Below are 56939 nucleotides of genomic sequence, written 5' to 3'. Positions count from 1 at the left end.
TCTTGTAGTTCTTCTAAGCCACCTGCATTGTGCAGATTCGTAAAGCCTTGCGTTTGTAAGTATTGATACGCTTTGCCAGAGCGGTTACCACTGCGACAGTACAACACGATAGCTTGATCTTTATCGACGTCTTGAAAATGTTTATCAAGTTCAGATAAAGGGAAGTTGACGGCATTATCCAAATGCCCTTCAGAAAACTCTTGCGGCGTACGCACATCGACAATCATCGCGCCCTTGTCAATCAATTGCCACCCTTGTTCAGCGCGTTCAGAAGCCGACACGTTGGGGGAGAGGAAGCCAACGCACAACGTTGCAAGAAATAGAGATACGGCCTTTTTCATTGTTTGATTATCCTTTTTAAGAGTACGTAACCACTCTAGATTTGATTGAGCATATTTTCCATCATAAAGAGATGCTAAGTAGTTGTGAATGCGATAATTCGATAGAAAATTTTATTTAATTTAATAAAAAATTTTTATCAAATTCACCTCTTGAACTCTCATTTTTCGACCTTATTATTTTCATCGAAAGCGAGCTGTCGACTCGCAAATCCATCTTGATGTTTATTTTGTCTTTTATTTTTGGTTCCAAGTAGGAGGCACTTAAAAATGAAAATTCGTCCTTTAAATGACAAGCTAATTGTTGAAAGACAAGAGGTGGAAAATAAATCTGAAGGGGGAATCGTTTTAACTTCTCAGTCGGTGAAAAAATCAAACCGCGGGAAAGTCATTGCTGTTGGTTTAGGTAAACGTCTTGAAAATGGCGAACGCGCTGCGATGGAAGTCAAAGTGGGCGACCAAATCATTTTCAATGACGGTTACGGCGTGAAAACCGAGAAAATTGACGGCGCAGAATACTTAATTCTGTCCGAATCTGATGTGTTAGCAATCGTTGAGTAATTATTTTTGTAGTAGTTTTTGAGGAGATAACCATGGCTGCAAAAGACGTATTATTTGCTAATGACGCACGTCAAAAAATGCTGAAAGGTGTGAACTTACTGGCGGACGCAGTAAAAGTGACACTAGGCCCGAAAGGCCGCAACGTTGTGCTTGATAAATCTTACGGCGCGCCAACCATCACCAAAGATGGCGTGTCTGTAGCGAAAGAAATCGAACTGAAAGATAAGTTCGAAAACATGGGCGCACAAATGGTGAAACAAGTGGCGTCCAAAGCGAATGATGAAGCGGGGGACGGTACAACGACCGCTACCGCACTGGCGCAATCTTTCATCAATGAAGGTCTTAAAGCGGTAGCCTCTGGCATGAACCCAATGGACCTAAAACGTGGTATCGACAAAGCCACTGAAGCGGCGGTTGAGAAACTACGTGAAATGTCTAAGCCATGCAGCGACAAAGAATCTATCACCCAAGTGGGTAGCATTTCTGCAAACAGCGATCGCGCGATCGGTGAAATCATTGCAGAAGCGATGGAGAAAGTGGGTCGCAATGGCGTGATTACGGTTGAAGAAGGCCAAGGTCTAAACAACGAATTGTCTGTGGTTGAAGGTATGCAATTTGACCGCGGTTACTTGTCGCCATACTTCATCACTAACCAAGAAAATGGCAGCGTCGAGCTAGACAACCCTTACATCCTATTGGTGGACAAAAAAGTCAGCAGCATCCGCGAGCTATTGCCTGTACTAGAAGAAGTGGCGAAATCTTCTCGCTCGCTATTGATCATTGCTGAAGACATCGAAGGTGAAGCGCTAGCGACATTGGTTGTGAACAACATGCGCGGCATCGTGCGTGCGACCGCGGTGAAAGCGCCTGGCTTTGGTGACAACCGTAAAGCGATGATGGAAGACATTGCGGTACTAACTGCTGGTACGGTCATCTCTGAAGAAATCGGCCTAGAGCTCGAAAAAGCAACGTTAGAGCAACTAGGTAGTGCGAAGAAAGTGACCATCACCAAAGACACAACAACCATTGTGGGTGGCGCAGCAGAAGCAAGCGCGATTGCTGATCGTGTGGCTTCGATTGAAAAACAAATCGAAACAACCACCTCTCAATACGATAAAGACAAGCTTCAACAACGTGTTGCGAAGCTTTCTGGCGGCGTAGCGGTGATCAAGATCGGCGCTGCAACCGAAGTTGAGATGAAAGAGAAGAAAGATCGCGTGGACGATGCACTACACGCTACTCGCGCAGCGGTTGAAGAAGGTATTGTTGCTGGTGGTGGTGTTGCCCTAACTAAGATCGCGAAAGAATTGGCGGATCTAAAAGGCGACAATGATGACCAAAACGTGGGTATCCGAGTTGCGTTACGTGCAATGGAAGAGCCTCTTCGTCAAATCGCAACTAACGCAGGTGACGAAGCTTCTGTTGTGGCGAACGCTGTCAAAGCTGGTGATTCCGATTACGGTTACAACGCTGCAACAGGTGAATACGGCAACATGATCGAAATGGGCATCTTGGACCCTGCGAAAGTAACACGTTCAGCGCTTCAATTCGCAGCGTCTGTTGCTGGCTTGATGATCACCACTGAAGCGATGATCACCAACCACGTTGAAGACAAAGAACTTGATATCTAACGTCATCAACCGTTAGTGATTAAGTAAGCGTTAAAATAACAATAACATTGCAAAACCTAAGCGGGCTCGCTTGAGCCCGCTAATCAGTCATTTGAGGTAAGTGTTATGACCCGTTTACCTGAGTTTTCTTTCTCAATATCTGAGCCGGGCGGTAATGAAGCTTCGTCAACGTGGCCGACTGCTATTCACTTCCCCCTCGTTCCAGCTGGGCCAGAGTTTTCGATCGAAAATGCTCTGCCTAAACGTCCGACGGTGACGATATTCACTATCGATCTGTCTCAGTTATTTAAAGGGGACGCTCGGGTCATCCATTAACTGTATCGAAACAGCCAGCGCACGTTGGCTGTTTTTTTCTAATTTAAAGTATTGATAATGTAGTTTTTTATTTGATTACTGCCACTTGTTCAATGATCAATTTGAACTTGGGTAATCGGACCGCAAGCGCACTACACCTTTAAGCCCAGCATTGCGCCGAAAATGATTAATCCCGCCCCACATGCTTGATTGAGTCGATGCTTAATCTTCAACAAGAAAGCTTGTAGCTGGGATGACGTGAATAAAACAGCAACGATAGAAAACTAAATACCATGCAGCGCAATCATATAAATCCCGTAAAACAAGGCGATGTGTTGCTGACTAGAGTCGGGAGAAATCACTTGGCTAAAAATACTCAGAAAAAACAGCATCGTCTTGGGATTGAGTAAATTACACAGAAAGCCCTGCATGAAAAATCGCCACATTGAATACTCGCTCTGTTGAATGGTTTCTGAGTTTGACGCAAGCTGCGAGGAGAATATTCCTTTAATCCCAAGGTAGACAAGATAAGCGGCCCCAAGATAGCGCACGAGATTAAACAACCATTCATTTTGTGAAATTAAGTAACTGATCCCTAGCATGGAGTAAGCGATGTGGATGCTGATCGCCATGCTGATACCAATCGCACTGTATACGCCTGCTTTTCGTCCTTGATTTAAGCTATTTCTTAATACCAAAACAAAGTCTGCGCCAGGGCTAATGACAATAATCACACCTAATAACGCAAGAGTTACAAATTCCATATCGATTTCCTGTTTGAATGATGAAGTCTGGGATGTAGCGGAATTGTAGGCGTCTTTATTACTGACTATAATCGAAAAACATTCCCATATTGGTGAGAAAAACTCACAGATGCGTCACCTGAAATCTTTTTATGTCTTCCACGTTGCGGCGAGTTCTTCAAGCTACACTGAAGCGGCTGACAAACTGAACATTACCCACGGAGCCGTGAGTAAGCAGATCAAGCAACTTGAGCAATATCTGTCTCAACCTTTGTTCTTCAAAGAGGGCAGGAAAGTCGTGTTGACGGCGGAAGGCGAATTACTCAAGACATACACAGAAACGGCATTCCAAACGCTAGAAACAGGCGTGAATACGCTTATTCAAGAGAAGCATCAGCATCTTGAAGTGTCTTGTGAACCGACATTAACCATGCGCTGGTTGATGCCAAGGTTGGCCGCGTTTAATGATGAACACCGTGCTGATGTTCGTTTGTCGACGGCTGGTGGCCCGGTAACATTAGGATCAACTGGGCTTTCGATGGCGATTCGTCGAGACGATTTTGCGCAGCATCACGATTACGACAAAACCATTCTTGTGGAAGAGTGGGTGGGGCCGGTATTTTCTCCTGAGTATTGGCAATCCATTAAAGACAATTTGAAAGCAGCTCGATTGTTGAATAGCCAAACCAGACCGAATGCTTGGGCGGATTGGCAGCAATCAACACGTTGTGAAACTTTCAACGGCAACACTCAGCAATCATTCGCGCATTTTTATTTTTGCATACAAGCAGCGGTGGATGGCTTAGGCGTCGCAATGGGATCGTATCCTTTTGTCATGGACGATATTAAGCGTGGTAATTTGGTCGCACCATTTGGGTTTTCTCCATCAAGTTGCAATTACGTTTTATTGAGTCAAGATAAAAAGCGTACAGAACTCGAACATAAATTTATCACGTGGTTACAAACGCAAATGGCAGAGTGTGTGCCACTGTCATCACAGCAGATTACGCAAGGCGAATAGAAGGCATAGAGCGAGATTACGTCAGTCAGTTTTATGGAAAAAGGCTTAGGAAATTGGAAATGGAAAACCTCAATATTGTTGAAATCAAATCATTTGTTCCGGCGAAAGATTACGCGCTATCAAAACGTTTTTATGAGGCGATTGGCTTTGAAATGGCATCGGACTTCGGTGATGTAGCATACTTCTCTCAAGGTAGCTGCGCGTTTCTTTTACAGAATTTTTATGAGCCAGAACACGGCAATAACTTCATGATGCACTTGCTCGTAGAAGACGCAGAAAGCTGGCATCAGCACTTATCCAAAGTGGGTCATGAAGAATTTGGTTCGCGTTTGACAGAGCTAGTCGAGCAACCTTGGGGCATGCGCGAATGTTGTTTGTTTGACCCTAGTGGCGTTTTATGGCGAATTGGCCAGAACATGAATACTGATTAACGCCAGTCTTATTTTCACCACATCTACGCGCAGATATTGAGATCTCGATATCTGCGCGTTTTCTTTTTTTACTTAGCCTTGCCAACGTTTGTAGCGCACTCACGCCTTTTTCGAGGTGGTGTGCGATGGGCTAACGCCAAAAAACTCCTCAAGCAGCATGGCTTTGAGTTCCGCTCTGACTTCTGCGCCACCGATTAACGCCAAAAATGCGAGTCCTCCTGGAATAAGGATGACCATTAATATCGGTCTTAAAATATACGAAAAGCAGAAGATGGTCGGGAAGAAAATCAATCCTTGGCCTAGTTTGTTTAATACGTACATGAGCGATTCCTTTTGTTTTTATATAAAATGAGCGTGCTCAATTTTATAAATGAGCGCGCTCAATTTGTCAATCTCAACCACGCAAGGTATGATCCTTTCAGGCTCATTAAGCAGACACATCAATGACGAAGCGACAACAAACCAGAGATAAAATTCTAAAAGCCGCATGGGCATCTTTTGCTCAAAATGGCTATGACATGACGACCACAAGGCAGATAGCGAGAGAAGCAGGAGTAGCCGATGGTACAGTGTTTAGCCATTTCCCGACTAAACTGTCGATTTTGCGCGAAGGGATGCTGGCGCAACTGCAACAGATCAGCCAAGAAACGCTAGTCAGTGTGGAAGGTAAAACCGATATCGACATTGGTTTGGCGCTGACGGAGAAATACTATCGCTACTATTTTGCGAACGTTGAGCTGAGCCGAGCTTTGTTGAAAGAAGTGATTTGGGATTTGGATTATTATCAGTCGTTTAACCAAGCTTTGTTTCAATCTGTAAACGGAAGCTCCGTCCTTGAGGGAAAAATACCGCTGATTTTTGACTGCTATTTTATGACGTTAATCTCGCACTTGAGCCGTGCAGAACCGGATGTTGAAGCGGCACTTGAAGAGCTTCATGCTAAGTTTCAGCAAATCATTGCGACTGCATAACATGGCCCCAACGCAGGATCTGAAAGAATATACTGCCTGTCATCTTATTTGCTGGGCTCCCATTTTCTCGTTTCAGTTGGCGTCTCACCAAATAGCCGCTTGTAGCTTTGACTGAACTGCCCGAGATGGAAAAAACCAAAGTCAAAAGCGATTTCTGCAATTGTTCGATTATCTTCAGGGCTTTGTAGCACTCTACGTACTTGATTCAGGCGCATTCGATGTATGAACTGCTTTGGGGAAGTATTACAGCAATGTTCAAAGGTGTACTGTAGTGTGCGACGACTGACGTGTACTGCGTCACACAGTTCACTGACGGTTATCGGTGTACGGTAGTCTAGATCCTGTAGCTGTTGTTTTATACGGTGCATCACGTGTTGACGATGAGAGATTGATATCGGATGGCTCGTGTGCAGTGAACTGAGTGAGAACAACTCCAGCACAATATCTTTTAAGATTGCTTGATGTGTGGTTTCAGACCATCTTGGCTCGGCGGAACCAAGTAACGTGCCTAAGTAGTATTTAAGTTGTTGAATGTGTTTTTCCATCAAACCCGTTAAGTGTAATGTGTTGTTTTGGATACTCCCAAGCTCAAGTTGATTTTCTATGATGTGAACGAAGTTTTTGTCGAGCACTATTCCATAGATAGAAAACTGCTCCGGTGTCATTAACTCAAAATCAGCGCCACCTTGCCTAAGCAAAAGTTGGCTTGAATTAAACTGACTGTGATTTAGGTGTAGCGGCTTATTTTCCGCACTCAAACCCAACCAAATACCTCCCTCTTCAACCCTGCATTGCTGTCTTAGCGAGCGGTTACTGTCTTCACGAAACACATGGAAATTGGGAAATCGTCGTTCTCGAATTTGACCTAAAAATCGACCATCGCTGAGTTGGTCATATTCCTGTTGCCAGTTTATCAGACTCGCAGCTTGTTGGTTTGCATCCTTAGTGTGATGGATGCACAGCATTGGTGCAGTTTGGGGCATTTGGTTACTCATCCTTGTGATGCTCATTCCTTTTTTGTGAGTCATGTTGGAGCAGTATTTACATAACTCATTGTTTATTATTGGTTTATAAATGTTGCCAGTTTTTGATAACGCTACGGAACACGTTTGGCAATACTTTCTTAAAGCTTATTGATAGTTCAGCAAAAAGCGAACCAAATAGTGAAGAGGAAGAGCAATGACGGCAACTTATCGTCGGCAACAAGGCAGTAAAGTCTATACCTTTAAGTCATTAGCTGACTTGATGGCGAAAGCGACACCGGAGCGCTCAGGCGATGCGTTAGCCGGGGTTTGTGCTCAGTCAGCGGCAGAACGTGTAGTCGCACAAATGGCGCTGTCTGAGTTACCACTTAAAACGTTTCTTAACGAGGCGGTTATTCCATACGAAAGCGACGATATCACTCGCCTAATTATCGATACGCATGACCTTGAAGCCTTTAAGCCGATTGAGCACTTGACGGTCGGAGATTTTCGAAATTGGCTGCTGAGTGAAGAAGCCGATGGTGAAACGTTGGCTAAAATTCGTCAAGGTTTAACACCAGAAATGGTGGCCGCAGTCAGTAAGATTATGCGCAACCAGGATTTGATTCTCGTTGCTAAAAAATGCCAAGTTGTCACGGCTTTTCGGAATACGATTGGTTTGCCGAGTCGCCTGTCTACTCGCTTACAGCCGAATCATCCCACTGATTCTCTCAACGGTATCGCAGCGACCATTTTTGATGGTCTGATGTACGGAAATGGCGATGCGGTTATCGGTATCAATCCGGCAACAGATAATGTACCTCAAGCTATTAAGTTAATGAACTTAATGGATGAGGTGATTCAACACTATCAAATACCGACTCAGTCTTGTGTGTTAACTCATGTCACGAACACGATCGAAGCCATTGAAATGGGTGCACCAGTCGATCTCGTTTTTCAGTCGATAGGCGGCACGCAAGGGACGAATGATACCTTCGGAATCGACTTGTCGATTTTGAAAGAGGCCCATGAAGCCGCGCTGTCTTTGAATCGAGGTAGCGTAGGAAACAATGTGATGTATTTTGAAACCGGACAAGGTACAGCGCTGTCTGCGAATGCATTTCATGGGGTCGATCAACAGACTTGTGAAGCCCGTGCTTATGCTGTCGCGAAACAGTTTGATCCTTTGTTGGTTAATACTGTCGTTGGGTTTATTGGCCCTGAGTATCTGTTTGATGGTAAACAGATCATTCGTGCTGGGCTTGAAGATCATTTCTGTGGGAAGCTGCTTGGTTTACCTATGGGTTGCGACATCTGTTACACCAATCATGCCTATGCCGATCAGAATGACATGGATAACTTGCTGACACTATTAGGTGTGGCCGAGTGCTCGTTCATCATGGGTATTCCTGGGTCTGATGACATCATGCTCAACTATCAAACTACCTCATTTCACGATGCCCTTTATGCAAGAAAAGTACTCGGTTTGAAGCCAGCACCAGAGTTTGAACAATGGTTAATGGAGATGCAGATTTTCGAGAGCGTGCAAGACGTTCGATTAAGTGAGCAAATCTCTCGCTCGTTTTCGGGAGCAATTAACCAACTGAATAAGGGGTATTCTCATGGGTAAAGTAATCACCATTGCTCAGTCCCCACAAGATGAGTCTGAAGTTGTCACACATAACCCTTGGGGCAAGTTACGCGACTTCACCTCTGCTCGGATCGCTCTGGGTCGCAGCGGGAACAGTGTACCAACCAACGAGTTACTCTCATTTCAGCTGGATCACGCCCAAGCTATGGATGCAGTGCATTGCAGTTTGAATACTGAGTCTCTCGTTGCTGGTTTGTCGGACTCTTACTCGATTCTTGAAAATACCTTAGAGCCTCCAGTGGTAGTGAGCAGTCAAGTGAGTGACCGACTTATGTACCTGCAAAGGCCCGATTTAGGACGGCTGCTTGATGAATCTTCTTGGCAAACGCTCAACTTGATAGCAAATGAGCATAACACTGACATTGATCTTGCGATTGTTATTGCTGATGGACTTTCTTCCGTCGCAATTCAAAACCATGCCGTGCCTGTTGTTACTCGATTGATTTCTCTTTTAAGCGCTGATGATGAACATCAATGGAAATTCGCACCTATCACAATCGTAAAGCAAGGAAGAGTAGCGGTAGGGGATGATGTTGGTGAATGTTTTAACGCCAAGGCCGTGCTGGTTTTAATTGGAGAGAGGCCCGGTCTAACTTCTCCGGATAGCATGGGTATGTATCTCACTTGGGGGGCTAAACGAGGCTCTAAAGATTCCCAAAGAAACTGCATTTCCAATGTGCGTCCCCAGGGGCTCAACTATGACGATGCCTGTGAACGCGCATTTTACTTGCTCAAGGAGGCTCGAAAATTACAACTGTCAGGAGTGAACCTGAAAGATCGCTCCGATATCAATGAGCCAAGTGGCGCAAGCGTTGAAGATAAACACAGCGACAACTTTTTAATTTCATCAAAGTAGAAGGATTTACTATGTCTAAACATCAGGAGTACTTGGCCAAAAGGCAGCTAAAAAGAGGCACCGCAGGTTGGATTTTACTTGCTGGCTTAGGTGTCTCGTATGTTATATCTGGTGACTTCGCCGGTTGGAACTTTGGCATCGCTCAAGCAGGATGGGGAGGCTTTCTTATTGCTGCTATCGCGATGGCAGTAATGTATTTCACGCTAGTATTGTCTTTAGCTGAAATGTCTGCGGCTATTCCTGCTGCGGGTGGTGGTTACAGCTTCGCAAGACAGGCGATGGGGCCGACAGGTGGCTTTTTCACTGGCTTATCAGTTTTGATTGAATATGCGCTCGCGCCTGCTGCGATAGTGATTTTTATTGGCTCAGCAGTGAATGAATTGGTTGGTATCGATGGCCCTGTTGTTTACGCACTTTTCTACGCCGTCTTTATCGCTATTCATATGGCAGGGGTTGGCGAAGCTCTCAAAGTAATGATGGTCATCAGCGGTTTGGCTGTGCTAGCTATTCTCATTACTGCTGCTGTGCTTATTGGTCACTTTGACGTTAATAACTTATTCGATATTGCTCCGGCGACGGCTCAGGCAACAGAAATCTTGCCGTTTGGGTGGTATGGCGTATGGGCTGCGTTGCCATTTGCAATGTGGTTGTTTCTTGCGGTTGAAGGTGTGCCTTTAGCGGCAGAGGAGGCAAAAAATCCGGCAAAAGATGTTCCCAAAGGCATCATTGGTGCGATGCTGTTTTTATTGCTAACCGCAACTCTCGTAGTCGTCCTTTTGGCTGGTGCGGTTGGCTCAAAGGTCATAGGCGATAGCGCGGTGCCATTAGTTGACGCCCTAAAGCTTACGGGCAATTCAACGGTAGCAATGGCCGTGAACTTACTTGGATTGGCTGGCCTTATCGCTTCTTTCTTTTCAATCATTTATGGTTACAGTCGCTTGGTGTTTGCGCTTTCCCGCGCGGGTTATTTACCGCAAACTTTGTCATTAACCAGTGACAAAAAAGTGCCTTCTCGTGCGCTTTTGGTTCCGGGCGTTTTTGGGTTCTTGGTTTCACTTACGGGTGAGGGGGACTTAATCTTGGCGATGGCTGTTGTCGGTGCGACTGTATCGTACGCATTAATGTCCTTGAGCCATATTTTATTGCGAATTAAACAGCCGGAATTAACTCGTCCATATAAAACGCCTGGTGGGATAATTACTTCGAGTATTTCTCTGGTGCTTTCTTTGATCGCAATGACAGGTGTTTATGCTTTTGATCCCTCAGCCTTTTTCATGACAATGGGATTGTTTCTTATCGGTGGTGTTTATTATGGGTTATACAGCCGCAACAAACTGGTGGCAGCAACCGCCGAGGAAGAGTTTGCCATGCTGTCTGTAGCAGAGCTAGAGCTTGAATCAGATGTCGTACGATAGTCACTTTGATTCTTGTTATTCAGCATATTAAGGGAGCCATAGGCTCCCTTTGTCATTTCTATCAAAAGTGCATAGCGCACAAATGCATCACTTTAACTTTATAAGCGGTTAATCATGTGAAAGTCTAGTCTGGATAACGATGGCGCAGATCCATCACAGGTAAAGGTTAAGTTTTCAAGGAAAGAGCATGATAAACAAGGTATTTAATACACTTTTGGGAACAGAGTTACCGATTATTCAAGCGCCAATGGCCGGTGTGCAAGACAGCCAAATGACCATAGCCGTCAGTAATGTTGGCGGGCTTGGCTCGTTACCTTGTGGAATGCTGAACAAAGACGCCATCGTAAAAGAACTTCAACTTATCAAGCAGGCAACTAACCGACCGTTTAACCTCAATTTCTTTTGCTATGAAATGCCGGAGTATGACGCCAACAAGCACGAAAAGTGGCAAAAAACGCTGCAACCGTATTTTTCCGAGGTTGATGCAACCGTTCAGGCTCAGCCAAACGCTCCGACAAGGATGCCTTTCAATCATGATATTGCTGACGCGATTGAACCATTTGCACCGCCAGTGATCAGTTTCCACTTTGGTTTGCCAGACGATGATCTGTTAGCTCGAATTAGAGGGTGGGGAGGGAAGATCCTTTCGTCAGCGACTACGGTGGACGAAGCACTTTGGCTAGAAGCAAAAGGCGTTGACGGTATCATCGCCCAAGGCTTGGAGGCTGGTGGACACCGAGGTATGTTTTTATCGGATGATTTAACTACTCAATTAAGTTTGATGGCGTTATTACCACAAATCGCCAAACGGGTGAATTTGCCTGTTATTGCTGCAGGCGGAATCGCTGATAGAAGTGGGGTGGAAGCCGCGTTGAGATTAGGAGCGAGTGCCGTTCAAGTTGGCAGCGCCTATTTGTTGTGTGATGAGGCGAAAACATCGTCTTTACATCGATATGCCATTGCCAGTGAACGCGCGCAACATACCGCTGTGACCAATGTTTTCTCGGGCCGACCAGCGAGAGGCATTGTGAATCGCGCGATGTCGGAGCTAGGCTACATCAGTGAGTTTGCGCCGAAATTCCCATACGCCTCCATTGAAATGGCTCAACTAAGAGCGCTTATGGAAAAGCAAAACCGAGATGAATTCACACCGTTGTGGTGCGGACAAAACTCGTCGGGTTGTAAGGAAATATCGGCGGCAGAAATGACATTGTCATTAGTGGAAGGCATCGATTTAAACTGATATGCATCTTGCCTTTTAAAGCGATGCTGACTGAATGGTTACGAGTTATCCCTGTATTTATGTAGTAAATCTAATGGGATGTGGCAGTAATCATTCGGAAAGTTTGTGAGTCTGTCTTGGTGCTCATCATCACTTGGCACATAATTTGTGAGTGGCAGTACTTCTACGGCGATCTTGTCGGCGTCCGGTCGTGCTGCGATAAACGCTTTCGCGATGGTGAGATGCTGTTCGTTTTGGCTATAAACACCAGTACGGTACTTCTCACCTACGTCTTCACCTTGCTTGTTAACGCTGTAAGGGTCGATTATCTCAAACAAATACCCCATTAAAGTTTCAACCGAAACTTGCTCAGGGTCGAACTGGGTTTTCACGCACTCTGCGTAGCCATCGTATTCGGATTGAGTGTTATCCGTTGTGCCATTTGCTCGCCCGGCTTCTGTGTTGATTACGCCCGGAAGGTGGCGCATAAATTCTTGCACGCCCCAAAGGCAACCGCCTGCGAAGTAAATTTCTTCCATTACTTTGATCCTAGTCTTTACCGTTGTTGGGATGTAGGGAGTTAACCCCTCTTCTTCCATCCCATTTTCGTTGCCCTATTATCTGTTGATAGGAGCAATATTCGCAAGGTACAGCTTGGCTAATCAGACCACGCGTTTTTTCCTTTTTACTTTCAATTTCTTTTCATATGAAACATCAGGTGAGTATACTGTAAGCCCATCAATAAGGAGCGAACCTGTGAACCCAAGACAAAATGAAATCCTGCAATTAGTGAACGACCGTAAACGCGTTCAAGTCACGGAGCTTTCTGACATCATTGGCGTGTCGGGCGTGACCATCAGACAGGATTTGAACTTTCTGGAGCAACAGGGCTACCTAAAGCGCGTTCACGGCGCAGCTACCGCGTTGCAAAGTGATGACATTGATGCCCGCCTGGAAGTACGTTTCGATATTAAACAATCGCTCGCAAACCAAGCTGCGGATTTGGTCGCACCGAATGAGACAGTGCTGATTGAAGGAGGCAGTGCCAATGCGTTGTTGGCTCGGACATTGGCTGAGCGCGGCGATGTGACCATCATTACGCCATCGGCGTATATCGCCCATCTCATCCGTAACACTTCTGCCAACATTATCTTGCTTGGTGGCGTGTATCAGCACCAAGGCGAGAGCTTGGTCGGACCGCTGACTAAGTTGTGTATTGAGAACATTCATTTCAGCACGGCCTTCTTGGGTATTGACGGCTTCCATCAAGACACTGGCTTTACTAGCCGCGACATGATGCGTGCTGAGATCGCAGAAACCATCATTGCGAAAAAAAGGCGCAATATTGTTCTAACGGATTCTAGTAAATTTGGGCAAATTTATCCCTCATCAATTGGTAAGACTGACGAAATATCAGTGCTGCTGACTGACAAAGCCGCTCCGAAAAGTGACCTTGAACAAATCAAAAAGCGAGGTGTGGAAGTCATATTAGGCTGATTAAGCCACGTTTCGTTTTCGCTTCGCGAGCATTGCTGTTGGGGAGAAACCGGTGACTAGCATAGTGCCGCTAAGCACTAGAATTGTTCCAATGATGGTGTTAGAGCCGACGGGCTCATCTAGCACCAAGTAGCCCCATAAGATACCAAAAACAGGAACAAGAAAAGTGACAGTCAGTGCTGACGCTGGGCCGATATCAGAAACTAAGCGGAAATAGAGCAAATAAGCGAACCCTGTGCATACAACGCCGAGCGTGACAACAGAGCTCCATTCGAAATGACTTGGTTCTGCACGCATTGGTAAGAATGGTAGCAGCGGCAGTACCCAAATAACCGCCGCCCACATGCTGCCGTGAGCATTGTCAAAAGCAGGTACTTGTGGCGCATTTTTAGTGTAGTTGGTAGCAATGCCATAGCTGAAAGAAGCCATCAAACTGGCGGCAATAGGGAGCATGGCTTCTTCACCTATGGTTGAAGTATCTAAGCCGACCAAGACTGCAACGCCTCCAATGCCTATTAGCATACCGAGAACAGATTTTGCTGTGAGTGGGCTGCGGTACCAAGCAAAGCCAACTAGTGCTCCCCATATTGGGGCGGTTGAGTTCAATATTGCTAAAGTTGATGCATTCAGTGTCTGGGCTGCGTACGCAAAGAGTAAAAATGGAACTGCGCTATTGAATAAGCCAATAATAAAGAAGTGTTTAGTATGCGCAGTTAACGTGAGTTTCTTCTTCAAATATACGGCGATCAATAACAAAGCGACGGCGGCAAATGTAACTCGAAATTCGATTAAGTAAGCCGGCCCGAATGTGTTGGCGGCGACTCGCATAAACAGAAACGAGCCACCCCAAATAGCAGCGAGGCAGAGTAAGCGAAAAAAACTGACGGCAGTCATTTGACATCCTTGGTCGAGGTCTAGCGCCTCATCGATTAATTGTTGCGCTAACAGTGAATTAAACCAAGGATGAGGTCAACCAGAAATGTAATGCCAGTTCCGGATCTGGCTAGCTTGGGATCACGTTGATAGTGTGTTGTTGATTTGTGATCACTTAATGGCTCTCTGACCATACTGCGAATTCATTTCCACTCGGTTCAGTGAAGTGGAATCGACAGCCGCCGGGGAATTCGAAAATAGGGCGGATAATTTTTCCACCATGCTGCTCTACTTTTGTCTGAGTGGCCTGAATGTCTGAGCTATAAAATACTAAAAGTGCGCCACCATTTGCGGTTTGGTTTATAAACTCAGATTTGAAGAATCCGCCATCCAATCCTTGTCCTGAAAATGCAGAATATTCTGGACCATAATCGGTAAAGATCCAGTCAAAAGCACGCTCAAAAAATTGTTTGGTCGCACTGACATTAGTGGAACCAAATTCAACGTAATTCAATTTTTCATGTTGATGCATGGTGAAATCCTTCTCGGTTACTATCGTTTCTAGGCGAACTTTTCTACGATGATGTCGTCCGCTTTTTCGACAAATAATGCGCCATTATCTCTGAGTTCTGTCAGCACATTCTCTACATTATCAGGCAGCACCGCACGAGTTGAAGCAAGATTAACTACCACATTGTAGCCAAGTTCCAGCGCTTGCATGACGGATTTTTTCACACAAAAGTCTAAGGCAAGGCCACCGATAACTAAGGTATCAATCCCGTTGAACTTTAGAAATTCATGCGCGCCTGTCGTTTTGGTGTCGGCAATATCATGGAAAAAAATACCGTAAGGGTGCGCGTCAGGATCCATACCTTTATTAACTTGAAAATCATAGTCCAACACGGGTGGTAAGCCATCTAGCAGCTCAGAACCTGTTGTGCCAAGCACACAGTGACGGTTCCACTTTATATCCACATTCGGTAAACCAACGGGCTCAAGCATATTGGCTGGCGATTCTGCATCCCATTTTGCTTTCGGTGGGTGCAAGTCACGACTGACCAGTTTTAATCGGCCTTTGGCATGATTGTTCAAAAGCTCCGGTACGATTTCCAACGCACCTGCAACGGGCAGTTCATCTGGACATAACTCACTAAAGCCTTTCTCTGGATCAACGTCGATCACTGCTGTAGTTTGATAGTTTACTCGAACAGTCATGGCAGACTCCTTGTCTGTCTGATTGTCTGCATTTTATCCACGCAAACAGTTTTGAAAAAAGGTTACTTCGTCGCTAGTCAGCGTATATACCATTGCGGGTTTTCCACCTTTGCCTTTGTTGGTTGAAGCGACTTTATTAGTGGGTTTTAGTACGCCTGAATCTATCAAGCGGCGCTTAATCGTCATTCGGCTGATATCAATACCAAACTCTTGATAAGCAGAAATGATGTCCGCAACCAAAAACTCTTTGTCTAATGCAAACAAAAGAACCGATGTGTATTCAATGGATGCACGAAGCTTTTGCCACGCTTTTTCAATGGTTTTTTGATGATCAAATGCGAGGGTTTCTTCTCCATTGAGAATAGCCTGTAGCGAAAACCATTTAAGTTGGCATTCCGGTACACCTGCATTATTTATTTGCTCTACATTGTTACGATCAACTAAGGCGTAGTGCGTAATGTTTAAGCTCCAGTCTTCTGGATCGCGCTTTGGATCACCGTCGATAAATGCTTCGCTAAAATGGCGAGGGTAGGTATGGATTTTCTCACGGCAAATTCGGCGACGCGCCGCTTCAAAGTTTTCATCGGCCGGGCGTCCGCCTTCACTGGTTAAGTCTTTATCAAAGACAAATCCGCCCGGTAGTGCCCAGACTCCATGGTATGGCCGATTTGGATTTGAACGTTTAATCAACAACACTTCCAATCCCTTATCGGCACAGCCAGATAGCCTGAATGGAATAATGTCGACAGATACGATCATGGTTGGGTCCTAATATTGATTTGTAAGTAATCTAGCGCATAACAAGTGGTCAATCAATGGGTAAGTAACGAGTTGTTAGAAACGTTTTCGGTAGTGTTCTTAATACGGTTTGAGCATAAATTTACGGATGACTCTGACTTATTCACAATGCTTGCTCGAATTCTAGACAAAAAAACCTTATAAAAATGAGTGGTTAGTAACAAAAGTTGACAAACTATAGATGGGTGTTTATTGTTTACGCAAATTAGTTAGTAACAAAAAGTTATATACCCAGGAAGGGCATGTAGAAGGGCACCTAATGACCACCAAACTATTTTCTTCCCGCATCATTCAAAGCGCTTTGGATTTCGATGTCTACAAAGTCAATATGATGAGCGCTGTAACAGCGCTTTACCCTGATGCGATGGTGTCATATAAGTTTATCGTGCGCAGTGAGGAAGACCTCTCTGAGCTTTTGCCCGAGGTAAAAGCCGAAGTCCTTAAACTGCAAGATATTCAATTTACGCAAGAAGAAATTGAATATATTAAGCGTGTCGCGCCTTACCTGACTCCTGACTTTGTTGATGCACTGCGCCATTTCCGTTTCAACCCACAAAGTGATGTCTCTTTCCATAATAAAGCAATGGCTGATGGCTCAAGCCAGTTAAGAATTACCATTAACGGTTTGTGGCGAGATACCATCTTGTACGAAACGATCATCATGAGCATCGTGTCTGAAGTTCGTAGCCGTCAGCGTTGGTCAGATATCCCTGTTGCGCAATTTACCACTGTTTTAGAAGAGAAAGTTCGGCACCTAAAGTCGGAACTAAAACGTCGTAACATCACTAACTTTAAATTTTCTGACATGTCGACGCGTCGACGTTTTTCCTTCCAAGCTCAGCGCACTATGCTGGAATATTTGTGCCAGGAAGTGCCGGAATGTTTGACAGGAACAAGCAACTATCACTTAGCAAAAGAGCTGAATTTGACGCCTATCGGCACCGTTGCTCATGAATGGTTTATGGGACACCAAGCTCTGGTGAATGTGCGAGATTCGCAAAAAGTGGCGTTGCAACGTTGGCAAAAAATGTTTAATGGTGCACTAGGTATTGCGTTAACCGATACGATTGGTATCGATGCTTTCCTTAAAGACTTTGATGAAGAACTAAGTAATGCGTACTTCGGTGTACGTCACGATAGTGGTTGCCCTTATAGCTGGGGTGAAAAAATGATTGCACACTACCAGTCGCTGAATATAGACCCATTAACAAAAACACTGGTGTTTACCGACGGACTTAACTTCGAACAAGCGTTAGATATTTGCGAGTATTTCCAAGGACGTATTCAGGTGAGTTTTGGTATCGGTACTTTTCTTGCCAATGATATGGGTGATTATGTCAATAAAGATGGTGAAGCCTACCAGCCACTTTCTATCGTGATAAAAATGGTCACGTGCAATGGTTCACCGGTCGCCAAAATCAGTGACGAACCTGAGAAAGCCATGTGTGAAGATATCTTCTTTTTGATGAATCTCAAGCGCCGCTTTGAACAACCTCTTGATTTAAATGAGTGTCGTAAAATGATCGATCGTTTAGAAACTGAAGGTCAAAATTATCTCATCGACGCGTAGGCGTTATCCTCTCTCCATGATAAGCACCCTCTATCGTTACGACAAATTTATATAGGTAAACGTGGAGGGTGATTTCGTTATAGTAATATACAGAAGTAACCAGATACAGCGCAGGAAAGCACTCAAAAGTTGATGTGTTATCTGCCTTTGATTGGTGTAAATCGATACGTTACAGCATCGTGGACGGTGTATCTCATCCGACACTAAACTCAGTCTAATCACGTAGTTTATTCCCACGTACCATGAGCTCACTCGGGTATAGACGTCTATCTGCTTTTATGACTTTAGGCTTCACGTAGTTGCTTGAATCAGGAGTCAAAATGAACCTAGTAGTACATTTGCAAAAGAAAGCGATCCGAAAATATGGCTATGAGATGGCCACTCGCCAAGCATGGAAGTGTGGTATCAAGGCAAATCTTGTAAAGCGCGTGATTGGCCTTTTTAAAGGACAAATTGTTTGTGTGGTTGAAGGTTGCCGAGCAGAGTTTTCTTCTCCTCTTAATAACCCTCTTCACGAAGATGACAAGCAGGGGCGATATGTGTTTGTTGGCGGTGTATGCTGGGAACCAAATAACATTATAGCGCCTGGTTTCCCTGATTTTATGTTTATGCACGTGCGTAATCTAAGCCACCGTCATAAGTATTTAACGGATGACGAACTATTTTTGAGCTTGGCTTAAAAATAAATCTCATAGACTAGTCCAGCCCAATCATAATCAGTAGTGATACAGTTTTAGCTCTGTTGACATTCTGCTGAGTGTTTCTTGACGTACCTCTTATAAAACAGTGTTTCTTTACTTGTTAATAACAGAGGGTTTGTTTTCGTCTGATGTGATTTCCCTTTTGCGATTTACCATAACGCTCATCAAAGCAAACCATACTGGGATGTAAATCATGAATATGAAATCTATCGCAATTGCAACGGCAGTTGTTGCTGTACTAGCAGGCTGTAAAGACAAAACGCCACCAGCTCCAACTCAAGCAAACATTACTTTGGTTGAAGCGGTGACTGAAACGGTGAAAAAGCCGCACCAAGTATGTAAAGACGTGGTAGTAACCGAGCAAGTTGCCCCTGCGGATGACAATAAAATTATTGGTACGGTTGGTGGCGCAGCAGCTGGAGCAGCGCTGGGCAACCAAATCGGTGGTGGCTCAGGTAAAGTGATTGCAACTGCAGCTGGTACGATTGCTGGTGCACTGACAGGTCGTAAGATCCAAGAGAATGTGCAAAAAGGTGATGTAGTAACAACGACGAAAAAACAGTGTCATACAGAATATACGACATCTGATAAAGTAGTGGGTTACGACGTCACTTACGAAGTTTCAGGTGCACCAACGACGGTTCGTTTGGCGAGCAAGCCAGCGACAAAAACGTTCCCAATTCAAGATGGTAACGTTGTTCTACCACAATAGTTAGCGACTTAACCGAAGCGATTAACAAGCCCTTTTATCTTTGAGATGAAAGGGTTTTTTCACATAAGCGGCGTTTTCATCTGTTTTCCCATTGGAATGTGCGGCCAGAAATACCCGTTAATTTCCGCGTTCGATACAATCACTTTTCTTAAAGTACGAACGGAAAAAACATGGAAGATTTTTACCTGACCGAGCACGGTCTGGCTGGTTATTTCGAAGCGCAATGGTTCGACAAGTTCATTGAGGATCAACAGATTGAGATGATAACCAGTCGCTCAAAACAAGTCCCACTTTCTTTTTTGTCATCACCTCACTGCTCCCAAGTTGCTGATTTTATTGCGCAGGCGGTAATCGAAAGCAGCGTTCAGCCGTATTCCCTACTTGAGGTTGGGGCGGCGCTGGGAAGAAATTATTATGAGTTAGTGCAACGCTTACCTAACCTTAAAGAAGCGACGCTTGTGGAGCCTTCAAATAGGTTAATGGATGGCTTGAAGCAACTATTAATAGAAGAACAACGCGTCGAGCTTACTTACCTTCACGATGTGAACACCTTAAACACTTTAGAGGTAGAGAATAGAGATATCGTACAGAAATGTGCTCATGTTGATTTGACGCTAATTAACCAGCCTTTTGAGCTCGATACTCTCCAATCTCGCTTTGATTTAGTCGTATGTTTAAATGTGATTGATCAATGTGAGTCGCCACTTAGCGTGATCAATGCTCTAAAAAAAACCACCAAGGTGGGTGGGCTGATCGTTGTCTCTTGCACTTATCAGTGGAACGCGAAACACATCAAAAATAAAGAAGAGGCGGTTGATGATATCAAAGAATACTTTGCTGAAGGCTGGCGTCTAGTGTCGGAAGCCGATCATGAATATCGCATCCGGTTTAATGATCGCTTTGCAAGGCAGTTTTTATCTCACGTAGTCGCTTACGTAAAAACCGATTAGAGCCACATAAAAAAACCGAGCACTTACGGCTCGGTTTTTTTAGTCTTTGGGTTAGAGCACAACTTTAAGTAACGTGCGCTTCTTGTTGCTCTTGCAACTTTTTCTTGCGACGCTCTCGTTTAGAAAGCCAAACCAGAGGCACAATAATCATAATGGTTCCTATTGCCATAAATATGTCTGGCACTTCTCCAAACCAAATCAATCCCACAAACACGGCACCAATTAAGCCACTGTATTCAGCGCTGGCAATTTTGTTGCTATCGATCGAGCGGTAAGCGATGACACATGTTGCTGCATAAATCATGATGAACAAACTTGAGCCAGCAGCAACAGGGAAAGCACTCCAGTCCCAAGGTTCTGCTTCGATCAGAACAAGCAAGAAGGCTACTGGAATACCTGCCAAGTTTGTCATCAATAACGTTTGCATCACAGACTGATTTTTTGGCAGTTTTCGAATGAGCAAGTTATTGATTGCTAGAGTAATTGCAACAACTAAAGCTGAAATCGCTGCCCAATCGATTTGGTCTGGACGAATGATGACCAATACACCGGCAAAGCCCATTATCGCTGCGGCGACCGATTGCTTAGACAACTGTTCTCCAAAAAAGATTGCTGCAAGTGGCAACATGATCAATGGCGCGGCGTAAAAGATCGCGTTCGCAGTTGCGAGCGGTAAAGATGAGATCGCCAAAACCATGAATATTGCACCAAGTAACCATACGTGAGCGCGAACAGCATGCCACTTAAACCCTTCAAGAAAAGGCGCATTTTTTGTTAGCAAGTAGACTGGCAGCAGAAAAAGCACCGCTGAAATTTGTCGGAAAAAGACAAATTGAAAAATAGGCACTTCATTTCCGACACTTTTAATTAAAGAGTCCGAAAGCACCGCAATGAGATTTCCAACAATTAATAGCAGCATCGCTGCTCCGACCGATGTAACTTTCACTTTTTCCTCTCCTCTTTCTTTGCCAAAGAGTAGGTGATGTCATAGGATGAAGTGAAGTGATATTTATTAGTTTAAGTATGAGATTTTTAGATAATGAAATTGCCACCACTCAGAGCGGTTCACTGTTTTGAATCTGTTGCCAGAAACTCTAGCTTTTCGCTTGCTGCTGAAGAACTCAATGTGACGCAAAGTGCCGTTAGCCACCAGATACGATTATTAGAAGATTATTTGGGTGAATCATTATTTATCCGTCAAGGCAGAAAGCTCTCTTTGTCCGATACGGGCACCCGATATTTAGAGGATATTAGCCCAGCAATTAGCTCAATTGCGATGGCCAGCCAAAAGGTGCGAGAAGGGGACAAAGGCAGCATACGGTTGGCGATTTATAGCTCGCTTGCCGTAAAGTGGCTTATTCCGCGTTTGTCTGATTTTAAGCGCTTACATCCAGAAATCGATCTGACACTCAATATGGTCGTTGGTGATCCTGAACAGACAGACAGCGTTGGCGATTGTTTTATCACGGTAGAAAAGCCAAAGCGAAACTACATGTCGGTAAAGTTATACGCGGAGACGCTGTATCCGGTCTGCAGCCATAAAATTTGGAAAGAGTTGCAAGATCAACCTATTCCAGAAGCGCTTTGGCGATACCCTATTTTGTCGACAGACTCAATTTATCGAGAGAGAGGAAAAGATTGGGCAGAGTGGTGCAGAGCGGGCGGTTACACCTTGCCGAAAGATGTCGATGTTCAACATTTTAGTCATATGTTGTTGGCAATAGAGGCGGCGCGTTATGACCAAGGCATCGCATTTGCGAATGATTTTATGCTCAATGAAAGAGATAAAGCGCATGATTTGGTGTACATCCCTTCTCATGGATTGGAAACCGGCGACAGCTTTTATTTTATTCATAAAAAGAGTCGAGCCAAGCAAGCGGAAATCATCAAACTCACTAACTGGTTGAAGCAGCAATGCTTGTGAAATGACTAAATTGTCAAAATTAAGAAAGAAAGTGGCAAAGTTGTGTCTAAATATTTCATGTTTTATTGAGTTTTTATTCATTAACATCCACTTGGTTTTGAAACCAAGTGAAATGGATAGCATGGCATGCTTAAGGATGGGCAAAACACAACCTCAATAATTAACAGGCAGTGAAATACAATGTTTAAAAAAACATGGCTAATGACAGCCCTTCTAGCAACATGTTCTGTTGCAAACGCAGCTCCTTACGTTGGTGCATCTGTAGGTCAAGCATCGTTTGGTGATGTTAATGGCTCTATCAATGGTGGTGGTACTAACGCTAGCACTAAACTTAAACTTGAAGATGACTCAAGCCTTTCAGGCAAAGTATTCGGTGGTTACAAATTCAACGAATACATTTCTCTAGAAGCAGCCATTGGTGGTTACGATGCTTTAGACGGCAAAGTTGTTACTGTTGGTGATATGAAGTATCTATCGATTCAGCCAAAAGCGACTCTACCGATTGGCGATCGTTTCAACCTTTTTGCTAAAGCTGGTCTTTCTTACTTCAATGCTGAATTCAAAATTAGCAACTCTGTGATTGACGGTAGCGCAGGCCATACCACCATTTCTGACAGCACTGTAACAGGCATGTACGGTTTAGGCGCAGAGTTCGCTATTACTGAAAACTTTGCTCTACAAGTTGAATGGGAATACATGATGCCTGAGCTAGACATTGCGAAATTTGGCAATGAAAAAGTAACGGTTGATGCAGACATCAATGTATTCTCTGTAGGTATGAGCTACCGTTTCTAAGAATACTTATTCAAGTTACCTCTTGGCTTAGTAAACGTTTTTGACTTCTGTTGGTCGAGCTGAGTCCAAGCTTTGAATTTGTTTAGATATAGCACAGGAAGTTTAGTTGCTAAGCGTCCTGTGCTATTTTTTTGCTTTGGAATAACTCTTAGGAATCTTTGTGAACGATGTCAATCTTAGGTATCTGGATCTACTGTTAAAGCACTTTGAACCTCACCAGTATCACCTTGTTACGCTTTCTGAGCTAGAAGCGGTGATTTGCACGTCGAGGCGCAATGTTTCTATTGTGATGAAAAAGCTTGCCACTTACGATTGGGTCGATTGGCAACCTGCGATTGGCCGAAGTAACGCTAGCCGTCTCAGTATTAATATTTCCCTCCAACAAGCGATGACCGAGTTTTTGGTTGAGGAGCTTGGCAGAGGAAGAATGAACTCAATAACGAAACTTATTGATTGGTTCGGTCAAACCGCGGTTAGAGCACTGACTATCGCTTCTGAAAAAGTGAATCGATTGAACGAATCAAATAACGCTATTTTGATTTCTTCTTACCCTTGGGTATCCAAAATCGACCCTGCGAATACTTACCGTCACACTGAATTACACGTCGCGAAAAGCGTTTATGACGTATTGCTGACCCAAAATTCCAATGGTGGTATCGAGCCATCGTTAGCACACGAATGGAAAATGGAAGGCAAGGTAATGACGTTATGGTTGCGGCCGGGCATATATCGCCATGATGGTGAACCCCTTAACATACAGGATGTGGTTTGGAGTATAGAAAGACTCAGGGAGATAAAAGGACCAGTTCACGAGCTCTGGCAATGCATTGATAGCGTGGTTGCAGAAACATCTAACTGCTTAAAAATCATATTGAAGCATCCGAACAAGTTGTTTCCATACATGCTAGCAACTCCTCATGCGTCTATTCTGTGTCGAGATGTCGTCTCTTTCGGTTCTAGTTATTCCTACCACATAGGGACTGGACCATTTAAAATCAGCGGCTGGAACCAGGAGAGTATGACTCTTGAAGCGCACAAAGAGTATTTTTCAGCACGCGCATTGTTAGATCAAATAACGCTGTCTCATGGTGATGTTAAAACCTTAAATATGTTGAGCTTTAACCAAAGCTCCGATCACGTTGAAGTGGAAAAAATTAGCGCATTTTCATATGTGACCTACCGCGAACGCGTGGAATCCCAACTCACAAAAGAGACTTGGTATCAACTCGCTGATTACATCCATGTGCAAAAGCGAATTTATGATGCGCCAAGTGCCGTTGACAACATTCAGTTAGAGACTCATGAGCAAGATTTATCAATAACAGATGGTGGTGTGATACCTAAACTGAAAGGTAAAGTGGTATTAGCTGAACCTGTCTGGACGATACCGAGTCTAATTCGCCATTCCGAATGGTTGCACAGTGTGATTCGTGCAACGGGATTAGAGTTAGAGATCATTGTTATTGATGACATTAGTTTTCCTGAGGTAGTGTCTCACCAAGCAGACTTGCTCTTCATTGAGGAAGTCATGGAAGCACCATTTGAATATGGCATCTTCGAATGGCTGTCGATAGCAACTGGACTGCGTTTTAGTTTTGATCAAAGCCAGATGTTAAGCCATAGAGAAAAGGTTCGCAGGGCGATGGCAGATGATCACTCGCTACAGTCTTTATTAAACCTAGAGAAAGCGCTGCGCGATCAGTACCTATATTTGCCTTTGTTTGTTGGCTACGAAGAAGTGACAAAAACGCAGCAAGTGCGAGGTGTGCAGGTGAAGAATACAGGCTATAGCGATTTACATAGGTTATGGATTGCTCATTCACACTAGAGTCGGTGTTCAAGATTATGCAAATGTCCAACGCATAAAGCCATCGAAATGATGGCTTTATAAGGGCGTATCGGATTAGAAGTTGTACGACACACTTGCGCCAACAACCCATTGGTTTGCGCTATCAACGATAGAAGAGTCGCTGATACCGCTGCCTAGGCGCGTGTATTGTGTCATTTGGCTTACTTGCCAGTTGTCGTTGATTGGCATAACAAGTTTGTAGCCCACACCATAGCTTACCGTTGAATCACCTTTGTATGCTTTGCGGTTTGCGTTTGCTTCGCGTTGTTTTACACCAAAGTAGTAATCTACGTAGTCTTCACTTTGATAAGTTAGGTTAGCAAAAGGAACAAAATCAACACTACCGAATTTCATTATGTGGAAGTAAGTCGCGCCCGCTAAGTAACCTTTGTAAGCACCGCTGATATCGTGCTGAAGGTATGTAGAAATGACGTTGTTTTGATCCAGTGTAAAGTCTGCGTTTAAACCTAGATCGACGGCGAAACGGCGTTTATCTGTGCCTTTCAGGCTTTTCGCTGTATCACCGTCGCGCATTACACCGCTACCTACAAGGTAGGCACTCATGTTGATTAACTCATTGGTGTTACCGAAGAAGCGGTAGTTAATGCCACTTAGGTCGGCATTAAAGTCGTCACCATGGTAACCACCGTTGAGAATTGGTGCTGTATTATGCTTTTGATCTTTGAAAAGATCGCTGCCTTGAGCCACACCAGCTTCTACGTTCCAACCGCCTTCGTTGTTGTAGATGTTACCGTTACGAATGTAAGTATCGCCAGCGAAAGCTGAGCCAGCAGCTGTCAGAGTAAGTAGTGCAATTAATGTTTTTTTCATCATTTTTCCGAGTTGTTCTGTTTTGTTTTGAACACTGTACAAAATGACGTTGTAAGCATCTATCGGCAAAGCGTATGGAAATGTAATGAACAATCAGGGTAAGAAGCAGAATGTTGCTTCAGAATAGAAAGGTTGCTGGAATAGCTTTCGTTAAAACAGCGAAAAAATCCGAGCTGGGGTGGCTCGGATTTGGGGTATTTATCAGGTATTGATACTAACTTCTTACTGTTTCGTTAAGTTGTATAGTGGTGCTAGGTCACCCGTTACTTTTTCGCCATTCATGTCTAGCTTCATAAGTACGTTTTCACCAACAAAGTATTGGTTTGGTGCATCTTCATTTGTCAACGTTACGATGCTGCCATTTGCGTCCCAAGTGAATTGACCTTCAGATTTTGATTGACCGTCTTCTTTGTCTTGGTAGCTTTCTTCAAGTACGTAAGTGCCATCTTGATTTAGTGTGATTGTCATATCGATACCAGCACAATCCGCGCAAGGTAGTGTTCCTTTGTAGGTGCCGTTCCAGTCCAGAGCACTTTGTGCGTTGTGTTCAGAGTCTACAAATGTCTCTTCAGTAATTACCTGTTCTTCTTCTACTGGTAACGTGTCAATTGTCTCAGTCGTAACGTCTGCACTGGTGGTGACTTCAGTTTCCGTTGCCTGAGGTACTTCAACTGCGCTTGTTTCGGCAGGTTTCTCATCTTGACAGCCTGCAAGAATGATTACCGCGCCTGTTAGTGCCAACATTGTCTTTTTCATTTTATCCCTCTTTAAATCAAGATTTTGTATGAGAGTAATAGTAGACATTTATCGAGGATTTGCGTCATCAAAAAGCAATAGAATGATCTAACTATGTCAATAAAACCGGATATGAGCATGAAATTGTCAGGAAAATCAGAACAATGTAAATGTTGCTTTGGGTATCAAGCTTGAGCCCACAGACAAATATCTAAAAGGGGAGTGGGAGCGAGTTAATTGATAACAGCCCACATTATTGTGAGTTGTATTATCAACATCATCTAAGAAACGTTATTGAAGCTTGAGCGTGAAGTGCCTCGTTTTGTGCTTCGTTGATCAGAAAACAGCTCCGCAATAACCTGACGATTTAATTCGCCTTTCAAATTGCCGTGCTTATCGATGACGGGCAGTGAATATTCACACGACATGACTTCAGTCAGCACTTGCTCAATGGCTAAATGTGGAGAGATGATAGGCACCTCTTCATAGATATCATCACGCCAATCTGATATATGAGTTAACTTCGCTGCGTTTAGCAATCCTTGCTGTGTTATCACGCCTTGATAGCCTGCATTGGTCTCATGGTAGGCATAATCACGTTTAACACGTTTCATTTCACTTAGTGCATCTTCAATGGTTTCAGCGCGAACACAGTACGAAGGTGGCTGCATCAGCGTTTCGACTGTCAGTGCTCGCGCTCTATTGACGTCTTTTACAAAGGCTTCAACGTACTCATCGGCAGGATGCAGTAAAATTTCGTCTGGTGAACCTTGTTGGACAAGTTCACCGTCTTTAAGAATCGCGATGCGATCGCCAAGTCGAAGCGCTTCATCTAAATCATGAGTAATGAAAATAATGGTTTTGTGCAGCTTCTGTTGCAGCTCTACCAACTGATCTTGCATTTCGCTCCGAATCAGAGGGTCCAATGCTGAGAAAGCCTCGTCCATCAACAGTATTTCGGCGTCGGTAGCCAGTGCCCGTGCAAGGCCCACTCGCTGTTGCTGTCCACCCGATAGTTGAGCAGGATACCGGTGCTCATAACCCGTCAGTCCAACGGTTTCTAACCATTCATTTGCTTTTTCTAAGCGCGCCTCTTTATTCATTCCCTGAACTTCCAAACCATATGCGATGTTGTCGATAACAGTCCGATGAGGCAGCAAGCCAAAGCGTTGGAACACCATAGACATCTTGTGACGGCGAAACTGTTCAAGTTCTTTGTTAGAAAGTTGCATGACATCCACCCCTTCTACCAAGATCTGTCCCATGGTTGGATCGATTAATCGGTTGAAGTGGCGAATCATGGTGGATTTTCCAGAACCGGATAACCCCATAATGACAAAAATTTCACCCTTTTGAATTTGCAGGTTGATGTCTTTTAGTCCGACCGTGTGGCCTGTTTCCGCTAAAACCTGCTCTTTACTATGTCCCAACTTAACGCGCTCAATCACGCTATTGGGCTTGGGGCCGAAGATTTTATACAGACCGCTGATTTCGATAAGTGGACTAGTCATGTTTTGAGTCTCCTAAATGAGCTTGAGTGCGTTTCGCATACGCTTGTGAAGCACGATCAAAAAGGATTGCTAGGGCGACAATTGCTAAACCATTGAGAAGACCAAGAGTGAAATATTGATTGGTAATAGACTTTAGAACAGGCTGACCTAAACCTTTTACCCCAATCATTGATGCGATGACCACCATTGACAGTGCCATCATGATCGTTTGGTTAATTCCCGCCATGATGGTTGGCATTGCAAGCGGAAGCTGAACCCCAAAAAGCCGTTGCCGAGTGCTGGCACCAAATGCGGTTGCGGCTTCCAATACTTCTTTATCAACTAGACGAATGCCCAAATTGGTTAAACGAATAACCGGTGGAATCGCGTAGATCACTACTGCGATAAGGCCAGGAATTTTCCCGATGCCCAATAACATCACAACTGGAATGAGATACACAAATGCCGGCATGGTTTGCATGACGTCGAGTAATGGTGTTACCACCGACTGAATGCGATTAGAGCGCGCCATAGCGATGCCTATAGGGATACCAAGTGCGATGGCAAGCATAGTACATACAGTGATGATACTGAGCGTACGCATAGTGTCTTCCCACATTCCAAAATAGCCAATCAGAATCAGCGAACCAAAACATGCAGCGGCCAGTTTCCAAGAGCGGCTGGCGGCATAAACGAGAGTGGTGCAGACACCTAAAATAATGAACCAAGGTGTAGAAATCAGAAGTTTTTCAAACCAGACAAGAAACGCAAGGAGTGGATCAAACAGAGACTCAATGAGTTCACCATACTCGCGAGAGAAATCTCTGTAGGCGCCGTCGAGTGTTTTGCGAATCGCCCTGAGATCAGAGGCATCCATTTCCGGGAATTCGCTGAGCCAATTTGAGTCAGACATATGTACTTCCTTTTTCTGATATACCTAAGCGCTCTCAAGAAACTTAATTTGGCAAGAAGAGTAGGGCACCTAGGCCAAGTAATGTTCGTTCGACAGGTTCTGTATCGAAAGTATTACCCTTTAAGCTCAGGCCAATGTCGTCAAACTTCTCTTTTTCGTTTCTTAGGTATACATCCTTTTAAATAAAACAATCATTAGTGTTCAAACTAATGATTTGCTTGGATTATAGTTTTTCTTCTTCAATAAAATGAACACATTAGCGTGTATTTGTATGAAAAATCTGCGCAAACTAACGTTTTTATTATCCGGTTAATTAGAATTGATCTTTTTGTTCGTTTGTCATCAAAATCCCTAAATTATTAGATGTCTAATTAATGCTGATGTATTACGTATTTGTCGTGTTGATTTTTGCAAACTTAGTTTATTGGCATATGCTAAAAATGTTATTGGCATATGCCAGTTTAAGGCGTAATTTGACTCTGTGTTTTTGAGGGACAATGATGGCAAGACCAAAGATAGAAAGACGAATATGCGGACGTGCGGCTCACCATTGCTTTAAGCCCAATGGCATTCCATTTAATCAGTTGGAGCAAGTCGCCATATTACCAGAAGAGTTAGAAGCGCTACGTTTAGCCGACTTAGAGGGGCTTAGCCAGCAGCAAGCTGCGGAGCAGATGGGCGTTTCTAGACAAACTTTTGGTAACACAGTAAAAAGTGCAAGATTGAAAGTCGCAAAAAGTTTAGTTGAAGGTCATGCATTAGTTTTTCCGAATGAGGAGTCAAACTTATGATTTATGCTATTCCTAATGATGGTGAGCGGGTGGCAAACCACTTTGTAAAAGCACCATACATTGCTATTTATTCTGATACTGACGGTATGCTAAAAAACTTAGCGAACATAGCTTCTATGCCACAAGCGGGTTGTAATGCGAAGTCTCAGTTGATTCAGTCTCTACAAGGGTACAATGTGGATGCAGTTCTTGTGCGAAATATCGGTGAACGTGTATTGGCAAAGCTACTTAGCAGTGGCACGCCAGTATTTAGGCTGTCTACTCGTAGTTCCTTGGAAGATGTGCTTGCGGTTCCAAGAGAGCCTTTGATTGAGCCCTCTCAAGGACGCCCATCAAACAATCATAAGAAAAGTGTTCACAAACAAAAAGGCGGCTGCGGCTCCTGTGGTTGTGGTGGCCAAAAATCAAAACCCTCCTTGTTGGCAAGACCTAAGGCGCTACTCAAAGCAACATCTAGCCCTGCTATACTTAAGCTAGAGTCGATGGCTAATAAGGCAGGTTAATATGGTTTGGTTATTTACCTTTCTTGGTTTTCTCGCAATCATTTTGTTGATGTCACTTGGCGTCATTTTTCACAACAAGCGCATTCAAGGAAGTTGCGGCGGTTTAAACAACGTCGGTGTTGATAAAGTATGCAACTGCGAAACCTCATGCGCAGAACCTGAAAGGCGTTTATATCAAATCTCAGAGCCTAACTCATCACCTGAGCGCTAAGGCTTTTGGCCCATTGCGGCAAGGTTTGCCGAAACCAGTCCAAATACTTGCTGGTCTGCGGATTCTCTCTGGAGACCAGTATGTTGACTACCTCGACAACGATCCACGCTTTTGCTAGTCCGATATCGCGCGCCAATTCTGTTGTTTCACCTTTCTCTGCGCACTTTATATATTTGTCTGCTACGTTCAAGTAATTATCAAATGTGCCCATGCCCTCGATGAGCGGCGCTAAATCTATCGCGACATGCCCTGTAGAAAAGCGCTCCCAGTCGAACAGCACCAGCTCGCCATTTTGGCGCTGTCCCCAGTTTCCTGCATTGGTGTCTCCGGAGATCAAGTTCTGCCCATCGAAAAGGTGCGCCGATCGTTGTTGTAGCTGGTGGAAGAACTGTTCTGTCTCTGAGCCCAGTTTAAGTGTTGCGAGTGCTTGTTGAGTCGCTTGTGGTGTCCACTGGTGGCGGTGATAAACACCATCTGATGTTGGTGGAAGTCGGTGCAGTTTGACGAGTTGTTCAATGACTCGATCATCTTCAAGTAAGAATGCTTGCTCGACTGCGTGGGGAACGTATTCAACGTACAGAACGTTTTTCTGGTCGTCGAGTTGAATCAAGCGCGGTACGTGTATTCCAAGCGCGTTAAACTGCTCGGCATAGCGTTGATAAAACGCCACTTCTATTTGAGTAGGGTTACGTTTTTCTATTACTTGGACGCCATCTTTTTCGATGAGAAAAACTTTGGCACTGCCCATTTGGTTGAGTTCTTGTTGCGACACCGGACTTCCTGTCTTCATGTAGAGAGAGCTCACCTTAATCGCTGCACTCACGTTTGCCAATAGCCACGACAAAGTGCCTCAAAAATATTAAATGCAACTGTTTAAATATGATTTTGCTGTGAGTGTCTAAATTTTACACAGTCTCGCCTGTACTCCGTTAAATTCGTTCTACGCTTACTATTCGTCTTAATAAAGGAGAACCAAAATGGCTGTAATGAAGCAGGATATTCCAAATCGTGTAACGGTTTACCATGACAATATCGACCAAGAACAAGAGCTGAAAAATGCGATGCTGCCAGAGAAACCGCGCTACTTTAACGGTGCTCCGACTTACAAAGCGAACAGCATCGAAGAGTTTGAAAGCAAAATCAGTCAGATAGGTTTGTCTCTCGATAAATAATTTTTCTTTTACCTAAAAGCGCCCTCAAAATGAGGGCGCTTTTTTGTTTATGTGATTGATTTGAATCGTAGGGAATTAACCTTGTTGTGCACTGCCTTGGCAGACTTGTTTCTGCACTGCTGGTGGCGCGGGCTCGTAATGGCTTAAGGTCATACTAAAGCTGCCTTCACCACCCGTGATGGAGCGCAATCGACGAGCGTAATCTTGCAGCTCGTTTACTGGTGACTTGGCTCTGAGTAAGGTGAAGCTGCTGTCGATTGGCTCGGAGCCTTCGATTAAGCCTCGGTTGCCAGATAAATCACCAGAAACATCGCCAACATTCGCGGTTGGGATGTGCAGTTCCATCTGGACAATGGGTTCTAGCACAATAGGATCGGCGTTGTTAATCGCATTTAAAAACGCTTTCTTACCTGCGATGACAAACGCAATTTCTTTCGAATCGACGGAGTGATATTTACCGTCATAAACGGTGACTTCCACATCCTTAATTGGGTTGCCAGAAATCGCGCCTTCCTCTAACGCTTGCAAAATACCTTTTTCTACAGCAGGAATGAGCGCGGTTGGAATTGCGCCACCCACCACTTTGTTGATGAACTTAAATCCGGCGCCACGTTCGAGTGGACGAACCTTCAATTGCACTTCACCAAACTGACCTGCACCGCCACTTTGTTTTTTGTGTCGATAATGCCCTTCGGCAGGTTTGGTGATGGTTTCAAAGTATTCGACGCTTGGTTGGCAGGTTTCGACGTCCAGTTTGTACACGTTCGCCATCTTTTCTAATGCGACTTTGAGGTGAAACTCCCCTTGGCCGCTGATGATGGTTTCGTTGGTGCGAGCGCGATGTTCGATGCGCAGAGAAGGGTCTTCACTGGCAATTTTATTCAGCACATCTCCTAATTTTTGCTCATCTCCACGCTTAAGAGGCTTCAAGCACAAAGAATACATGGAGTCAGGAAGATCCAACGTTTTGAGTTGAACTCCATCTTCTTCGTGAGAGTCATGAACGATTGAATCGAATTCGAGATCATCCACTTTGGCTAAAACGCAGAAGTCGCCCGCAAGCGCGCGAGGGATCTCGGTTCTATCTTTGCCCTGCAGTTGATATAAGTGCCCAACTTTAAATGCCTTGTTGCTTTCGCCAATATAAAGCTGGCTGCCCGCATTGATTTCCCCCTGATACACACGTAAGTAGGCAAGTTTTCCCATATATGGGTCGACGCTGACTTTGTACACGTGTGCGACGGTGTGCTCTAAGGTTTCGCAATTTACTTTGATTTTTTTGCCGTTCTTTTCCAGTTGAGGAGGGTTACCCTCGTTTGGCATGGGCATGATCTCCGCCAAGGTGCGCAGCAGCAACTCGACGCCCGTGCCGGTTTGTGCTGAGACAAAACAGACCGGAATCACATGTCCAGTTCTCAGTGCTTCTTCAAACGGATCATGCAGTTGCTCTGCGGTGAGTTCGGAGCCTTGTTCCAGATACAGTTCCATCAGTTCTTCATCGACTTCGATGACTTGGTCAATTAAGGTCTCATGAGCTTCATCTACCGTTGCAAGTAAGGTTTCTCGTCCCAATTCTGGTTCGAAATAGCAGTCAACTACAGATTCCCCGTCAGCCGAAGGTAAGTTGATCGGCAAGCAGTGGTCACCAAAATGCTCAACGATGTTCTCCATCAATCTTTCTAACTGACTACCGTGGTTATCGAGCTTATTGATGATGATCATCTGACATTTTTGCTGCTCTTTTGCAAAGGTGAATAAGCGATCGGAAGTTTGGTTAAGTGGTGTTTGAGGGTCGATGACAAGGGCGGATGTTTCAACGGCAGGAAAAACGCTGATAGTACGGCCAAGTAACTCGTTTTGTCCCGGAGTGTCGATGATATTGAGCCGGTGTTTATTCCAGCGCAGTGCGACTGGCGTTGCTTCAATACTGTGTTGATATTGGATGGATTGAGGGTCGAAGTCGGTAACAGTATCGCCTTTTTCTACGCTGCCTAAATGGTGGGTGGCATCGCAGGTGAAGAGCAGTTTTTCTATCAGTGTGGTTTTACCGGTCCCGGTTTGACCGACAAAAGCGATATTGCGTATTTTATTGATAGGCATAAAGCCTCCTTGCAAGATGGCGTGAAAAACCTACGAATTGCTAGGAAGTGGGTTGTTATAGAAACCCACGCACTGCATTGGAGTAGGGCGGGATTACCGCCTATTCGTCTTCCATGTCATTTTCCGGATGACTCGATGCATAAGACCACCTTCTTGGACTACTGGAATCTTAGCATGCCTCAATAACCATATAATTTATGTGATTTATTTCATGATGGGGCTGATTGTTTTTTAATCGAGATCATAAACTCAGAGGTTCTGACTTTTGGAGCAAAACCTCTGGATTGTTTAGGCTATTTGGAAAGAACGATTTCGCCGTCGCGATAAACCAAGCTTGGCGTTACATCTTGTCCGAGCAACACCGGGCCATCAAGATCGACAACGCTTGCCTGAGCAGCAATGGGTAAGGCAGCACGCATCGCAAGCGACGTCCCCAACATACAACCGGACATGAGGCTAAAACCGAGTTTTTGGGCGTCGTCGGCTAATAATAGTGCTTCAGTGAGCCCGCCAGTTTTATCTAGCTTAATATTCACCATTTCATATTTTCCAACCAGCTGATGTAATTGCTCTCTGGTGTGACAACTTTCATCGGCGCAAAGTGGAATGGGGTGCGGAATGCTGGCGAGTACGTCATCGCAGTCTTGTGGCAACGGTTGTTCGATCATGGTGATGTCTAGCGGTTCGAGTTGAGCAAATACCGTCGCGAGGTCGAGGTTTTGCCACGCTTCATTCGCATCTAAGACAATTTGTGCGTGCGGCGCGGCATCGCGTACTGCTGCAACGCGCTCAATCACGTTTTCACCATCCAGTTTTACCTTAAGCAGTTTTGCGCCTTGGCTAAGGTAAGCTTGTGCCTGTTTTGCCATCGCTTGCGGCTTGTCGATAGAAACCGTCATCGCCGTCACAATCGCCTCGGGTAAAGTAAAGAGGTCGTGAACCTGCTGCTTTTGGCTCAAAAGCGCGTGAAGATGCCAAAGGGCGCAATCCAATGCATTTCTTGCCGCCCCTGCGGGTAATAACGATTGAAGCTGGCTTTTGAGAACCATGACATCAGCTTCGCCTTTGGCATACAAACTTTGCAGTTCATGCGCGGCGTGAGAAATCGCCTTAATCACCGATTCAACCGATTCACCATAACGAGGGTATGGCGTGCATTCACCTTGGGCGGTCATGCCTCGATGTTCAATTGTCACGCGGACTACGTGGCACTCTGTCCGACTGCCGCGAGAGATGCGAAATGGTGTCGCCATGGCAATCGTGACAGGTTCTACATGAATTTTCATCTCACTAGTTTTCCCTAAACCGCAGTTATTTTCTAAACCGTAAATGTTTCTTAAATCGTAAGGAGCCTATCTGCAACCGCATCAACGCCAAAACGTACAGGGTCGGTGACGGGCACTTGGTATTTGTCGCTCCAATCCTGGCATAACTGGGCTGCATCTTCTTCGCTGACCGCCGAAGTGTTCAAGCAAATACCCACTAATTGAGCGTTTGGATTTGTTAGGCGAGCAGCGGCCAGATTCGCTTCTATCGTTTGTTCAATGGTTGGCAAGCTCGCATGTGGTAAGTTGCGGATGTGCGGGCGACCAATCTCATGGCACAGTATCAGAGCGTCAGCTTGTGCGCCGTGAAGTAAGCCCAAACTTACGCCAGCAAACGAAGGGTTAAACAATGAACCTTGCCCTTCGATGATGTCCCAATCGTGATCGGTGAACTCAGGGCTGATCGCTTCTACTGCGCCGGAGATAAAATCGGCAACTACGGCATCAATCGAAATGCCACTGCCTGCGATGAGAATTCCGGTTTGACCCGTTGCTTTGAACTCTGCACGACAGTTTTTACGCTTCAATGCATACTCAATGGCAAGGGCAGAGTACATTTTGCCAACGGAGCAATCTGTTCCTACAGTAAGTACTCGCATGCCTGCACGAGCTTTGCCATTGCCGACCTTGAGCGGGGCATCATAATGGCGAACATCATACAGTTTGGTTAATCCGCGTTGTTCTAGATCGGCAAGAGGAGAAAATTCCGCCAAACGTTGATGCATGCCCGATGCAATTTCAAATCCCATCTCTGCCGCTTCAAGTAAGGTTGCTTGCCAAGCTTCGGGAATGACGCCTCCTGGATTTGCCGTGCCGAGCACCAGCGTTTTTGCTCCTTGCTGCTGCGCTTGTTGTATTGTCATGTCGGTTAAACCAAGCGATACGGTTTCTGGCGTCAGGCGGATTTGGCCAAGGCAAATCTCAGGTCGCCATTGGTAAATGCCACGCGCGGTTTTTGCTGCAAGTGGATCGGTTACATCGCCAAGAAAAAGTAGGTAAGGTTGAGCAATTTGCATGATGGTTCCCTTCGTCATCGTTATTGCTCATTAATTTAGCCAGACTGATTTAGGAAACCGAATGCTTATTTGTTAGGCAGGTATAACTTCAGGTTATACCTTTAAACCATCTGTTGTTTTAGAGCGGTGATAAATTGCTTTGTCGCAATGGATTGAGGTGTGTGCTCTGCGAATAAAATAGAGACAGAGAATGACATATTTGGCTCCAAAGCATGCACGGAAACGGCATTATCTTGGCGATATTGTTTTGCAGTCCAAGGGTCTACAATCGCGAATCCTGCTTCGTTTTTCACCAGTTCAGCCGCCGCGGAGTAGCTGCGGACGGTAATGGCATGTTGATAATGCTCGTCACGCGCTGACAAGGTTTGATGTAACAGCAAGCCCAGAGGGTCTCGGCTATCTAAACCGATAATGGGTAAATCGTGACTGATGAGTTCTTCTAAAATGACGGTTTTTTCTGCGGGTATCGCTGCGCTTTTAGGAGCAATCAGTGCTAAGTTTTCTTTCAATAACACGTGCCCCATGATCGCTGGTGGTGTTTCTTCACCGAACGCAATGGCGACATCCAGTTCATGTTTCAGTAATCCTGAGCACAGCTCATCGCGATTGGCCGTTAATAGCTCAAAGGAGATGCCGTGCTCTTTCGACAACAACGCGACAGTCGGCGCTAACAAGTGCGCGGCCAAAACAGGCGGGGCACCGACTCGTAAATGTTGAGTTCCCTGTTTGACTTTGTTGGTCAGAGAGCGAAATTGTCCGAGTTGTTGATAGACTTTTTCAGCCTCTGGCAATAAGGCTTTGGCTTCTTGAGTGGGAACGAGGCGACCTTTTACACGCTCAAATAAAGCGAAGCTCAGTTGTTGTTCTGTATGGGCGAGAACTCGAGTGACATTAGGTTGGGAAACGTGCAGTAAGCGAGCCGCGCCTGACACCGTTCCTGCTTGCATAATGGCGTAAAAGACTTCTAATTGCCTTAAGTTCACTGCGATTTCCCCCTGCTCATGTTGGTCACCTCAGAATACCCAACCTTGCTGATAAGCGATAGAGGCAAAAGTGCTGGCGTAAAAAATAGGAAGACGATGTTGGTTGCCTTCTTATCTCGCTTTTTCAATTTCTCAACTTCTCAACTTCTCAACTTCTCAACTTCTATGCTTCACTTTGCTGCTGCATGAAGGGGCAGGTCGTTAAACGGCTCGACGTCTCGGCTGAGTAATCCCATCAAAACCACTGCTAACACCATGACAACAGCTGCTATTGCAAAACCGTATTGTGTTAGCTCGTAATGACTTAACATCGCGATTAACACGTAACTGAGAGATTGAATGGTGGTGGCAAACATGCTGATGCCGCCATCGACGCGACCTCGTTGATGAACCGCTACGGTATGATGCATCCAGTTGACTCTCGCAATGCGATTTAGCGCGTTAAATACGCCAAACAGCGCCGTAAACAATAAGATGGTCAGCGGGCTCATCGCAAAACTCATACCGATAAGCGCAAAAGAGACCATAACCATCGAAGCGAACATAATGTGGCTATGGGAGGCACGGCTTAGCACTTTGGTGACAATAAAGCCGGTTAGCAACGAGCCGAGGCCAAAACTGATGTTGAACCCTGCAAACCAATCGCCAGAGATGCCTTGTTCAGAAAACCAAATCGGCACCAGTTTGCTCAAATACGTCAATGCAGGATAAGAGAGGCAAGAGAGCAGAATAAAGCCATAAAATCGAGGTTCGAGACGGAATATTTGTTTGCTCTCTTTGAGTTGCGCGATGAAAGCAACGGATTTTGATGCCCTTAATTGTTGGGTATAAGGCGTCAGAATATAGAACATCGCTGCTAACGCAGAGGCGCTGGCCGCAAACAAAGCAAACTCTTTCATACCCCACATTTCAAGCAAAACAATACCCAACGCGCCAGCTCCGAGGGTTGTGGATTGCATTACAACTTCTTGCTGACCCGAAATTTTCGCATACTCATGGTGCTGATAATTTTCTTGGGTGAAGGCGTTGTTGGTCGTCCATGCAAAATTACTCGAAACCCAATACACCAATTGCGCAAAAGCCAGCAACCAGTGTGACTCAAACCCTAACCAATAAGCAATGAACACCACCAAAGCCATACCCGATTGAATCCATTGATTGAGCACGAGTAGTACTTTGCGTGAATGTCGGTCAATTAAAGTGGAAAAGAAAGGCGTTGCTAGAAAAGAAATCGCGGTGCAGCTCAGAGAAACTAAAGCTACGAAAGTGCCCATGTTAGGTTCGGAAAGCATGACCCATGGCAGCGCCATCATGAATAAGCCAGAGGAAATGCTGTCGAAGAAGCGGCCAGCTAAGTACGGCTGAGTTTTATTTTTCATTATGTTTGCCTCTAACTCCCGATGGATTTCAAAAGGTTGATGTCCAACTGTCTTGTGTTTAACAACCAAGTCGTTCGCGCTGAACACATTATCTTGAGATCGCCGGGGTTTAGCGTTAATTAAGATGGTGCAACTTTAAAACCTCAAGTAAACTTGAGGTAAAGCATTTTTTTAACAAAATTGATACACAGGGAGTCAAGGATGGAAATCAGCGTAGGAGAAGTGGCAAAACGTTCTGGAGTGAAAGTATCTGCCCTACATTTTTACGAGCAAAAAGGACTGATTTCGAGCTGGAGAAATCAAGGTAATCAGCGTCGCTACCATCGCAGTGTGTTGCGCCGTGTTGCGGTGATCAAAGCAGCGCAGCAAGTTGGGTTGTCGTTAGAAGAAATTAAACATGCGTTAGATGAACTGCCGAAACACCAAGCCCCTAACAAAGCGCAATGGGAAGAAATGGCAAGCCATTGGCATGAACAGTTAGAACAAAAGATTCAAAAACTTAAAGCGTTGCAAAACGATTTAGGCGGATGCATTGGCTGCGGGTGCTTGTCGTTAGAAACCTGCGCACTGCGAAACCCAGAAGATGTATTAGGGAAAGACCACTCGGGGTCGAACTTAACGTTAGAAGAAGAGTAGCGATTATCTCTATTCTTTGTCGAAACTGTCGACTACGATCGCGCCCATCGAAGCAGGCATTGTGATGACGATAACGCGTTTTATCGCAACCAAAGGCTCATTCATGAGTGGCAGTTTATCAAGACAGAAAAGAACTAACGCTACCACAACGGCCGCAATGAGGTACGCAATAACCACACGAAAAATAAAGATGGATACGCGATTCTTGATGTGGCTTTGAAACACGCTTTGATACGCGAAAAAACTGAGGAAAATGACAGAAAGACTTAACAGCATGAGCAAGTTTGCCATTGGTAGGCTCTCACCCAATCGCCACGCTTCCTCCGAAAATGAGATCGGGACTGCTAGGGCAAAAGCGCCAACCAATACTTGGCTAGCGTCTTCTAGATTAAAGTGGCTGCTCATGCTGTTTATTCCATTATTCGCTTGCTAGATGTAAGAGCTTTTCAAAACGCTCATTACCGTGCAGCAATTCGAGGTCTCGTTCTTCGGCAAGTAAATCACGAATGGATGGGCTGTATTCAATTGCGCGTTCCAAGTCTTCAATAGCTTGCTCTTCGATACCAAGGCGAGAGTATGCACACGCGCGTTGATACAGTGCAGGGCCGTTGGTGTAATCGACTTCAAGTACGCGGTTACAAATGCTAAGTGCCCAATGGTATTCGTTGATTTCCATCGCTGCGTCGGCTTTGTAAGTCAACGCTTCTAAATCACCTGGACGAATTAATAAGATTTCATCATAGATTTCAATACGTTGTTCTGGAGTTTGAGAGCTTTGTGCACGTAGCCATAAGTTATGGATCTCGTTGATTTTCTCAATCTCTTTGTTGTTTTCGCTGATAATGCGAGTTTTGCGTTTTAAATCTCGCTCAAGGGCGACAAACTTTTTCTCGTATTCTTGGGCGATCTTCTCCAATCGTTTATCAGCCATCTCTTTGGTGTTGTGTTTAAACTCGCGCAGAGATTGCCATCCGACAAAGGCAATCAGCGATGCGACACCAGCAATGATGTAGAAGAAGTATGTAACGGTCACGTTGGCATAGTTCAACGATTTATCTGCGACCGTTAGCTCGCGATCGGTGATCTCTGTGATCATTCGCTTTTCTAGGCTTTGATAGTCCTGACGCAGCGCTTTTAGTTCATCTAAAATGTAGCGTTCCATTAATGGTCTATCTAACAGATCCGATTCTGAATACTTTTCCTCCGATGCCATTGTTGGCAAGGCAAGTATCAGCGAGAAAAAAATACCAATAAATAAGCGCATATAACGTCCTTTCACGAGAAGAGTACAGATAGACCATGCAACAATAGCAAATAGCACAAACGTTTAGCAAAGTTATTACAAAAGAAATAACAGTCGTCTACGTAGAAGTCATATTCTTGTTGTTTTTCAGCTTGTTCCTGGTGGTTATTTGTTGTGATATCTTTTATCCTCCTTGCGAATTTATGATTAATGGAGTGAGCATGGACGCGCGAGCTAAGGATTACTTAGAACAATTCCTAGAACTATTATCACCAGAACAAAGGGAAGCTGTACCATCAGTCAGTGCTGACTATTATTGTGCCGATGAATACAACGCGAATGTATGCGCAGATTTGGTTCGTATTGGACAGAAAACTGCATCGTGCAGTTTGGAGCTTTGGTATCGAGAGCATGGTGAAATCATGCCCCAAGTCGGTCATTTACAAGTAGTGACGAATTGGGATGGGGACCCGGTTTGCGTGATACGAATTACTGACGTAAGTACATGCAAATATGAGGATGTAACCGCAGAGTTTGCCTTCGCAGAAGGAGAAGGTGATAGAACCTTAAACTGGTGGCGTGATGCTCATACTGCATTTTTTAAAGCTGAATGCGATGAGTTGAACATCGATTGGCATGAGAAACGTACGCTGGTTTTAGAGCGTTTTGAAGTGGTGTATCCCGTCAATTAATCTCTGATAGCAGCACTGATTTGAAGTGCTGCTTTCTTTATCGAGAGACCATTTTTAGCGCTTTCGAGCGGTCACACTAAACATGTGCCAATGTTTTTGGCTTCCGACTACAGTGGTCCCGTCTTCATCTCTTTCATGCAATGAAATGAGGTCGTAACCTTCGAATAAGCTTTCCACTTCCTTTTTCGTTAATGCGGTAATGTTTGGATGCATTTCGGAGGTCACCCAGGAGTCTTTCACTCCCAAGAAATCGCCGCAGAAGATACCGCTCGGTTGTAATGCGCTGTCTATTTTTGTCCAGACTTGTTTGAAGCCTTTGTCAGGGCAAAAGAACAAACTGGCATTTGCGATAACCAAGCTGCACTGAGGATAATTAAACTCAGTAAAACAGCACTGCGAAACCGAAAATCGTTTGTTACCTTCAAAGCGTGTTAAACAAGTTTTTACTGCATCTTCGTTGCTATCACATGCGTGAACCTTAAATCCCTTTTCGAGGAGAAAGTGGCTGTCTCGACCTATTCCGCAGCCAATATCAAGAGCGACTTTGCCTTCTATCTTAAGTCGATTTACGGCATTTTCCACGCTTGGGCGGTGAGGTTGGCTTAAAATTTTCTGATAGTATTCATTCCATTGCGCTGGCATTGAACTTCCTTATGTTGGTTGTGTCCCCTGCCCAAAACTAGCGTCCATTTTGTTTTGCTTGACTGGGGAGATTTGCAGTATTGGCAGCTGTTATAGCTGATCTTCAATCGGTAATATTCCGGAGAACCAAGCGCCCATTTTTCGCCATACTCCTGCTTCTGGTTCGGAGTCGTATTCTTCGCCTGTTTTTACGTCGGTCCAGACAATGTCCCCGCCGCGCAGAGTTAAGGCGTAGGCGTTACTCGACAGTTGATTCGGCAGTTGTTCTAGAAACACTTGCACATATTCTGGCTGTTCGATAACAACGGCCATTTCGGTATTCAAAGCTGCCGAACGTGGGTCCCAGTTCATTGAACCAACGAAAAGTGTTTTGTTATCAATCGTCATTGCTTTAGCGTGTAAACTTGCTCTGCTACTCCCCGTAAGGCTCCACTTACTTTTGAGTTTTGCGCTCGCTTTTACTTCCCAAAGCTTGATTCCAGCTTCGAGTAGATCTTTTCGATATTTTGCGTACCAACCATGCACGGCAAACACATCGTTAGACGCGAGGCTATTGGTCACAATCGTGATATCAACGCCTCGCTTGGCCGCGTTACTTAATGCTTGAGTACCTACTTCAGTTGGAACGAAATAAGGAGAAATGAGCACAAATGAATCCTCAACACTTTTAACCAGTTCCGACAAATTATCAATAAGTTGGCTCTCTCGGGTCGCGACTTTATCGGGCAGATCAAACCATACTTTCGCTTCTCCCCAGTAGAGCTTGAGTTTGCCTTGTTTTAGATCTTGGTACATATCCAGTTGGGTGAAGTCATAGCGGCCGGTTGAAAACTTTTCCTCTAACCGGAGTTTATTGACCTGCTTTTGAATCGCTTGGTCGGTAATTTGCTGTGAATTCGGTGTAATCCATTCCATTGGTATCGAATAGGCGCTATTCCAGTAGAGGTCGAACTGATCGGCAGTTTGTTGTACCGCCTCACCATAGAGCAGAAGATCAAAATCACCAAACTCAACTTGCGATTCAAAAGAGAAGTATTCATTGCCGATATTTCTACCTCCGACAATGGCGGAAACACTGTCTGCAATCAGAGACTTATTGTGCATACGACGATTAAGGCGTTCAAAATCGCTAGCAAGAGCGAACCAACGGGAGTCGCGATACTGATGCGGGTTAAATAAGCGGATTTCTATATTAGGATGTGCATTGAGGGCTGCCATCACATCGTCGTTTCGCTTTTGCATATCGTCAAGCAACAGCCTTACTCGAACACCACGCTTTGCCGCTTCATACAAGCGCCACGTTATTAGCTGACTCGTTTCGTCACCACGGTAAATATAGTATTGAAGATCAAGGCTTTTCTGGGCGGACTCGATCAAAGAGGTTCGAGCAAGAAGGGCATCGTGTCCCTGATTTAACGGTGCAAAGCCAGTTATGGACTTAGGGTCTCTCCCGTAAGCTTCAAAGTACTGCGCAAGAACAGAATCCTTTTGATAACCGAGCTGAAAGCTGGTGGACTTTTCACTGGCGTCATTCAACGATACGGATGAGCATGCCGATAAAATAGTGAGCAGCGAGGGGAAGAGCAACTTGGCGAGCGTTTGTAACAAAGCACATTTCCTTGTCTTACAGAGTGTTACCTACTCCAAATTATAGACTTAAGCTGACGCCACATGCACCCAGAACCGTTTGATAACGAGCGATTAATCAATGAATTGCCATAGAGCCTGCACTAAGTTCAACTTTTAGAGCGCAGATAATCATTTATTTTAATTATCATTATGGCCGTATTGGTCATAATCACTAATATCTGGTGATTATGACCAATAGCACACTGGACAAAATAATGATTTTTATATAACCATATGATTTTTAATAAATAAATGCTTGGCATGTCATTTGCTGTTTAGAATAAAAGTTAAGTCAGAGCAACTTGCGCAGTTGGTTAATTTTTTGTTAATTTTATTAACTTTGAATTGGCAATAACTATCTAGTTTGCTGCTTAAAAGACTAGGCAAGCGCCGCTTTGATGTTTATTCAAATTCAATTCTCTCACCACCATGCTTACCGGGAGCAATGGACTGAATAAAAGTGTGGTGTTGAAAACAACAATAAAAAAGGATTTTCGATGTTAGCAAAACCCATATTACGTTGGCTTTTACCCTTCGTCGTCGTTGGAGGCTCTTATGCAGGATATGCTGCAATTGCCGCAACTGCGCCGGAAAAAGAGTCAACCAAAGATGCAATTACAGAACCTACTGTTCAGGCTTCTTCTCTTTTTCCTACTGATCACAAAGTGGTGATTACCAGTCACGGTGAATTAGTCCCTTTTGAAAAAACACACCTTTCCGCGCAAGTCAGTGGTGAAGTGATAAGTTGGCACCCGAATTTTGTAACGGGTGGCATCGTGAAACGAGGAGAGGTTCTTTTCACAATTGAAAGTGACAACTATGAAGCGTCGGTTTTACAAGCTGAAGCCGATTTAGCTAGTGCACGCGCAAACTTGATTGAGGAACAAGCGAAAGCCGAAGTGGCAAAACGTCAGGCAAAGAGACTGAGCGATAAGCAAGTGACGGATTTGTATTTACGCAAACCTCACGTTTTGAGCGCACAAGCCCAAGTGAAGTCGGCTCAAGCGGCACTCAAACGAGCAAAAAGAGAGTTAGAAAATTGCAAAGTCGTTGCACCTTACGATGCGCTGGTTGTTGAGCGTGATATTGGTGTTGGTCAATTTGTTACATCTGGTTCTCGAGTTGCCACGTTAAACAACATCGAAGTGGCAGAGGTGCACGTACCCATTGCCGGTTTTGATAGTGCATTTTTACCCGAATCCATTGGTGAACTCACTGCGACAGTGACGCAGCAAGGTGTGTTTTCTACCACTAGAGAAGGTCGAGTAGTTCGTGATCTAGGCATGATTGATAGCGCTACCCGAATGATTAACATGGTCATTCAAATCGCGGACCCATACGGTGTCGATAACCAGCAGCCTCCAATTAAATTCGGCTCCTACGTTGAAGTGAGCTTCACTGGTAAGGAACTTAAGCATATCTATCGCTTACCACAGGAATTAGTTAAAAACCGTACCGTGTGGGTGGTGAATGGCGATAATCAACTTCAACCCAGAACTGTCACGGTTTTGAGAGCAGAAGGTGAGTTTTTGCTGGTGGGCGAAGGTTTAGAGCAAAGTGATAAGTTGGTACTGACCTTGCCCGAGTACCCTCAAAAAGGCATGGCGGTACAAATCGCAAAAAAGAGTGACGACTCCGAAACCGTCGTACAGTAAGTAGGAGTATGTCATGGAAGATACTAAACAAAAGGGCTTAATTGCCTATTTTGCGAATAACCCCGTCGCTGCCAACCTTTTGATGGTGTTCATCATTATCATGGGTGTGGTGAGCTTTCTCTTTATTCAAAGGCAGATGTTTCCGAATATTGAGGTGAACTACATTGATGTTCGTGCGACTTATCCTGGCGCTTCTCCTCAAGAGATAGAAGAGAGTATTCTCGTTAAGGTCGAGGAATCGATTAAAGACGTCACCGGGATTAAAAAAGCAGTCTCAACGGCCTCTAGAGGTAGCGCGTATGTTTCCATCGAGGTAGACGTTAATGCCGATATCAAGCGTGTCTTAGATGATGTAAACCAACGTATTGATACCTTGTCTAATTTACCAGCGGGTATGGAACCAATCAATGTTTACCAAGTTGAATGGCGCCAAGATGTAATTGAAATGGGGTTAGTTGGGGACCGACCGCTCGAGGAGCTTAAACCGCTTGCTAAGCAAATCGAAGATGAATTACTTCAGTTAGAAAACGTCGTGCTGGTGTACCTGAGTGCGCCAGAAGAAGAAATAGCGATTGAAGTTGACCCACTTGTTCTTCGTAAATACGACCTGACGTTGAGCGATATCAGCAGCGCGATCAGCCGTTACTCAGCCAACTTTTCTGCGGGCGAAGTAAAAACAAACTCAGGGATGATTGCAGTAAGGATTGAAAACCAATACTACCGTGGTGATGAGTTTAGAAATATTCCTGTAAAGCTTGGCGCAAATGGTGCAAAGGTTCTGTTGCAAGATATTGCCACAATAAAAGATGGCTTTACGGAAGAAGAGCGCTACTTTGAATACTCAGGTCAAAATGCGATCTACATGTCTGTTGAAGCAACTCGTGACCAGAACATTATCCCTGTTGCACAGTCCGTTCGTAATTATATTGAAGCAAAAAACAAGACATTACCGCAGGATGTTAAGCTCAAAGTCTTAGTTGATACGACTTATTATTTAAATGGGCGTCTCGACATGATGTTGAAAAACTTGCTGCAAGGCGCTGCATTAGTCGCGATTATGCTGACCATTTTCCTACGTTTCCGCTTGGCTATGTGGGTAATGATTGGGCTACCTGTCTGTTTTCTCGGTGCCGTAATGATGATGCCTGCATTAGGGATAACGGTAAACATCGTGTCTCTTTTTGCCTTCATTATGGTGCTCGGTATTGTAGTTGATGACGCCATCGTGATGGGAGAGAGCGCTTACAGCGAAATTGAAGAAAGAGGCGGTGGCGTCGAAAACGTGGTTCGTGGTGTAAAACGTGTTGCCACACCAGCTACTTTCGGTGTGTTAACCACAATTGCTGTGTTTGCTCCTTTCTTGTTGTCTAGTGGTATTGATAGTGCCTTCTTTTATGGTATCGCGGGGGTCGTGATTCTTTGTTTGATCTTCAGTTTGATTGAATCGAAGCTGATCCTTCCTGCACACCTTGCGCATACCCATTTTAAACCAGTCAAACCTGGTGGATGGCGAGATCGTTTCAACCAACGTTTCTTCGGCTTTGTAAACGGTCCGTATCGTAACTTTGTAACAACATGCACCCATTGGCGCTGGACAGTGTTTGCGGTGTTCTGTGGTTTACTGCTGATCAGCGCGGCTTTGATCAACGCGAATTATGTTCGGATGATCCCTAACCCTAAAGTGCCGACCGACTATCCTGCGATCACTATTGAAATGAATGATACCGTTTCAAGTGAGCAGACAATCAGTGCACTCAAGACTATTGAACGTGTCATGCAAAAGATCGAATCTGAGACCATTGCAGAACATGGTCAAGGAATGATTCGTGATGTGCTGTCGTACAACAGAAGCCGCACCGAAGGTCGTGTATTAGTACCTTTGGTTGATGAAGAGTTACGCCCGTTCAATACATTTGAACTGGCTCGACGTTGGCGTGAAGCTATGCCTGTTATTCCAGGTATGAAGAGCATCAAAATCCGTGAGCAGAGTGCGGGTGGTGGTGACAGAGATGAGTTTGGCTACTTGTTGTTTGGCTCTAACATCAATGAGCTCAACGAGGCTGGGCGTTACTTGATAGAGCGTTTACAGCAGGAAGAAGGGTTATATGATATTTCATCTTCTATTGATTCTGGAAGCAAAGAAGTACTCCTGTCTCTTGCGCCTGTAGCGTACGATCTCGGTCTGGATCTCACCATGATCGCAGAGCAAGTTGGTGGCAGCTTTTATGGTGGCGAAGCACAGCGCATTATTCGTGATGGTGAAGAAATTAAAGTTATGGTGCGTTACCCGCAATTGACGCGTGAAGCATTCTCATCATTGCGTTACGCTGTGATTACCACACCAGCAGGTAAGAAGGTCATGCTAGGTGATGTGGTGAAGATCAATGAGCAGCCGGGCGTGAGTAGCATTCGACGTGAAGGCGGGTATCAAACCGTTTATGTTTATGGTTCCATAGACGAAGAATTGGTTGAGCCTCAAGAAATCGTTAAGGTCATTGACGACAATATCTTGCCGGATATGAAGCAAGCGTTCTCGAGTGTGAAAACAGAATTGGGTGGTGATATTGAAGAGCAGGCTGCGCAGCGTAATGAACAGATTTTGTTCTTTATTGCAGGCATGATCATCGTCTACATCTTGTTAGCTGTACCGTTAAAAAGTTATACCCAACCTTTGATTGTAATGTCCGTCATTCCGTTTAGTCTGACGGGGGCGATTTGGGGCCATTTCTGGCTAGGTTTAGACATCAGTATGATGTCGACATTTGGTTTGATCGCCGCTGCTGGCGTGGTTATTAACGACTCTCTGGTTATGACAGATTACGTAAACCAAGTGAGAGAAAAGGGTATGAACATCAAACAAGCGGTTGTTGAGGCGGGTTGTGCTCGTTTTCGAGCTATCACGCTCACCTCAATAACGACGTTTGCGGGTGTATTGCCGATAATGTTTGAAACGAGTTTGCAGGCGCGTTTTGTCATACCGATGGCTGTCGCTTTGGGCTTTGCGGTGTTGTACGCAACGGTTCTGACTTTAGTGTTGGTGCCTTGTTTGTATTTAATGCTTGAAGATATTAAAAATATTTTCAGATCGATTAAGAGGTTTATCCATCGTTTGATTAATCGTTTCAGAAAGTCGCCAGTGACGTCGAGCGTTGAAGCAAGCGTATCGAGTTAACAAGCTTGATGTTAACGATTAGGAGCAGCCTTCGGGCTGCTTTTTTGTTTCCGCATTTTGATTCAAAGTGATTTTTTAGTGGGCAGTTACGTAATTATCTGATGAGAAAACTGCCTGACAAAGTATTTCTAATATGTATGTTTCTAATGTTTTAAATTCGCATGGTTAATTTGACACTTGGTTAGCGAAATTTACCAGACGAAGATAACGTTGAATATGAGGCTTTATTTAAGTTGTTGAAAAATAACAAAATAAAAGTTGGCATCGTATGTGCAATATATAAATTGTAATTAAAATTAACTGCTAATCCTCAAGGAGCTTATTATGAAAAGCGTATTTCTATCTACTCTAAGTCTTATTGCTGTAATGTCATCACCAATCGCTGCTGCTAACACTTTAGACAAAGAGGAGTGGAGCTCAGATTTACGTCAGGACTTTTCTGAGATGAAACATGAAGCTATAGCAGATATTCAGCAAATGAACATGGATGCCATTCACGCACGTGATGAGCGTATCGTGAAAAACATTAAAGATGAGCAAGAACAGTTAGTAAAGGTAACGTGCCACAAAGAGAAAGCAAGCAAGTCATAAACGCCGCTAAAAGAGACTAACAGACGAAAATGAATCCAATACGAGTTCGGTGTTAGTTAGCAGTAAGCACTGACCTTGTTGCTCAACTTGCCAGCCTTTTAAGGCTGGCTTTTTTGTTTCTCATTTCATGGGTGGAGATCAGATCCTCAAGCTTATTATCAATAGTTGGCGTGTTTGATGAGCTATTGCTGGATGGAGCGGATGTAACTTTTAAAAGTGTAGATTTCAGTAAAGTGGAGGTGATGTTAGATATTTAAAATTTAGAAAAGATCCGATCTCCTTTTTGACCTTCATAATACCTTAGTATGTGGTTCACTTTTATTTGAAGAGGGATTAGTAATGACTTGGGAATTTATTGAAAGGAAAGAGGCTTTTGATTACATTGGGCTAAATAATAAGTCGGTTAATGAGGTTGAACAATTCTTACATGGAAGAGTGAGACTTTCAGCTGCACTCTTTAGCAATAAAAAACTATACTTATCAAGACAATCCCTCGTCATGCTTGCGTCTCTGAATGAATATGATCAGAAGCAAGTTGTCAAAGAAATGTATTTTCTTTCATCTAATCCAAGCACACCCTCTGTAGTTAGACACAAACGCAATCCATTGCTTCGAATATTTCGAACTAGGTATCCCTTCAAAAATTATCATTACTTATTAACTTGTATCCTTAGAGACGGGAAAGTTGTAATTCATGATATTGCTTTTGATCGACAGTTGCATGGTAAGTCTATTTTTAAGCATTCACATCAAAGAACCCAAATGTATCATGTGAAGAAAGAAACAGGTAAAAATGGTGAGTATAATGGAGTGCAGAACAATGATGAAGCAAAGTTATTGTTGGCTGAGTGGGACCACACTAAAGCTCAAGTAACTCATCAAGTCAATACGCTTCATGCAACGGTAAATGGAATGTTGAATGATTATGAGAAAGCGGCGACACTGATGGGGGTACATACGCAGGTGGCGTACAAAGAAGATAAGCCAACAGAGTATACGTTGTTTCACAACCCTTCTGATAATGCGAAGCTGGACCTTATTGAATGTGTTTATGACAAAACTCGTTTTACTTCGCACAATGCTCAACACCTAGCAGCAGTAATGAAACAATGTGCAGAGCAGGGTAAGGAAGTAAAATGGACAGTGCATAGCCAAGGTGCCATTATTTTTAACTCTGCTCTTGAGTATGTTAGAAAAAATAATCCGAGCTTAAGACTATTGAATCAACAAATCGTTGTGCATGCAGGGGGAACAAATACAACGAAGATAGGGAAAAATGCACAGCAGCTTGGTTTGAAAGTTAATTACACAAAAACCCGAACGAATCCCTTTGATATTGTCCCAAATATTGCTGCGAGACAAACTCCATTATCTGCAAGTAGTCTCGTTCGTTGTTGTAAATTCTTGGGATTAGTGATGAATGGAGAGGTCACAGAGAGCCCACATACATTACCCTATTTCGGTGTGGAATCTTATCGACGACAACTGATGATGTCTGGTAATAATATGGCTAGTAAACGTTTAAAAGATATTGATGAATATTTAAAGAACAAGGGTTAGATATATGGGCCTTATTAAAATGTATAAAGATGGCTTTCGAGGAAAGCCAGATTTTGCAAACTTGTTACATAATGTATTCCAGATAGATGACTTAGTGCTGTCATTTGAGTGTCCGAACAACATATATGAAGGACATGTATACCAAGATTTTATTGAATTACAACGGTTCAATATTGATTCAAAAGTAGAGCGGCATGAAAAGTTTATAAAATTGGCCACGATTTATTTCTCTTTTCAAAATAAAATAATAAATCCACTATTACCAATCAATAAACAAGGTGGTTTATATATTCGGTTAAGGATTAAATCTTCAGATAAATATATTACTAGTGTTAATGAACTATCTTCATTTATAGAGAAAGAGTACGTGGATTTTTATCATGCTGTAGAGTCACCTGACGGCTCTCGAAAAGGTGATCATACAGAGTTGATGAATGATGCCATTGCGTACGCAAATCATCGTTGGGGAATGGACCCGATAAACGAAGAAAAAAAGAGAGCGAAAGAAGAGTTCCTTGTAGGAGAGTTTCTTCGTGGTTACCCTCCAATCAAATGCCAAGATATCAAGATTGGTGAAAATACATTTTCAAAATATGTAGAAGGAAATTTGGAGTATAAAAAAGACTATCGAAGAGTGTACAATTTGCCTATCAAAAATGAGTTTTACTTTAGTATTGAATTTTTATATGAAATCGAGCCTATGTTTGCTCAAAAAAAGTTTTTAGATTGGGTAAGACACGCGGATGAAATCTTTGAAAAAAATGTTTTAGAGTTGCTAGCACTGTCTCCGCTTATTGATTCACATACTACCTCCAAATCCGAAAGGTTGACAAAAAAAAGTTGATCCAGAGCGTTCATACTTAACTTAAAGAAAAAAGCCCGCGAAGAATGCTTTCACGGGCGAAAAAAGGGCACCAAATTGGGTGTCTATTCATTTTGGAGGTGGTCGAACGTCCATATAAAACTGACAATAGGCTTGGTGAGAGGCTTACCACCAGCGCGACCAACGAGGCTAAAGTTAACATTGTTGTAATGATTGTTAAAATGTTAATTCTTCAATCAATGTTTTCATTATCGTGAGTTTAAATTGTGAATGTGTTGCCTACGTGTATTTTTACTCTGTGAAATGCCGTTTTTGACAATAAAACATATTATAAATCTTGTGTTGGTTATTTGATTCGGTTATATAAAACTCAACATACTTAATCCTTAACTGTTCATATTCACACTTAATGCGATACAATAACCCTCTGTTTGTTAAGTGATTGTGTGTTTTTTAACGTATTGGTATTGAACAAAAAGCGATCTAAGCCGCTCTTGTTCATTTTGATAAGTTTACTTATCAGTCGTTTTAGATTTCTTCGTGTTTATGAACTAGGCCGAAGTCAGCTAAAATGGCATACGCAGCAGGGATCATAAACAACACCAGCAGAGTGGATGCGAAAATACCAAACACGATGGAGATAACCAGTGGTTGGATAACCTGTGCTTGCAAACTGGTTTCAGTCAGTAACGGAAGCAAACCTGCTGCAGTGGTCATTGATGTTAGGAATACTGCTCTAAAGCGTTCCCGACTGGCTTTGACTACTGAGTCATGTACATTATCCCCTTCATCCACATGATGGCGTATGTACTGAACTAACAGAATCGAGTCATTCACCACAATCCCTGCTAATGAGACGAAGCCCATCATACTTGGCATACTTAATGAGTGACCGAGTAGGATGTGTCCCCATACCACGCCAATAAAGGCGAGGGGAATCGCAAGCATGACGACGAATGGTTCCAAATAACTGCGGAATTGGTAACTCAGAATCGCAAACACGCCAAACAAACCAAGCAAGAAGCCTTTACCCATTGATGCGCCAGTTTCAGCGGTATCTTTGGCTTCACCTTCAAAATCGAAGCGAAGACCAGGATACTTTTGCATAAGCTTTGGCGCTTCATCCTGTTGGAACTGACGAATAATGGCGGTTGAGTTGGCCTTCGTATTATCGATATCGCCGAATACGCTCACAGTGCGCAAGCCATCAATGCGCTGGATTCTTACGTAATTACGCTGGAAATCCAAAGTTGCAATGGTCGCGAGTGGGATTTGACTACCATCGGACAAGATTATTGGGAAGTTTGCCAATTGCTGTAAGTCACCAGCTTGCGCTTTATCGAGGCGAACTTCGATGGAAATGTTTTCTACCCCAACTTGGATCTCGTCTGCGGTTTGGCCAAAGAAAGCCGCACGCAATTGATTGGCAATGAGCTGACCGTTAATACCATAAGCTTCCGCCCCAGGACGAAGTTTAACCAAGACTTCTTCTTTACCCATACGCATGTCATCCAACACGCCATGGACACCGTCAAACTCATTTAAGTATTGTTGAATGTCGATAGAGGCGGCTTTGAGCGCATCCAGTTCATCATGCTTCGCTCGAATTTCAATCGCTCGTCCACCCGGCCCCATGGTCGGTTGTTTAAATACCAGCGAGATAGGATCGGCAAGTTCACCAATGTCTTCACGCCATGCGTCGATAAATTCATCGATGAGTGTGTTACGACTCTCGGCGCCCAGCAAATCCAGACGTACCGTGGCAATGTGAGGGCCAGATTCATTCGCGTCGGCGTTAGCGTTGAATTGACTGGTAATGTGTAGAACCAATGGATTGCCGTCTTCCACTTTCTCTGTCCATTCTTTATCTAGCTTTTGAGCGGAAGCGACGATCTTATCGACGACAGCTTCCGTTTGAGACAGAGAAGAACCCGGAGGAAGAATAATACGCGCTTCTGCAATGTCGCCATCCAATTCAGGGAAGGGTTGGAACTTGAGTAAACCACCTACTAACGTGGCCGCGGAGATAAGAAGCAAGGCAACCACGCCACCCATAAAGGCATAGCGATACTCGACCACTTTATCTACTGCGTTGACCAAGGTGGTGTTGCGGAAGTTTTCAAAAGAAGCGAGCAGCTTTTGTTTGAACTTCGGTGTTTTTCGCTCTTGCTTTTGTTTATGTAGCGAATGAGAAAGGTGGTTAGGTAGGATCAAGAAGGCTTCCACCAAACTCAAACTCAAAACGAGGATCAGAACTTGAGGAACTGCTTTAAGTACCGCACCCATTTCACCTTGCAGGAATAACAAGCTACCAAAAATACACACCGTAGTTAGGAAGGAAGAAATTACCCCTGGCAGTACCTTTTTCACTCCTTTGATAACGGCATCATCGATCTCTTCTCCTCGGTCGAGGTGAGCGGCAATCGATTCGGCAATAACGATGGCATCATCCATCATGATACCGATGGCCATGAGTAACCCGACCAAAGACATGATGTTGATGGACAGGCCAAGTTGCGCCATCAAAAATAACCCACCTAAGAAGGCAACGGGTAAACCAGCTGCGACCCAAAAGGAATAGCGAAAACTAAAGAACAACCACATGGTGGCGAAGACCAGAATGATACCTTGCCAACCGTTTTTGACCATCATGGTCAGGCGATCCCAAAGCACGGATGAAAGGTCATTGGTCATTTGTAGCATCACACCGTCTGGCGCGATAGCTTGTTGTTCTTCGACAAATTGAGCAACCCGTTCCTTGATACGCAGTGCGTCATCTTCTTTGTTTTTGCTGACTTTTAGTAGGGCAGAAGGGTGACCATCGAAGAGGACTTTCTGTTCGTCCAATTCAAACCGGTCGGTAATCGTCGCAATATCTCTTAGACGGATGATTGAGCCATTTGTACCAGAGCCCACGACGATAGTCTCAAGCTCTTCCGGCGTCACGCGTCGTTCGTCAAAGCGGATCAGAAAGTTCTTATCTGGCGTTTCGACATTACCACTTGGCAACTTGACGTTTTGACGACCAATCTGGTCCGCAATATCACCAACACTCAAACCAAGTTGTCGGATAGCTTGAGTGTCTAACTCTACTCGGTATTGGTGGTCAGAGAAGCCAGCAACTTCAACCAAAGAGACATCGTAATCGATTTTTAACGTGCGTTTAAGCTGTTCGGCATACGCTTTTAGCTCTGGCCATGTGGTATCTGCGGTGATCGCGACATCCACAACTGGCTCGTTCCAATCGAGCTCTTGGACCACAGGAGATTCAATCTCTTGTGGGAAGTCGTTTATCGAGTTGATCTGGGTTTGAACATCAACCAACATGCGCCCAATGTCGGCTTCTTCATTCAGTTTTAAGATAAGACGCGCAGAACCCTCAATCGCTTCACACTGAGTTTCTTTAATGTTGGCAAGGCCATCGACAGCATCTTCCATTCGGATACAGATGCTCTCTTCTACCTCTTGAGGGGAAGCGCCGGGGTAAACCACACCAGCTAGGATGTAGGGCGGATCAAACTCAGGAAAAGTTTCACGCTTAATCGTGGAAAGTGAAGAAATCCCCAATATCAGCAGCGTTAGCATCAGCAAGTTGGCTGCTGTTGGATGCTTGGCGAAGAATCGGATCATGAATCAGACTCCTCAATAGCCGTTTCTGACTGTTCAGGTGACTCTTTCAATAGCATGCCGTTAATCGCAGGCAGCAAATCGTTGATGATCAGCTTCTGACCTTGCTCTAGTTCACCATCGATCACCACTTGGTTATTGCGACGATATAACACTTCAACCGTGACGACTTGCAGACGATTGTCATCGCCCATCAGGTAAATCTTATTGCCATGAAGCGCACGCTCTGGGATGACCCAACTCGGGTTCTCTTGTCCCTCAATCAAGGCACGCACAAACATGCCGTTCACCAATGGAGGCGCAGACGTTGGGTTTAATGCACGGTAGTCTTGTTCAATTTCCAGAATCACACCGGCAGTCGCTTGGCTTGGATCAACCGTTTCACTGATGCGTGCAACTTTCGCAGGCCAGCTTGCAGAGAGGTTACCGCTGCTGAGTTCAATGTTGGCATGAATCGCATTCATATCAGGTTGTGGAATACCAGATTCATCGCGGACAAACTCACCGATGCTCGCCGCCAAAGTTTGCATGTCATGAATGGATAGTTGAGCTTCCACTTCCATGACATCAATACCATGTCCTGTCACCATGGTTTGTTGGAGGTTAACCACTTGCTTTTTCTCAATTTCTACGTCAGCAATACGCAAATCGTAAGGAAGCGTGATGATGGTTTTATCAAGCGAGCGTTCGGCCTCATCCACTTTTGATGCATTAACTTTAACTAGGGCTTCCGCGACTCGTTTCTCATCCGGCATCAAACCAATTTGATTTTCAATATCCAGCACTAACTTACGTTGAGAGAGCGCGCTTTGCTCTTGCTGATCTACATCCGATTGCGAGGTTAAGCCTTTCTTACGTAGGTTTTGTTTACGGTCTAACTCTTTGTTGGCGATAACCAGACGGTTGGCTTCTATCTTGAGTGTGCTTTTGAGATTCGCTTCTTCTTGGTTCAGCTTAGCCAGAGAGGTTTGAGCAGATTTGAGATCGGCTTGAGCTTGAACCAGTTTCAGTTCGTAATCGAGTGGGTCGATTCGCAAGATTTCCGTTCCTGCTTGCAGCACTTGTCCTTTTTCCAGTTGCGGATGACGGTAAACCACTTTACCGGTCACTTCGGCTATCGCTTTCCATTCAACTTTCGGTGCGATTTTACCAAAGCCAATAGCAACAGGTGCAATCGCTTTCAGCTCAAGTGGAATCGTCTCGACCAACCTTGCACGATCACCCGCAGGCTTTACGGGCAAATCTGGCTTGAGGCTAATCGCTAAAAACAGAATGACGACCCCAACAGCAAGGGCAGGAAAGAACAGCAGCTTTTTATTCATTTTCATATTGGTCGCCCGAGTCTAAAAATCCATGTTTCATCAGTTGTATGTTGTGTTCGAATAATCGGTTCAAGAAGGCTTCTGAAAGTTCAATGCCATGAATGGCGAGCAGTGCTGGTGGTGCCATAAAAGGAAACACCATTAAGCTTATGTAAGAGACGCGACAAAGTTGAGGGTCGGCGTCTTTTCGTAAAACGCCACTGTCGATCAACTTATCAAAGATCACGCCTTGCATTGGCTTGCTGATATCTGCGAAGACCTTTTCGAGCAGTTTGCGTTGGGTTTCCGATGGGGGCATATTCATAACTTGGGCAACTAAGCGTGGGAACTGTGGTACCTTGATCATTTCGCGGTAGTAGGTGCGCATTAGATCGAGAAAGTTTTGCTCGTTACTGTTGGATACCAACGTCTGCATCTGCTTTTGCATCGGTGACAGTGTTTCGCGCAACATGGTCTCGAACAAGCCTTCTTTGTTGCCAAAGTAGTAACGAATCATCGCCACGTTCACGCCTGCTTTCTGCGCGACTAGGCGAGTAGAGACCTTGTCATAAGCCATAATGGTGAAGAGTTCGCGCGCGTGGAAAATCAGTTTTTCCCTTGCGTCGATATTATCTGTGGGTCTTCCCGCCCTTCGATGCGCTTCCGTCACAATCTTCTCTCAAAATATTAAACATTTGATTAATTATAAGACGCTGATTTCTCATGCGACATGTGAAAAATTAATCAGTATTTAATCAAGTGATTAATTTGTGATGAAGAGAAGTAAAAAAGAGCAGAAAGAACTGCTCTTTGAACAAATAGAAAAGTATTTACTTAGGAAGAACGGTCTTGTGAGGCTATATCACCCCCAACTTAACACACTCCAATTCGGTCTGTTGGCGTGTTCTTTTAGTTGTGGGCATGGATTTACCAGATAAG

General features: G+C 44.4%; 56 protein-coding genes and 1 pseudogene (2 of these 57 cut by a window edge). 29 read left to right on the top strand and 28 right to left on the bottom strand.

Features of this window, described 5'->3' with window-relative positions:
- Nucleotides 1–341 carry the 5' portion of a rhodanese-like domain-containing protein gene (locus tag R7Z41_RS09690; RefSeq protein WP_054579240.1) on the bottom strand. Its footprint begins 10 nt before the window's first position, so the window shows 341 of its 351 coding nt (coding positions 1–341); it begins with the start codon at nucleotides 339–341; its stop codon lies off the left edge, out of view.
- A 267-nt stretch (nucleotides 342–608) separates the two neighbouring features.
- On the opposite strand from R7Z41_RS09690, the gene R7Z41_RS09685 reads away from it, so the two are divergent.
- From R7Z41_RS09685 to R7Z41_RS09675, 3 genes are all read left to right on the top strand, one after another.
- Nucleotides 609–899 (top strand): co-chaperone GroES, encoded by a 291-nt coding sequence (locus tag R7Z41_RS09685; protein ID WP_005373989.1) that lies wholly within the window; start codon nucleotides 609–611, stop codon nucleotides 897–899.
- Between the two features lie 32 nt (nucleotides 900–931).
- Nucleotides 932–2530 (top strand): chaperonin GroEL, encoded by a 1599-nt coding sequence (gene groL / locus R7Z41_RS09680; RefSeq protein WP_318136354.1) that lies wholly within the window; start codon nucleotides 932–934, stop codon nucleotides 2528–2530.
- Between the two features lie 105 nt (nucleotides 2531–2635).
- On the top strand, nucleotides 2636–2845 hold the full coding sequence (locus R7Z41_RS09675; protein WP_115386481.1) for a hypothetical protein: 210 nt from the start codon (nucleotides 2636–2638) through the stop codon (nucleotides 2843–2845).
- Between the two features lie 131 nt (nucleotides 2846–2976).
- On the opposite strand, the pseudogene R7Z41_RS09670 reads toward R7Z41_RS09675, so the two are convergent.
- Nucleotides 2977–3588 (bottom strand): annotated as a pseudogene (locus R7Z41_RS09670) (LysE family translocator).
- 109 nt (nucleotides 3589–3697) lie between these two features.
- On the opposite strand from R7Z41_RS09670, the gene R7Z41_RS09665 reads away from it, so the two are divergent.
- Nucleotides 3698–4588 carry a LysR family transcriptional regulator gene (locus tag R7Z41_RS09665; RefSeq protein ID WP_005388706.1) on the top strand — a complete coding sequence of 297 codons (891 nt, stop codon included), beginning with the start codon at nucleotides 3698–3700 and terminating at the stop codon, nucleotides 4586–4588.
- A 59-nt stretch (nucleotides 4589–4647) separates the two neighbouring features.
- Nucleotides 4648–5019: a VOC family protein gene (locus R7Z41_RS09660; RefSeq protein WP_005373979.1), complete on the top strand. Its 372-nt coding sequence runs from the start codon at nucleotides 4648–4650 to the stop codon at nucleotides 5017–5019.
- Nucleotides 5020–5118: 99 nt separating this feature from the next.
- Here R7Z41_RS09660 and R7Z41_RS09655 read toward each other — a convergent pair whose 3' ends face one another.
- Entirely contained in the window at nucleotides 5119–5340 is a 222-nt protein-coding gene (locus R7Z41_RS09655; RefSeq protein ID WP_225478032.1) for a hypothetical protein, read from the bottom strand.
- Nucleotides 5341–5462: 122 nt separating this feature from the next.
- Here R7Z41_RS09655 and R7Z41_RS09650 point away from each other — a divergent pair, with 122 nt between their 5' ends.
- The gene (locus R7Z41_RS09650) at nucleotides 5463–5990 is read left to right on the top strand and encodes a TetR/AcrR family transcriptional regulator (protein ID WP_005373975.1); all 528 of its coding nucleotides are present in this window, start codon (nucleotides 5463–5465) and stop codon (nucleotides 5988–5990) included.
- Between the two features lie 44 nt (nucleotides 5991–6034).
- On the opposite strand, the gene R7Z41_RS09645 is transcribed toward R7Z41_RS09650, so the two are convergent.
- Complete coding sequence (locus R7Z41_RS09645) at nucleotides 6035–6985, bottom strand: helix-turn-helix domain-containing protein (protein WP_225478033.1); 951 nt, start codon at nucleotides 6983–6985, stop codon at nucleotides 6035–6037.
- 184 nt (nucleotides 6986–7169) lie between these two features.
- Between R7Z41_RS09645 and R7Z41_RS09640 the strand changes: the two genes are divergently transcribed.
- From R7Z41_RS09640 to R7Z41_RS09625, 4 genes are all read left to right on the top strand, one after another.
- Entirely contained in the window at nucleotides 7170–8582 is a 1413-nt protein-coding gene (locus R7Z41_RS09640; protein ID WP_005388715.1) for an ethanolamine ammonia-lyase subunit EutB, read from the top strand.
- Nucleotides 8575–9459, top strand: a complete 885-nt coding sequence (gene eutC, locus R7Z41_RS09635) for an ethanolamine ammonia-lyase subunit EutC (protein WP_005388717.1) — start codon at nucleotides 8575–8577, stop codon at nucleotides 9457–9459. Before R7Z41_RS09640 ends, eutC begins: the two co-directional genes overlap by 8 nt.
- Nucleotides 9460–9470: 11 nt before the next feature.
- Nucleotides 9471–10874, top strand: a complete 1404-nt coding sequence (gene eat / locus R7Z41_RS09630; RefSeq protein WP_005373969.1) for an ethanolamine permease — start codon at nucleotides 9471–9473, stop codon at nucleotides 10872–10874.
- Between the two features lie 187 nt (nucleotides 10875–11061).
- Nucleotides 11062–12117, top strand: coding sequence for an NAD(P)H-dependent flavin oxidoreductase (locus R7Z41_RS09625; RefSeq protein ID WP_213969614.1), 1056 nt, complete (start codon nucleotides 11062–11064; stop codon nucleotides 12115–12117).
- 38 nt (nucleotides 12118–12155) lie between these two features.
- Here the strand turns inward: R7Z41_RS09625 and R7Z41_RS09620 are convergent, their stop codons facing one another.
- Nucleotides 12156–12635 carry a peptide-methionine (S)-S-oxide reductase gene (locus R7Z41_RS09620; RefSeq protein WP_054701515.1) on the bottom strand — a complete coding sequence of 160 codons (480 nt, stop codon included), beginning with the start codon at nucleotides 12633–12635 and terminating at the stop codon, nucleotides 12156–12158.
- 217 nt (nucleotides 12636–12852) lie between these two features.
- Between R7Z41_RS09620 and R7Z41_RS09615 the strand changes: the two genes are divergently transcribed.
- Entirely contained in the window at nucleotides 12853–13593 is a 741-nt protein-coding gene (locus R7Z41_RS09615; protein ID WP_017635127.1) for a DNA-binding transcriptional regulator YciT, read from the top strand.
- On the opposite strand, the gene R7Z41_RS09610 is transcribed toward R7Z41_RS09615, so the two are convergent.
- The 4 genes from R7Z41_RS09610 to R7Z41_RS09595 all read right to left on the bottom strand — a co-directional run bounded on the left by R7Z41_RS09610 (nucleotide 13594) and on the right by R7Z41_RS09595 (nucleotide 16440).
- Nucleotides 13594–14487 carry a DMT family transporter gene (locus tag R7Z41_RS09610; protein ID WP_213970299.1) on the bottom strand — a complete coding sequence of 298 codons (894 nt, stop codon included), beginning with the start codon at nucleotides 14485–14487 and terminating at the stop codon, nucleotides 13594–13596.
- Between the two features lie 154 nt (nucleotides 14488–14641).
- Entirely contained in the window at nucleotides 14642–14998 is a 357-nt protein-coding gene (locus R7Z41_RS09605; protein ID WP_225478306.1) for a VOC family protein, read from the bottom strand.
- 29 nt (nucleotides 14999–15027) lie between these two features.
- Nucleotides 15028–15681: an isochorismatase family protein gene (locus R7Z41_RS09600; RefSeq protein ID WP_005389657.1), complete on the bottom strand. Its 654-nt coding sequence runs from the start codon at nucleotides 15679–15681 to the stop codon at nucleotides 15028–15030.
- A 33-nt stretch (nucleotides 15682–15714) separates the two neighbouring features.
- Nucleotides 15715–16440, bottom strand: coding sequence for an NUDIX domain-containing protein (locus R7Z41_RS09595; RefSeq protein ID WP_005373953.1), 726 nt, complete (start codon nucleotides 16438–16440; stop codon nucleotides 15715–15717).
- A 298-nt stretch (nucleotides 16441–16738) separates the two neighbouring features.
- Between R7Z41_RS09595 and pncB the strand changes: the two genes are divergently transcribed.
- The 4 genes from pncB to R7Z41_RS09575 all read left to right on the top strand — a co-directional run bounded on the left by pncB (nucleotide 16739) and on the right by R7Z41_RS09575 (nucleotide 20412).
- Nucleotides 16739–18049 carry a nicotinate phosphoribosyltransferase gene (pncB, locus tag R7Z41_RS09590; RefSeq protein WP_225478307.1) on the top strand — a complete coding sequence of 437 codons (1311 nt, stop codon included), beginning with the start codon at nucleotides 16739–16741 and terminating at the stop codon, nucleotides 18047–18049.
- Between the two features lie 320 nt (nucleotides 18050–18369).
- A complete protein-coding gene (locus R7Z41_RS09585; RefSeq protein ID WP_005373947.1) occupies nucleotides 18370–18729 on the top strand; it encodes a hypothetical protein in 360 nt (119 codons plus the stop codon).
- Nucleotides 18730–18943: 214 nt separating this feature from the next.
- A complete protein-coding gene (locus R7Z41_RS09580; protein WP_005373945.1) occupies nucleotides 18944–19462 on the top strand; it encodes a glycine zipper 2TM domain-containing protein in 519 nt (172 codons plus the stop codon).
- Between the two features lie 170 nt (nucleotides 19463–19632).
- A complete protein-coding gene (locus tag R7Z41_RS09575) occupies nucleotides 19633–20412 on the top strand; it encodes a methyltransferase domain-containing protein (protein ID WP_213874357.1) in 780 nt (259 codons plus the stop codon).
- Between the two features lie 64 nt (nucleotides 20413–20476).
- On the opposite strand, the gene R7Z41_RS09570 is transcribed toward R7Z41_RS09575, so the two are convergent.
- Nucleotides 20477–21358 carry a DMT family transporter gene (locus tag R7Z41_RS09570; RefSeq protein WP_225478308.1) on the bottom strand — a complete coding sequence of 294 codons (882 nt, stop codon included), beginning with the start codon at nucleotides 21356–21358 and terminating at the stop codon, nucleotides 20477–20479.
- A gap of 93 nt (nucleotides 21359–21451) precedes the next feature.
- Between R7Z41_RS09570 and R7Z41_RS09565 the strand changes: the two genes are divergently transcribed.
- The 3 genes from R7Z41_RS09565 (at nucleotide 21452) to R7Z41_RS09555 (ending at nucleotide 24959) form a co-directional block, all read left to right on the top strand.
- Nucleotides 21452–22336, top strand: coding sequence for a LysR family transcriptional regulator (locus tag R7Z41_RS09565; RefSeq protein WP_005387224.1), 885 nt, complete (start codon nucleotides 21452–21454; stop codon nucleotides 22334–22336).
- Nucleotides 22337–22516: 180 nt separating this feature from the next.
- On the top strand, nucleotides 22517–23131 hold the full coding sequence (locus tag R7Z41_RS09560) for an outer membrane beta-barrel protein (protein ID WP_005373936.1): 615 nt from the start codon (nucleotides 22517–22519) through the stop codon (nucleotides 23129–23131).
- Nucleotides 23132–23291: 160 nt separating this feature from the next.
- A complete protein-coding gene (locus R7Z41_RS09555) occupies nucleotides 23292–24959 on the top strand; it encodes an ABC transporter substrate-binding protein (RefSeq protein WP_104980421.1) in 1668 nt (555 codons plus the stop codon).
- Between the two features lie 75 nt (nucleotides 24960–25034).
- Here R7Z41_RS09555 and ompV read toward each other — a convergent pair whose 3' ends face one another.
- From ompV to R7Z41_RS09535, 4 genes are all read right to left on the bottom strand, one after another.
- Nucleotides 25035–25811 carry an outer membrane protein OmpV gene (gene ompV / locus R7Z41_RS09550; RefSeq protein WP_017635134.1) on the bottom strand — a complete coding sequence of 259 codons (777 nt, stop codon included), beginning with the start codon at nucleotides 25809–25811 and terminating at the stop codon, nucleotides 25035–25037.
- Nucleotides 25812–26033: 222 nt separating this feature from the next.
- On the bottom strand, nucleotides 26034–26567 hold the full coding sequence (locus tag R7Z41_RS09545; protein ID WP_005373930.1) for a copper resistance protein NlpE: 534 nt from the start codon (nucleotides 26565–26567) through the stop codon (nucleotides 26034–26036).
- 260 nt (nucleotides 26568–26827) lie between these two features.
- A complete protein-coding gene (locus R7Z41_RS09540; RefSeq protein WP_225477513.1) occupies nucleotides 26828–28057 on the bottom strand; it encodes a glycine betaine/L-proline ABC transporter ATP-binding protein in 1230 nt (409 codons plus the stop codon).
- The gene (locus R7Z41_RS09535; protein WP_005373926.1) at nucleotides 28050–28949 is read right to left on the bottom strand and encodes an ABC transporter permease; all 900 of its coding nucleotides are present in this window, start codon (nucleotides 28947–28949) and stop codon (nucleotides 28050–28052) included. Before R7Z41_RS09535 ends, R7Z41_RS09540 begins: the two co-directional genes overlap by 8 nt.
- 500 nt (nucleotides 28950–29449) lie before the next feature.
- On the opposite strand from R7Z41_RS09535, the gene R7Z41_RS09530 reads away from it, so the two are divergent.
- Genes R7Z41_RS09530 through nqrM form a run of 3 tightly spaced genes read left to right on the top strand, consistent with a single transcriptional unit; the run spans nucleotide 29450 to nucleotide 30454 of the window.
- Entirely contained in the window at nucleotides 29450–29740 is a 291-nt protein-coding gene (locus R7Z41_RS09530) for a DUF134 domain-containing protein (protein WP_005373924.1), read from the top strand.
- The gene (locus R7Z41_RS09525; RefSeq protein WP_005387209.1) at nucleotides 29737–30243 is read left to right on the top strand and encodes a NifB/NifX family molybdenum-iron cluster-binding protein; all 507 of its coding nucleotides are present in this window, start codon (nucleotides 29737–29739) and stop codon (nucleotides 30241–30243) included. Before R7Z41_RS09530 ends, R7Z41_RS09525 begins: the two co-directional genes overlap by 4 nt.
- Nucleotide 30244: 1 nt before the next feature.
- Nucleotides 30245–30454 carry a (Na+)-NQR maturation NqrM gene (nqrM, locus tag R7Z41_RS09520; RefSeq protein ID WP_017635136.1) on the top strand — a complete coding sequence of 70 codons (210 nt, stop codon included), beginning with the start codon at nucleotides 30245–30247 and terminating at the stop codon, nucleotides 30452–30454.
- On the opposite strand, the gene R7Z41_RS09515 is transcribed toward nqrM, so the two are convergent.
- A complete protein-coding gene (locus R7Z41_RS09515; RefSeq protein ID WP_206970393.1) occupies nucleotides 30432–31244 on the bottom strand; it encodes an aminoglycoside phosphotransferase family protein in 813 nt (270 codons plus the stop codon). The genes nqrM and R7Z41_RS09515 overlap by 23 nt on opposite strands.
- 187 nt (nucleotides 31245–31431) lie before the next feature.
- Between R7Z41_RS09515 and R7Z41_RS09510 the strand changes: the two genes are divergently transcribed.
- Entirely contained in the window at nucleotides 31432–31626 is a 195-nt protein-coding gene (locus R7Z41_RS09510; protein ID WP_005373920.1) for a hypothetical protein, read from the top strand.
- A gap of 75 nt (nucleotides 31627–31701) precedes the next feature.
- Here R7Z41_RS09510 and fusA read toward each other — a convergent pair whose 3' ends face one another.
- The 5 genes from fusA to R7Z41_RS09485 form a co-directional block, all read right to left on the bottom strand.
- On the bottom strand, nucleotides 31702–33726 hold the full coding sequence (fusA, locus tag R7Z41_RS09505) for an elongation factor G (protein WP_206970392.1): 2025 nt from the start codon (nucleotides 33724–33726) through the stop codon (nucleotides 31702–31704).
- 293 nt (nucleotides 33727–34019) lie between these two features.
- On the bottom strand, nucleotides 34020–35012 hold the full coding sequence (gene dgcA, locus R7Z41_RS09500; RefSeq protein ID WP_033906306.1) for an N-acetyl-D-Glu racemase DgcA: 993 nt from the start codon (nucleotides 35010–35012) through the stop codon (nucleotides 34020–34022).
- 50 nt (nucleotides 35013–35062) lie between these two features.
- A complete protein-coding gene (gene dgcN, locus R7Z41_RS09495) occupies nucleotides 35063–36067 on the bottom strand; it encodes an N-acetyltransferase DgcN (protein WP_318136357.1) in 1005 nt (334 codons plus the stop codon).
- Nucleotides 36068–36168: 101 nt separating this feature from the next.
- Nucleotides 36169–37050: a LysR family transcriptional regulator gene (locus R7Z41_RS09490; protein ID WP_025767997.1), complete on the bottom strand. Its 882-nt coding sequence runs from the start codon at nucleotides 37048–37050 to the stop codon at nucleotides 36169–36171.
- 170 nt (nucleotides 37051–37220) lie between these two features.
- Nucleotides 37221–38429: an MFS transporter gene (locus R7Z41_RS09485; RefSeq protein WP_132936992.1), complete on the bottom strand. Its 1209-nt coding sequence runs from the start codon at nucleotides 38427–38429 to the stop codon at nucleotides 37221–37223.
- A 201-nt stretch (nucleotides 38430–38630) separates the two neighbouring features.
- On the opposite strand from R7Z41_RS09485, the gene soxR reads away from it, so the two are divergent.
- Entirely contained in the window at nucleotides 38631–39065 is a 435-nt protein-coding gene (soxR, locus tag R7Z41_RS09480) for a redox-sensitive transcriptional activator SoxR (protein WP_005373898.1), read from the top strand.
- A 9-nt stretch (nucleotides 39066–39074) separates the two neighbouring features.
- On the opposite strand, the gene R7Z41_RS09475 is transcribed toward soxR, so the two are convergent.
- On the bottom strand, nucleotides 39075–39470 hold the full coding sequence (locus tag R7Z41_RS09475) for a DUF2391 family protein (RefSeq protein ID WP_005373896.1): 396 nt from the start codon (nucleotides 39468–39470) through the stop codon (nucleotides 39075–39077).
- Between the two features lie 13 nt (nucleotides 39471–39483).
- Complete coding sequence (locus R7Z41_RS09470) at nucleotides 39484–40329, bottom strand: tetratricopeptide repeat protein (protein ID WP_005373890.1); 846 nt, start codon at nucleotides 40327–40329, stop codon at nucleotides 39484–39486.
- 200 nt (nucleotides 40330–40529) lie between these two features.
- On the opposite strand from R7Z41_RS09470, the gene R7Z41_RS09465 reads away from it, so the two are divergent.
- A complete protein-coding gene (locus tag R7Z41_RS09465; RefSeq protein WP_017635141.1) occupies nucleotides 40530–41000 on the top strand; it encodes an ASCH domain-containing protein in 471 nt (156 codons plus the stop codon).
- Nucleotides 41001–41054: 54 nt separating this feature from the next.
- On the opposite strand, the gene R7Z41_RS09460 is transcribed toward R7Z41_RS09465, so the two are convergent.
- Together R7Z41_RS09460 and R7Z41_RS09455 are read right to left on the bottom strand one after the other, a co-directional pair.
- Nucleotides 41055–41642, bottom strand: coding sequence for a class I SAM-dependent methyltransferase (locus R7Z41_RS09460; RefSeq protein ID WP_005373885.1), 588 nt, complete (start codon nucleotides 41640–41642; stop codon nucleotides 41055–41057).
- Between the two features lie 90 nt (nucleotides 41643–41732).
- A complete protein-coding gene (locus tag R7Z41_RS09455) occupies nucleotides 41733–43250 on the bottom strand; it encodes a phospholipase D family protein (protein ID WP_206970391.1) in 1518 nt (505 codons plus the stop codon).
- Between the two features lie 518 nt (nucleotides 43251–43768).
- Between R7Z41_RS09455 and R7Z41_RS09450 the strand changes: the two genes are divergently transcribed.
- The 5 genes from R7Z41_RS09450 to R7Z41_RS09430 all read left to right on the top strand — a co-directional run bounded on the left by R7Z41_RS09450 (nucleotide 43769) and on the right by R7Z41_RS09430 (nucleotide 51093).
- Nucleotides 43769–44926, top strand: a complete 1158-nt coding sequence (locus R7Z41_RS09450; protein ID WP_025767993.1) for an efflux RND transporter periplasmic adaptor subunit — start codon at nucleotides 43769–43771, stop codon at nucleotides 44924–44926.
- A gap of 13 nt (nucleotides 44927–44939) precedes the next feature.
- Nucleotides 44940–48098 (top strand): efflux RND transporter permease subunit, encoded by a 3159-nt coding sequence (locus R7Z41_RS09445; protein ID WP_213896679.1) that lies wholly within the window; start codon nucleotides 44940–44942, stop codon nucleotides 48096–48098.
- A gap of 324 nt (nucleotides 48099–48422) precedes the next feature.
- Nucleotides 48423–48689: a hypothetical protein gene (locus R7Z41_RS09440; protein WP_005373876.1), complete on the top strand. Its 267-nt coding sequence runs from the start codon at nucleotides 48423–48425 to the stop codon at nucleotides 48687–48689.
- A 339-nt stretch (nucleotides 48690–49028) separates the two neighbouring features.
- Nucleotides 49029–50249: a hypothetical protein gene (locus tag R7Z41_RS09435; RefSeq protein ID WP_025767991.1), complete on the top strand. Its 1221-nt coding sequence runs from the start codon at nucleotides 49029–49031 to the stop codon at nucleotides 50247–50249.
- Between the two features lie 4 nt (nucleotides 50250–50253).
- On the top strand, nucleotides 50254–51093 hold the full coding sequence (locus R7Z41_RS09430; RefSeq protein WP_025767990.1) for a hypothetical protein: 840 nt from the start codon (nucleotides 50254–50256) through the stop codon (nucleotides 51091–51093).
- Nucleotides 51094–51600: 507 nt separating this feature from the next.
- Here R7Z41_RS09430 and R7Z41_RS09425 read toward each other — a convergent pair.
- The 4 genes from R7Z41_RS09425 to R7Z41_RS09410 all read right to left on the bottom strand — a co-directional run.
- Nucleotides 51601–54702: an efflux RND transporter permease subunit gene (locus R7Z41_RS09425; protein ID WP_025767988.1), complete on the bottom strand. Its 3102-nt coding sequence runs from the start codon at nucleotides 54700–54702 to the stop codon at nucleotides 51601–51603.
- Nucleotides 54699–56027, bottom strand: a complete 1329-nt coding sequence (locus R7Z41_RS09420; protein ID WP_182039505.1) for an efflux RND transporter periplasmic adaptor subunit — start codon at nucleotides 56025–56027, stop codon at nucleotides 54699–54701. The genes R7Z41_RS09425 and R7Z41_RS09420 overlap by 4 nt, the downstream gene beginning before the upstream one ends.
- The gene (locus R7Z41_RS09415; protein WP_213891515.1) at nucleotides 56014–56670 is read right to left on the bottom strand and encodes a TetR/AcrR family transcriptional regulator; all 657 of its coding nucleotides are present in this window, start codon (nucleotides 56668–56670) and stop codon (nucleotides 56014–56016) included. Before R7Z41_RS09415 ends, R7Z41_RS09420 begins: the two co-directional genes overlap by 14 nt.
- 192 nt (nucleotides 56671–56862) lie before the next feature.
- Nucleotides 56863–56939: the 3' portion of an HAD family hydrolase gene (locus tag R7Z41_RS09410; protein WP_225477511.1), read on the bottom strand. It continues 583 nt past the right edge of the window; only the last 77 of its 660 coding nucleotides appear in the window; its start codon lies off the right edge, out of view — the gene reads right to left on this strand; it ends in the stop codon at nucleotides 56863–56865.

The sequence above is a fragment of the Vibrio sp. 1457 genome (genome assembly GCF_033340195.1).
In the GTDB taxonomy this organism is placed as follows: Bacteria; Pseudomonadota; Gammaproteobacteria; order Enterobacterales; family Vibrionaceae; genus Vibrio; species Vibrio alginolyticus.
The sequence above is the reverse complement of the archived record's forward strand: the minus strand, read 5'-3'. Positions and strand labels throughout refer to the sequence as shown.

Excerpts from the sequence above, each read along its gene's own strand:
- R7Z41_RS09685 (WP_005373989.1), top strand. The coding sequence starts at position 609 with ATGAAAATTCGTCCTTTAAATGACAAGCTAATTGTTGAAAGACAAGAG.
- R7Z41_RS09605 (WP_225478306.1), bottom strand. The coding sequence starts at position 14,998 with ATGCATCAACATGAAAAATTGAATTACGTTGAATTTGGTTCCACTAAT.
- pncB (WP_225478307.1), top strand. The coding sequence starts at position 16,739 with ATGACCACCAAACTATTTTCTTCCCGCATCATTCAAAGCGCTTTGGAT.
- R7Z41_RS09600 (WP_005389657.1), bottom strand. The coding sequence starts at position 15,681 with ATGACTGTTCGAGTAAACTATCAAACTACAGCAGTGATCGACGTTGAT.
- R7Z41_RS09580 (WP_005373945.1), top strand. The coding sequence starts at position 18,944 with ATGAATATGAAATCTATCGCAATTGCAACGGCAGTTGTTGCTGTACTA.
- R7Z41_RS09675 (WP_115386481.1), top strand. The coding sequence starts at position 2,636 with ATGACCCGTTTACCTGAGTTTTCTTTCTCAATATCTGAGCCGGGCGGT.
- R7Z41_RS09650 (WP_005373975.1), top strand. The coding sequence starts at position 5,463 with ATGACGAAGCGACAACAAACCAGAGATAAAATTCTAAAAGCCGCATGG.
- groL (WP_318136354.1), top strand. The coding sequence starts at position 932 with ATGGCTGCAAAAGACGTATTATTTGCTAATGACGCACGTCAAAAAATG.
- R7Z41_RS09625 (WP_213969614.1), top strand. The coding sequence starts at position 11,062 with ATGATAAACAAGGTATTTAATACACTTTTGGGAACAGAGTTACCGATT.
- R7Z41_RS09620 (WP_054701515.1), bottom strand. The coding sequence starts at position 12,635 with ATGGAAGAAATTTACTTCGCAGGCGGTTGCCTTTGGGGCGTGCAAGAA.
- R7Z41_RS09430 (WP_025767990.1), top strand. The coding sequence starts at position 50,254 with ATGGGCCTTATTAAAATGTATAAAGATGGCTTTCGAGGAAAGCCAGAT.
- eutC (WP_005388717.1), top strand. The coding sequence starts at position 8,575 with ATGGGTAAAGTAATCACCATTGCTCAGTCCCCACAAGATGAGTCTGAA.
- R7Z41_RS09445 (WP_213896679.1), top strand. The coding sequence starts at position 44,940 with ATGGAAGATACTAAACAAAAGGGCTTAATTGCCTATTTTGCGAATAAC.
- R7Z41_RS09530 (WP_005373924.1), top strand. The coding sequence starts at position 29,450 with ATGGCAAGACCAAAGATAGAAAGACGAATATGCGGACGTGCGGCTCAC.
- R7Z41_RS09665 (WP_005388706.1), top strand. The coding sequence starts at position 3,698 with ATGCGTCACCTGAAATCTTTTTATGTCTTCCACGTTGCGGCGAGTTCT.
- soxR (WP_005373898.1), top strand. The coding sequence starts at position 38,631 with ATGGAAATCAGCGTAGGAGAAGTGGCAAAACGTTCTGGAGTGAAAGTA.
- R7Z41_RS09540 (WP_225477513.1), bottom strand. The coding sequence starts at position 28,057 with ATGACTAGTCCACTTATCGAAATCAGCGGTCTGTATAAAATCTTCGGC.
- dgcN (WP_318136357.1), bottom strand. The coding sequence starts at position 36,067 with ATGCAAATTGCTCAACCTTACCTACTTTTTCTTGGCGATGTAACCGAT.
- R7Z41_RS09525 (WP_005387209.1), top strand. The coding sequence starts at position 29,737 with ATGATTTATGCTATTCCTAATGATGGTGAGCGGGTGGCAAACCACTTT.
- R7Z41_RS09470 (WP_005373890.1), bottom strand. The coding sequence starts at position 40,329 with ATGCGCTTATTTATTGGTATTTTTTTCTCGCTGATACTTGCCTTGCCA.
- R7Z41_RS09420 (WP_182039505.1), bottom strand. The coding sequence starts at position 56,027 with ATGAAAATGAATAAAAAGCTGCTGTTCTTTCCTGCCCTTGCTGTTGGG.
- R7Z41_RS09510 (WP_005373920.1), top strand. The coding sequence starts at position 31,432 with ATGGCTGTAATGAAGCAGGATATTCCAAATCGTGTAACGGTTTACCAT.
- eat (WP_005373969.1), top strand. The coding sequence starts at position 9,471 with ATGTCTAAACATCAGGAGTACTTGGCCAAAAGGCAGCTAAAAAGAGGC.
- R7Z41_RS09535 (WP_005373926.1), bottom strand. The coding sequence starts at position 28,949 with ATGTCTGACTCAAATTGGCTCAGCGAATTCCCGGAAATGGATGCCTCT.
- R7Z41_RS09645 (WP_225478033.1), bottom strand. The coding sequence starts at position 6,985 with ATGAGTAACCAAATGCCCCAAACTGCACCAATGCTGTGCATCCATCAC.
- R7Z41_RS09575 (WP_213874357.1), top strand. The coding sequence starts at position 19,633 with ATGGAAGATTTTTACCTGACCGAGCACGGTCTGGCTGGTTATTTCGAA.
- R7Z41_RS09655 (WP_225478032.1), bottom strand. The coding sequence starts at position 5,340 with ATGTACGTATTAAACAAACTAGGCCAAGGATTGATTTTCTTCCCGACC.
- nqrM (WP_017635136.1), top strand. The coding sequence starts at position 30,245 with ATGGTTTGGTTATTTACCTTTCTTGGTTTTCTCGCAATCATTTTGTTG.
- R7Z41_RS09565 (WP_005387224.1), top strand. The coding sequence starts at position 21,452 with ATGAAATTGCCACCACTCAGAGCGGTTCACTGTTTTGAATCTGTTGCC.
- R7Z41_RS09545 (WP_005373930.1), bottom strand. The coding sequence starts at position 26,567 with ATGAAAAAGACAATGTTGGCACTAACAGGCGCGGTAATCATTCTTGCA.
- dgcA (WP_033906306.1), bottom strand. The coding sequence starts at position 35,012 with ATGAAAATTCATGTAGAACCTGTCACGATTGCCATGGCGACACCATTT.
- ompV (WP_017635134.1), bottom strand. The coding sequence starts at position 25,811 with ATGAAAAAAACATTAATTGCACTACTTACTCTGACAGCTGCTGGCTCA.
- fusA (WP_206970392.1), bottom strand. The coding sequence starts at position 33,726 with ATGCCTATCAATAAAATACGCAATATCGCTTTTGTCGGTCAAACCGGG.
- R7Z41_RS09440 (WP_005373876.1), top strand. The coding sequence starts at position 48,423 with ATGAAAAGCGTATTTCTATCTACTCTAAGTCTTATTGCTGTAATGTCA.
- R7Z41_RS09465 (WP_017635141.1), top strand. The coding sequence starts at position 40,530 with ATGGACGCGCGAGCTAAGGATTACTTAGAACAATTCCTAGAACTATTA.
- R7Z41_RS09460 (WP_005373885.1), bottom strand. The coding sequence starts at position 41,642 with ATGCCAGCGCAATGGAATGAATACTATCAGAAAATTTTAAGCCAACCT.
- R7Z41_RS09560 (WP_005373936.1), top strand. The coding sequence starts at position 22,517 with ATGTTTAAAAAAACATGGCTAATGACAGCCCTTCTAGCAACATGTTCT.
- R7Z41_RS09485 (WP_132936992.1), bottom strand. The coding sequence starts at position 38,429 with ATGAAAAATAAAACTCAGCCGTACTTAGCTGGCCGCTTCTTCGACAGC.
- R7Z41_RS09475 (WP_005373896.1), bottom strand. The coding sequence starts at position 39,470 with ATGAGCAGCCACTTTAATCTAGAAGACGCTAGCCAAGTATTGGTTGGC.
- R7Z41_RS09515 (WP_206970393.1), bottom strand. The coding sequence starts at position 31,244 with ATGAAGACAGGAAGTCCGGTGTCGCAACAAGAACTCAACCAAATGGGC.
- R7Z41_RS09640 (WP_005388715.1), top strand. The coding sequence starts at position 7,170 with ATGACGGCAACTTATCGTCGGCAACAAGGCAGTAAAGTCTATACCTTT.
- R7Z41_RS09585 (WP_005373947.1), top strand. The coding sequence starts at position 18,370 with ATGAACCTAGTAGTACATTTGCAAAAGAAAGCGATCCGAAAATATGGC.
- R7Z41_RS09595 (WP_005373953.1), bottom strand. The coding sequence starts at position 16,440 with ATGATCGTATCTGTCGACATTATTCCATTCAGGCTATCTGGCTGTGCC.
- R7Z41_RS09610 (WP_213970299.1), bottom strand. The coding sequence starts at position 14,487 with ATGACTGCCGTCAGTTTTTTTCGCTTACTCTGCCTCGCTGCTATTTGG.
- R7Z41_RS09435 (WP_025767991.1), top strand. The coding sequence starts at position 49,029 with ATGACTTGGGAATTTATTGAAAGGAAAGAGGCTTTTGATTACATTGGG.
- R7Z41_RS09660 (WP_005373979.1), top strand. The coding sequence starts at position 4,648 with ATGGAAAACCTCAATATTGTTGAAATCAAATCATTTGTTCCGGCGAAA.
- R7Z41_RS09425 (WP_025767988.1), bottom strand. The coding sequence starts at position 54,702 with ATGATCCGATTCTTCGCCAAGCATCCAACAGCAGCCAACTTGCTGATG.
- R7Z41_RS09450 (WP_025767993.1), top strand. The coding sequence starts at position 43,769 with ATGTTAGCAAAACCCATATTACGTTGGCTTTTACCCTTCGTCGTCGTT.